A 57,671-nucleotide genomic window follows, 5' to 3' on the forward strand; every position below is an offset into this window, starting at 1 on the left:
GTATATCAGCCCAATCAGGCCGAACAGATGTAAGCCGCCCAGAATAGAGAAGAAGATCAGCAAGGTGTTCATGCCTGAATTGCCCTGCATCAGCAGCGGCCGAACGAAATTGTCGATAGAGCCAACCACTATAATGCCCCAGGCGATCAAAAACACCGCCCATTCCCATTGATCAATCAGCAGGAGATATAAGGACGCCGGTAACCAGATCAGTGCCGTACCGAACACTGGAATGAAGGAAGCAAACGCCATCATAGATCCCCAGAATAGTCCGGGGAAACCGGCTAACCACATGGCAAAGCCGCCGGCGACACCTTGTGCCAGCGCCGTCAGGAAGGATCCCATGACGGCAGACTTTGCCACTTGCTCGACTTCAGTCAGTAAGGCATCTTCCTGGCTGCGCGATAAAGGCAATACATGGCGCAGGGTGGACACAATTTTGTCGTGGTCACGTAACAGAAAAAAGAGCACAAACAGCATCAGCAGAAAGCTGAGCACAAAGTTAGTGGCATCACCCAGTAATTTGGCACTGATATTCAGCAGTTGCGTACCCAGCTTAGAGGCCGCTGACGCCAGCTTCTGAACAATGGAGTGCACGTCCAGGCTTTCAAAAGGAGACCATTTATTGATGGTATGCAGCACAGTTTGCGCGTAAGGATGCGACAGGACTTCCTTGGGACCGCCTTCGGTCAGCCAGACGTAGCTGTCTTTGGAAAAAGCGGAGCCTTGCTGAACAATGGAGGCGAAGACGACCAGCACAGGGATCACTATGATAAAGGTCAGTATGGTGCAGGATAAAATGGCAGAGCGATTTGGCCGGCCAAAGCGCTTTTCAATTCTGGCGTGCAACGGATAGAAAAGCAGGGAAATGATAAAGGCCATGACGATTGGGCCGAGATATGGCTCAATCAACCGGTAACTGGCATAGGTGGCCACTGCCAGCGCAGCCATGAGCATCCAGTGTCTCGACTGGGCTTGAAAAGGTTTTGGCACGGGGTTGTCCTTCAGCAGATTTGCAATCTGTTTATCATTGCATCCGGTTGAGATGCTGGCAATGGCGTCAGTGAGTATTTCTGTGATATTTCAGTGACATCTGTCCGGAACAAAAAGATGTTCATTCTGTAACAAAAGGTAAGCTGCAGAAAGAGCCAAGGAATGTGTAAAGGGTAGTGCAAAGAAAAGGGCAGGATTTCTCCTGCCCTTGCGCAATCAGAAATAGGACGCGTGTTTTACCGGGCTTCTTGTGCCAGTGTTGCAAACGCGTATTCTGCCGCTTCCAGGGTGGCGTCGATCTCTTTCTCGCCGTGTGCCAGCGAGGTAAAGCAGGCTTCGAATGCTGAAGGCGCCAGATACACACCTTTTTGCAGCATCAGGTTGAAGAAACGCTTGAATCTCTCTACATCACAGCGGGCAACGTCCTGGTAGCTGTGCACATTTTGCTGATCGGTAAAGAAGAAACCAAACATAGCACCGACCTGATTAGTGACCAGCGGGATGCCATATCTGTCGGCCAGCGCCTGAAAACCTTCGGCCAGACGCTGGGTGGTTTGCGCCAGGCGTCTTTCATTGCCTTCCTGGGTCAGGATCGTCAGGCAAGCAAAGCCGGCAGCCATGGCCACCGGGTTACCCGACAGCGTACCGGCCTGATAGACAGGGCCGGTCGGTGCAATATACTGCATGACCTCGCGTCGGCCGCCGAACGCGCCGACAGGCATACCGCCGCCAATGATTTTACCTAAAGTCGTCAGATCCGGTTTAACGTCGTAGTAAGCCTGAGCGCCGCCGTGAGCGACGCGGAAACCTGTCATTACTTCGTCCAGGATCAGCAGGGCACCGAACTCGTCACAGATCTCGCGCAGCCCTTGCAGGAAGCCCGGTACAGGTGGAATGCAGTTCATGTTGCCAGCCACAGGTTCCACTATGATACAGGCAATTTGCTCCGGGTGTTCAGCAAAGGCTTCACGCACCGATTCCAGGCTGTTGAAGGTGCAAGTCAGTGTGTGTTTGGCGAAATCTGCCGGTACACCCGGCGAGCTTGGCTGGCCTAAGGTCAGGGCGCCGGAACCGGCTTTTACTAGCAGGCAGTCAGCATGGCCATGGTAGCAGCCTTCGAATTTGATAATTTTGTCGCGGCCGGTGAAACCACGGGCCAGGCGAATGGCACTCATGGTGGCTTCGGTGCCAGAGCTGACCATGCGCACCATTTCCATGGATGGCACCAGCTGAGATACCAGCTCTGCCATGGTGATTTCCATCTCGGTCGGCGCACCGAAGCTCAGACCCTGACGGGCAGCATCGATCACTGCATCACGGATGGCAACATGGTTGTGGCCAAGGATCATAGGTCCCCAGGAGCCGACATAGTCGATGTAAGCTCTGCCATCGGCATCAAAAATATAGGCACCGTCGGCACGCTCAATAAACAGCGGATCGCCGCCCACGCCAGCAAATGCGCGGACCGGAGAGTTGACCCCGCCAGGAATGGTATGTTGTGCTTTGGCAAATAATTCAGCCGATTTGCTCATGGTTATTTCCTGTAATCCTTTGGTGATAAGGGCGCTATTGTACGTAAATGCGAATTCAATGGCGAGAGGGCATTTTTGTTGATCCGCCCACTTATACGACGCGTTTGTGGTCAATACTTGAACGCAGCAGTCAGGTATTAGATAATTGTCTCAAAGGTCAGTTGACCAACATGAAGATGAATTGAGAGGTTGCTAATGAGCGATGCCAGTTTCCCGCTGAACTTTTCGGATGTTGCAGCGAATAAGGTGAAAGCGCTGATAGCGGAAGAGGAAAACCCTGAGCTGAAACTGCGTGTGTATATCACAGGCGGTGGCTGCAGTGGCTTCCAGTATGGTTTCACCTTTGACGAAAAAGTGAATGACGGCGATACCACCATAGAGAACAGCGGTGTCACCCTGGTGGTTGACCCTATGAGTCTGCAGTATCTCATTGGCGGTACGGTTGATTATACCGAAGGACTGGAAGGTTCCCGTTTCTTTGTGAGCAACCCGAATGCCACCACCACTTGTGGCTGCGGTGCATCCTTTAGCGTGTAAAGAGCCGTTACATGCGACGCCAAAAAAAAGCCGTCACCTTGGGTGACGGCTTTTTTGTTTGCCATTTTTATCTGAGCATCAGCTTCTTGACGGTATTAAACTGGCATTGCTATTGGTGGCCAGCAACTGGCGCAGCTGAGTGAGCTGCGCCAAACGTTCACTGGCTTGCTGCTTGAAGGCGGCTTTGTCTTTACCTTGCAGCGAGTCTGACTGAGGCAGAGAGACAGTTCTGGGGTTCTTGTGTACGCCGTTGACCAGAAACTCATAGTGCAGGTGAGCCCCGGTTACCCGGCCACTGCTGCCCAGTTTACCTATTGTTTGTCCCTGTTTAACCCGCTGGCCGGTTTTCACCAGGCGTTTGCTCAGGTGCAGGTATTTGGTGACATAGGTGGAACTGTGGCGGATAAAGACATAATTACCGTTGAACTGATTGTAGGCCGATTTCATCACCACACCGTCACCGGCCGACCAGATAGGTGTCCCCACCGGGGCCACGTAATCGGTGCCGCGGTGCGCTTTCACCTGGCCGGTTACCGGGTGCAGACGGCGCGGGTTAAAGTTTGAACTGACGTAGCGGAAGTTCACCGGGGAGCGCAGGAAGGCTTTTTGCATCGCCCGGCCATCCGGATCGTAATATTTGCCGTCGCTGCTGTTTCTGACCGCAGTGAAGGTCTGACCCAGGTTGGAGAAGGTGGCGGCAAGAATATTGCCACGGCCTATGGGCTCGCCTTCGACATAGCGTTCTTCAAACAAGACTGAAAAGGTATCGCCTTCGCGGATATCCAGAGCAAAGTCGATATCCCAGCCAAAAATACCGGCAATTTCCATGATCTGGTTTGGTGTCAGACCGGCATCCGCCGCGGCATTCCAGAAGCTGGAAGTGATCACCGCCTGGGCAAAATTGAGCTGAGTATCGACCTTCTTCACTTCTGTTCTGGAATGGAAAGTGTCGCCCTTGCGTGTGATATAGAGGGTTTCTGTGGCATTTATCGGCTGAATTAACTGAATCAGATCTTTTTTGTCATCGAGCCCGAACCGTAGCTTGTCGCCGGGGCGTAATGTGATCAGGGATTTGGTGCCCTCATCGGCATTGATCAGGCGATAGAGTGTGGCTGGGCTGAGGCCGACTTTATCAAACACCAGCGCCAGGCTTTCACCCGGCTTGATCACATGCTCTGTCCAGCTCAGCGGGGGCGGTAATAAGGGCGGTGTGACGCCGGTTGCCTGCAGCTGAGGCCCGTCGACATTGATGTCGAGCGGATAGAGTTTGCCGATTTCAAACTTTTGTTCAGGCTTCTCCATCTCCTCTGCGCCCGGCAGCAGGATCAGCAGTACAGTCACCGCACTGATAATGGTGATGAGAATCTGATGTATCCTTGGCAAACGGGAAAATTTTGATATTAGCATTTGATAATTATTTTGATATTTTTTGCGCATAAGAGAAAAATAAGACAAGGCTAAGTCTAACTGGTTTCAAAAAACATCGCTATTCAAGTAATATTGCCCTTTATCATATTTATGCCAATTTTGTGGGAGTGAACAGGAATGGCCAGCATTGAGCATGCGTTAGCGGAAATTAAGCGCGGGGTCGACGAACTGATCCCGGAAGAAGAGTTGATTGCCAAACTGAAGGAAAATCGTCCTCTGCGAATTAAACTGGGGGCGGATCCGACAGCGCCGGACATTCATCTGGGCCACACTGTCATCCTCAATAAACTGCGTACCTTCCAGGAGCTGGGCCATGAGGTCACTTTCCTGATTGGCGACTTCACCGGCATGGTGGGTGATCCTACCGGTAAAAACACCACACGTCCTCCCCTGACCCGAGAAGATGTACTGCGCAATGCCGAAACCTATAAAGAGCAGGTTTTCAAGATTCTCGACCCGGCCAAAACCAAAATTGAATTCAATTCCACCTGGCTGTCGGAGCTGGGCGCTGAAGGCATGATCCGCCTGGCGGCCAGTCAGACGGTTGCTCGCATGCTGGAACGTGATGACTTCAAAAAGCGCTATAACGAAGGCCGTCCGATTGCCATTCACGAATTCATGTACCCGTTGCTGCAGGGCTATGACTCGGTGGCAATGAACACCGATGTGGAGCTGGGCGGTACGGATCAGAAGTTCAACCTGCTGATGGGCCGTGAGCTGCAGAAAGCGGAAGGTCAAAAGCCTCAGGTGGTGCTGACTATGCCACTGCTGGTGGGCCTGGATGGTGTGAAGAAGATGTCCAAATCGGCCCATAACTACATTGGTGTGGCCGATGCCCCGACTGAGATGTTCGGCAAAATCATGTCGATTTCTGATGAGCTGATGTGGAACTACTATGAACTGCTGTCCTTCCGTCCGCTGGAAGAGATTGAGCAGCTCAAGCAGGAAATGGCGAACGGCCGTAACCCGCGCGATGTGAAAATTCTGCTGGCGAAGGAAATCATTGCCCGCTTCCACTCTGAAGCGGATGCCGATGCGGCAGAGCAGGATTTCATCAACCGTTTCCAGAAAGGGGCGATGCCGGATGAAATGCCTGAGTTCGAATTTGCAGCCGGCGTGGCAATCGCCAACCTGCTGAAAGATGCCGATCTGGTCAATTCAACCTCTGACGCACTGCGGATGATCCGCCAGGGCGCGGTGAAAATCGACGGCGAAAAAGTGGATGATACCAAGCTTGAGCTAAGTGCCGGTACGGCTGTGTATCAGGTCGGTAAGCGTAAGTTTGCCCGTATTACCCTGAAATAACAGCTTGTCATAGCATGAGAGAAGGCGCCATTACGGCGCCTTTTTTGTCTCTGTCAGGCCAGAGACGGCACAGGCGCACCGGTCACTACCGGCTGGGTTTGCAGGAGTGCCGCCACCCGCTGGCCCAGATGGGCCGCGGTTTTCACGTCGGCGTCACTGAGCTGTCCGGTTGGGGTGTGACCACTGGCACCCAGCTGGTGGCCCATAGGATTGATCCGTTTGTCGTCATAGCCATAGGGCATATCCATACCGACCCACAACATGCCATGCTGCATTGCCAGTACGAAGAGGTAATTCAGGGTACTGTCCTGCTCGCCGCCCAGACTGCCGCCGACGGTAAACCCGGCAGCCAGCTTGTTACGCCAGCCTTGCCCGCTCCAGCTGTCGCTGCTGGCATCGGCAAACGCTTTGAACTGAGCGGCGGGGCCGCCCATATAGGTCGGACTGCCAAAGAGAATGGCATCGGCCTGCTGCAGGCTGGCAAACAGATCCGGGTCGCTGAAGCGGCCGTTCTGAATATCTTCACCGACAATGCGGTAGCGCATCACCTGAGTGCCGGGCTGGGTTTTGGCACCCTGCGCAATCGCCTCGGCCATTTGATGGGTTGCGCCAGAGCCGGAATAGTAAACCAGTGCAATTGTTTTCATGCGGTGTTCCTTCATAGTTCTTCGTGGGCGGCTAAGCGCATTTGAATGGCCGACAGATATTCGTTGAACTGAAAAGTCTGATACAGGCGGCTGCAGCTGTAGGTCAGTTTGATACTGTGGTCGTCCGACAGGGTGGCGACTGTGCTGAACCAGGCAACCCAGTCCGGCTCAATGCTGCTTGGCTGCGGCTGATTCGGGAACGGACGATCCTGCGTGGAGCAGAAAGCCGCGACATACCCCTGCCAGTAGTAGGCCAGTGCCAGCCGGCGATCCGGCAGGAAAGGCATGAGTTGCAGCAAGGCATCAAATCCGGTGACCCCGTGCAGCAGGGTAAAGTCGTTGCTCGCCAGATATGCGCGAATAGTGAGGCGGGCAATATCCGATTCTGTGAGATCATCAGGAACGGCGGCGATGGACTGATAGGCTGCGTGATGAACCACTTCATTAACGCGATCAACAATGATGCCGGGTTGAAACGCATAGTGCCTGAAAGCCTCGCACGCCTGCTCGAGTTGAGTCTCAGCCTGATACTGCTCGGTGAAATGTAGTTCACCTAAAGCCTGATACTCACTGGCCCAGTAGGCAAGCGAAACGGCAATTTCATCGGATTCGCCCGTTTCTACCGCATAACTGAGGCGAATCAAACCGTGAAACGCGCTGGTGGCAAGGCCGGGCAGCAGGACGGGGAGCCATTCGTGCAGGACGGAAACGACACCCTGTGCCGCGATGTGCTGGCGAAATTGCCGGTAAAAAGCTGCGAAACTGTCGCGAATACCCAGCTCTGGTGCTGTTTCCTGTGTCGGGTTCCCCTGCCGGATTGGCTGCAATTGCGGCGTGTATTTCTGATAAAAATGCTGTAGCTGTAATGGGCTGGCACCGCAACGTGCCAGAGCGACCAATGCCATGGGTAAATGATTCGACAACTCAGGCCCGTAGATGGGGTCAAATTGCAATCCATTGTCAATCAAAGCCAGACATTCGGCGTGAATGGGCGCATACATTTTAAGATCTCCTGTCCTGAGGGGTTAGAGGGAATAATCATTGCGCAGCAATGGATCGTCACTCAGATACTGGGTGAATTCCCATTCAATACCGTCCCTGTCATAAAAGTAGATCCGCTGGCGCCATGGGTGACGGGTTTCCATGTCATTTTCCCGATACCCCGCGCTGAGCAGGCGCTCACGTACCTGTACAACATCATCAACCACCAGACCGATATGGTTGATCCCCAGATCCTGATAAGGCGTGCGATCGATCTGATCGCGAGCCACCACTTCCTGCAACGCCAGATACGTGTTTTCTGTGCCGATATGACACCAGCGATGTGTGGGTTGTTGCCCCTGGTGACGAACTGCAAATTCCGGGATCGCGGTTTGCAGAAAGCGAATCGTGTTGTCCAGATCACGGACTGTGACATTGGCGTGTTCAACGTAGGGCACCATATGACCTCCTGTCGGATGTTGTGTTTTTTTAGTAAGGTATTTTGTTTACATATTAGTGTGGATTTTGGTTAAGTAAAGTTTTTTGTTTACTTATAAGTGTGAGATCTTTCTTACGACGGCAATCGGGTATAGCATTAAAGTAAGCACACTCAGGAGAAGTTCATGCAGGAGCTGGTGCAGGAATTGTCGCCACTGATCGAGCAATACGGTTACTTAGTGCTGGCACTGGCGATTGCTATTGAAGGGCTGGGGGTGCCGGCTCCCGGCCAGTCTCTGCTGATAGTGGCCAGTTATCTTGCCGCGAGCGGTGCGCTTTCTTTGCCGTCTGTATTGCTGGTGGCGGGGGCGGCCAGCTGGCTTGGGAACACGGCAGGCTATGTGCTGGGTGCGATGCTGGCCCGGCTCGTCGAGCGACGAGGATGGGCAAAGCCGGCATCTTTAGTCAAAGTACATGCTTTTATTGATAAATATGGCGTGATTGGCTTGATCCTGAGCCGCTTTCTGGAAGGGATGAAACAATTGATCTGTCTCGGGTGCGGCCTCGCTCAGATGCCTTGGCACCTTTTTCTGACAGGCAACACTCTGGCGGTGGGGATCTGGCTGCTGGTGTTCGGCTATGGGCCGGCCTATTTTTATGACGAGATCGGACAGGCGGGTTTGTTCCTCCAGCGTCATCAGTATGCTTTATGGGTACTGGCGGTAATTGCAGGGCTGGCGTTGCTGCTGAAATTCATTCGCAAGCGCCGCCCGACAAGTTAATTTTACTGACTGCTTCGCAGTGAGAAGGTTGGCAGCGACAGGTGCCAGCGAATGGCCGCCAGCCGGATAGACAGGGTCGTGGCAATACCGCACAGGCTGGCGGCCGCTGTTTCCAGCCCGAAGTGCAGTCCTACTGTGTGGACAATACCGCCCAGAATACAGGCTGTGGCATACACTTCGGTTCTTAATACCATGGGGACTTCACGGGCCAGTACGTCACGGATCACCCCGCCGCCGCAACCTGTGATCACGCCCATGATCACGGCCACCATAGGGGAAGCGCCAAAACGCAGCGCTTTTTCCACACCAATGGCGACGAAGACCGCCAGGCCTATGGCATCGGCCACCGGCAGGAAATACCAGGGCATTTTACGCGGGTTCTGGATCGCCAGCATCGCCAGCAGACAGGTTGCAAAAATCACCCACAAGTAATTGGTGTCTGTGATCCAGAATACAGGTGTCGCGCCCAGTGCCATATCGCGGATAGTCCCGCCGCCAATGGCAGTGACACAGGCCAGTACGACAACACCAAAGGGGTCCATCCTTAACCGTCCGGCAAGCAAAATACCTGAGATGGCAAAAACAGCGGTGCCAAACATATCAAGAGAGTAAATCAGCATAGGATTCCTGCACACAACCAGTGATTAAAAACCGCGCCACCCTGATGACGATGTCGCGGTAAAAAGCGGCTGAGATTGTACGGTGAAATGTAACGCGCACAACCGATAACTTTGTCTTTGTGAGCTTATTCACATCCTATTGTGGGTGATGTTTGCGCACTTCATCCAGTTGCTTACAAATTTCCTGAGCGGCCAGCAATGCTCTGGGAGTAGGCCGGTTCAGCCAGTCTGCCTGGGTCTGATACAGATGCTGATCCCGGACCGCAGACAATTGCTCGCGCCAGGGTAACCAGAGGGTGAAGGCGTTGGCATCGGGGCCTGCACTGCCGTGGGTGGTGAAAATCGCTTCAGGGCGGCGGACGATTACTTGCTCTTTCGATACCTGCGGGTACGCCACTGGACTGTCGGCAAAAATATTTTCGCCGCCGCAGAGCGCGAACACCTGGCTGGGCCAGCTATCGCCGGACATGCTCATGAGCGGCGATATGCCCAGCTGGTAAAAATAGCGTACCGGTTTTTGATGCCCGTATTGCTGATTCAGCTGCGCCATGGTCTGACGGAAATCCGAGGCGGCCTGATTGGCTGTGGTCGGATCATCGGCAAAAGTGCCGAGTGTTTCCAGGCTGTCGGCAATCGCATCGAGCGTCGTGGGATGGGAGTAAAAGATCCGGATGCCTAACTGTTCCAGTTTTGCCATTTCTCTGGGCGGGTTACCGCCTTGCCAGGCCAGCACCAGATCAGGCTTCAAGGCCAGGATACGTTCCAGCTTGATGCCCCGGTAATTCGCGACCCGTTCCAGTGCCAGAGCTTGTGGCGGGTAATCACTGTAATCACTGGCGGCGATAAGTTTGTTGCCCAGTCCGGCGGCATAGGCCAGCTCAGTGGTGTGCGGGGCTAGGCTGATAATACGCTGAGGCTTGCTGCCACTGGCCTGCGCTTCTTTGGTCTGTGCTTCTTTGCCATCTACTGTCGTGACGACCAATGTCAAAGGTATCAGCAGGGTAATAACCAAGGGTCTAAACAGATTCACAACAGACTTCCCATCAAAAACATGCACACACTTTGCAGCGCCACCCAGGCCCATAACCGCTGTTGTATCAGACGATCTATTTGCGATAAATGCAGGGCGGCAGGGGCGATACGGCCACCGAGCCGCGGACGTTCGAGCTTGCTGGTATCGTAGATAGCCGGACCACCTAAGGCTAGCTGCAGCTTATGGCCGGTGGCGGTGAGCAGCCAGCCCGGTCCGGGCAATTGCCAGTTTTCACCTTGTTCACGCAAACCACGAAAAGCATCACGGCTGTTCTTGCCGACACTGATAGCCACGGCGAGCAGACGCAGGGGGACAATATCCAGCGTAGCCAGAATACGTACCGCAGGTAGACCAAAATACTGATATTGCTTGCGGCTGGGAGACCAGCAACGGGCCAGGCTGACGGCCAGGCGGTAAAGAATAGCACCAAAACCGCCTGCCACCGCGTACCAGAACAGCACCGCTGCAACCTGGCGGCCATAGCTCAGCAGCTGGGTTTCGGCACAGGCTTTACCCAGGCCAAGCAGTGACAGAGTGTCAGTGTTTCGGTTAAGGGCGACAGAGAGCTGTGCTTTACAGCTGGCCTTATCTTCCCGGCTGTAGGCTTGAATGAAGTTGTGGCTGAAACGGCGGCTGTCACGCCAGCCGAGCGCTATCCACAGCAGCACCAGATGAAACAGGCTGTCTATCCACACCAGCTGATAAAAGGCAATCAGTAGGATCAGAATGGTCATCCACATCATTGACCAGGCCAGCGCGCCGGATAATATCCGCTGGCGCGGTGTATCTGTGGCTTTGTTCACCCGGGCCGCCAGCTGAATGGCGATCTGTTGCCAGATAAGCAAAGGATGGATACTGGCTGGTATGGGCAGCAGCCAGTGTAATGCCAGCGCTCCCCACATCGCCAGCAGGGTTGGATGTTGACTGAGGAGCACAAGCAAATCGTTCATTAGCGGTTAAGCAGCTCCGCCATTTTAACCACCATGGCGGAAGAACTTTTCGCCGCCAGCGGCAGGAATTCTTCGAAGCTCATCGGTGATTCTTTATCGGCCACATCTGAGATAGCACGTACTACCACAAAAGGTACCTTGAACTGATGGCAGGCCTGGGCAATTGCCGCGGCTTCCATTTCAACCGCAACCACCTGAGGGAAAAACGTGCGGATACGTTGCTGTTGTTCAGCGCTGCATACGAAGGCATCACCGGTGCAGATCAAACCACGTACCGCATGGGGGGTGTCATCCAGCTGAGCCAGCGCCTGCTCGGCGATCTGCATCAGTTTTTCGTCAGACTGGAAAGCGGCAGGTTGCTGCGCCATCTGGCCCATCTGGTAACCAAACGCAGTGACATCGGCATCGTGATAACGCACTTCGGTAGAGATAACCACATCACCGACACTCAGGCTGCTATCAAATCCGCCGGCTGAACCTGTATTGACGACCAGGTCTGGTTCGAAAATTTCCAGCAGAATGGCAGTTCCTACGGCGGCCGCGACTTTACCGATACCGGACTGAAGTAAGACTACTTCTGCACCATTGAGGGTGCCGGTATAAAAGGTGCAGCCCCCTTTTTGCAGGGTGGTGCAGTTGTCGAGTTGGTTTTTCAGGATTACGACTTCCTGTTCCATTGCCCCAATAATGCCGATTTTCATTTACGTTATCTCTTTCTTAAAGTGAACCTTACGGTGATTGGATGCGATTGTAACAATGCCAGACAGCGTGGGAAAGCCTAAACAAAAGGCGACAGAATCAAAGGGGAACTGAAAGAAAAAAGCGAGCGGGGGAGAGCCGCTCGCTTGGCCAGGCCTGCTGGTTTTATTCACCAACAGACCGTTTGGCATAACAGACCTGACTGGCTGGGATCACAAACCGAGGAAGCCCAGAATACCATCGGCGGCGCGACGGCCTTCATCGATGGCGGTGACCACCAGATCCGAGCCGCGCACCGCGTCACCACCGGCAAAGATTTTGCTGTTGGTAGTCTGGAAGGCGTGCTCGCCGCTGGTTTGAATGCGGCCCCACTGATCCAGTGCCACATCAAAGGTGTCCAGCCAGGGCATGGCATGCGGCTGGAAACCAAAGGCCATGATCACGGCATCGGCTTCCAGCACATGCTCGCTGCCCGCGACAGGTTCAGGACGGCGGCGACCCGCTTCATCGGGTTCGCCCAGCGCGGTTTGCACCACTTTTACCCCAGTGACCTGGCCGTTGCCGTTAACGACCACACCCAAAGGCTGAAGGTTGAACATGAAGTTCACCCCTTCCTCACGGGCATTTTTCACCTCACGGCGTGAACCCGGCATGTTGGCTTCATCACGGCGGTAGGCGCAGACTACATCGCTGGCTCTCTGACGGATGGAGGTACGGACGCAGTCCATCGCGGTGTCACCACCGCCCAGCACCACTACGCGTTTACCTGCCATGTCGATATACTCAGGGGCATTGTCTTCCAGATTCATCACCTTGTAAGTGTTGGAAATCAGAAAAGGCAGTGCATCGTAGACACCGGCGGCGTCTTCATTTTCCAGCCCGGCACGCATGTTTTTATAGGTACCGACACCGAGGAAAACCGCGTCATACTCATCGATCAGATCCTGAAGCTGCACATCAGTGCCAACTTCTGTATTGAGGCGGAACTCAACCCCCATCTCGGTAAAGATCCGGCGGCGGTTGATCATCACCTCTTTTTCCAGTTTGAACGACGGGATACCGAAGGTCAGCAGGCCGCCAATTTCCGGATAACGGTCAAATACCACAGGTTTAACGCCGTTACGGACCAGAATGTCGGCGCAGGACAGACCAGCTGGGCCGGCACCGATAATGGCGACTTTCTTGTCTGTCCATTCAACGCCGGACATGTCCGGTTTCCAGCCCATTTCAAAGGCTTTGTCGGTAATGTATTTCTCAACATTACCGATAGTCACCGCCCCGAAATCATCATTGAGCGTACAGGAGCCTTCACACAGACGGTCCTGAGGGCACACCCGGCCACAGACTTCCGGCAGGGTGTTGGTCTGGTGAGCGAGATCAGCCGCTTCGAGAATCCGGCCTTCATTGGCCAGGCTCAGCCATTGCGGGATGTAGTTGTGTACCGGACACTTCCACTCACAATAGGGGTTGCCACAGTCCAGACAGCGGTCAGCCTGAGCGCTGGCCTGCTGCTGAGTAAAAGGTTCGTAGATTTCGACGAACTCAATTTTACGGATTTCAATCGGCTTCTTCGGCGGATCGACACGTTCAACATCGATAAATTGGTAAATGTTCTGGCTCATTGGATTCCCTCCCTTATTGTGCCTGAACGCGGAGTTCAGCAGCTGAACGGCTTTGGTGACCCAGCAGAGTGTTCACGTCTGCCGACTTCGGTTTAGCCAGGAAGAATTTCGGGATCCACTGATCAAAGTTGGCCAGAATTTCCTGTGCACGGCTTGAGCCGGTTTCTTCCAGGTGGCGGTCGATCAGACCGCGCAGGTGTTCCTGATGAATCGTTAACTCCTGCAGTGGCAGAGCTTCGATCAATTCAGGGTTCACCCGGCCGGCGAAATCGCCGACTTCATCCAGAATGTAGGCAAAGCCGCCTGTCATACCTGCGCCAAAGTTGACGCCTGTGTGGCCAAGAATCGCCACGATGCCGCCTGTCATATATTCGCAGGCATTGTCACCGGCGCCTTCGACGACGGCAATAGTGCCAGAGTTACGAACCGCAAAGCGCTCACCGGCACAACCGGCTGCAAACAGCTTACCGCCGGTAGCACCGTACAGGCAGGTGTTACCTATGATGGTGGATTCATGGGACTTGAATGCTGACCCGACAGGTGGCCGGATCGTAATCACACCACCTGTCATGCCTTTGCCGACATAGTCGTTGGCATCACCGGTCAGGTACAGGTTCAGGCCACCGGCATTCCATACGCCGAATGACTGTCCTGCCGTACCCGACAGATGCACATTGATGGGGTTTGCCGCCATGCCCTGATTGCCGTAGCGCAGCGCAATTTCACCCGACAGGCGGGCACCGAAGGAGCGGTCTGTGTTGCGGATATCCAGATAGATATCGGCGCCACTCTGTGCTTCCACGGCTGGCAGTGCTTCGTCGACCAGTTTCTGGTTCAGTACACCGGTATCAAACGGTGTGTTCGGCTCACTGCAGTACAGGGTTTTGCCTTCAGCTGGCGTAGGCGCATGCAGCAGGCCGTTGAGATCCAGCTTGCTTTGCTTGGCGGTAAAGCCGTTGACCATTTCCAGCAGATCGGTGCGTCCGATCAGGTCGGTCAGTTTTTCAACGCCCAGTTTTGCCAGCAGGGTGCGCACTTCTTCACCCAGGCCGACAAAGTAGTTCATGACCTGCTCAGGCAAGCCCTTGAAGAAATCGCGGCGCAGGGTGTCATCCTGGGTCGCCACACCGGTTGCACAGTTGTTGAGGTGACAGATACGCAGGTATTTACAACCCAGTGCCACCATAGGCGCGGTCCCGAAGCCAAAGCTTTCTGCACCCAGAATAGCGGCTTTCACCACGTCCAGTCCGGTTTTCAGACCACCATCCACCTGCAGGCGGATCTTATGACGCAGGCCATTGGCCACCAGTGCCTGCTGCGTTTCCGCCAGGCCCAGCTCCCACGGGCTGCCAGCGTATTTCACCGAGGTCAGCGGGCTGGCACCTGTACCGCCGTCATAGCCTGAGACGGTGATCAGATCGGCATAGGCCTTAGCCACACCGGTAGCGATAGTGCCGACGCCGGGTTCTGATACCAGCTTGACCGAGACCAGAGCTTTCGGGTTGACTTGTTTGAGATCGAAAATCAGCTGCGCCAGATCCTCAATCGAATAAATATCATGGTGCGGTGGTGGTGAAATCAGGGTTACACCCGGTACCGCATAACGCAGTTTGGCGATTTCAGTGGTGACTTTATGGCCGGGCAACTGGCCGCCTTCACCGGGTTTTGCCCCTTGCGCCACTTTTATTTGCAGCACATCAGCATTGACCAGATAGTGAGGAGTAACGCCGAAGCGGCCGGATGCGACCTGTTTGATTCGGGAATTGCGCTCGGTGCCGAAGCGACGAGGATCCTCGCCCCCTTCACCTGAGTTGGAGAAACCACCGAGACGGTTCATGGCAATTGCCAGGGCTTCATGGGCTTCCGGGCTCAGAGCACCGATAGACATGGCGGCTGAGTCGAAGCGTTTGTACAGCTCGGTAGCAGCTTCTACGTTGGCGACGTCAACCGGGTTGGCCGATTCTTTCAGTTTCAGCAAGTCACGCAGCGTTGCTGCCGGACGTTCGTTCACTACTTTGGCAAAGGCGAGATAATCCTGGTATTCACCGGATTTAACGGCTTTTTGCAGCGTAGTGACAACATCCGGGTTGTAAGCGTGGAATTCGCCACCATGGACAAATTTCAGCAAGCCACCGTGATCGATTTGCTTGCGCTTGACAAACGCTTTACGCGACAGATTGAACAAGTCTTGCTGGAAATCATCAAAGTTAGCGCCTTCAATACGGCTCGATACACCCTTGAAGCACAATGCCACCACATCCGAATGCAGACCGACTGCTTCAAATAGCTGCGAGCAACGATAAGAGGCGACTGTGGAAATCCCCATCTTCGACATGATCTTATACAAACCTTTGTCGATACCATTACGGAAGTTCAGCATCACGTCGCGGTAGGGCTTATTGATAGCACCGCTGTCAATCTGCTGTGCCAGCGACTCGTAAGCCAGATACGGATAAACAGCTGTGGCGCCAAAACCCAGCAATACAGCGAACTGGTGCGGGTCACGGGCTGTGGCGGTTTCCACTATGATGTTGGCATCACAACGCAGGTTGGCGGTCACCAGACGTGCCTGCACTGCACCCACGGCCATCGCAGCCGGGATCGGCAGCTTGTCGGCACTGATACCACGGTCAGACAGCACGACCAGTACAGTCCCGCCACGGACCAGGCGTTCTACCTGATCACAAAGATCGACCAGGGCCTGCTTCAGATCTTTCTCGTTCGGATCGAAGTTAATGTCGATAATGCTGTTACGGTAATGCTGGTTGTCCAGACCCAACAGCTGCACCATGTCAGAGTACAGCAGGATAGGTGATTTGAACGCCACACGGTGGGCATGGCCGTCGGTTTCGTTAAACACGTTCATTTCACGGCCGATACAGGTGGCCAGCGACATCACGTGTTTTTCACGTAACGGATCGATCGGCGGGTTCGTGACCTGTGCGAACATCTGACGGAAATAGTCAGACACCAGACGTTCTTTGGAAGACAGCACGGCCATAGGGGCATCATCACCCATAGAGCCGGTGGCTTCCTGACCGTTTTCACCGATCACCCGCATGACCTGATCAAGCTCTTCACGGTTCACCGCAAAGAGTTTCTGGTAAGTGTTCAGCTCTTCCGGCGACATTTCCCGGCTGCCGACCTGATCATCACCCATCTCTTCAAACGGTACCAGGCGGCGAACATGGGTATCCAGCCACTCTTTATAAGGGTGGCGTTCCATCAGATCGTTATCAATGTCGGCGGAATGCCAGATTTTGCCAAGCTTGGTATCAATGACCAGCAGTTCGCCAGGGCCGACCCGGCCTTTTTGTGCCACTTCGTCCGGCGCGTAATCCCAGATACCTACTTCTGAAGCCAGGGTGATCAGTTTGTCTTTGGTGATGACAAAACGCGCAGGGCGCAGTCCGTTACGGTCGAGGTTACAGGCGGCATAGCGACCGTCAGACATAACGATACCGGCCGGGCCGTCCCACGGCTCCATGTGCATGGAGTTAAAGTCGTAGAAGGCGCGCAGTTTCGGATCCATATCCGGGTGGTTTTGCCATGCCGGCGGCACCAGCATGCGCATGGCACGGAACAAGTCCATGCCACCGGCCAGGAACAGCTCCAGCATATTATCCAGGCTGGAGGAGTCAGAACCGGTTTCGTTAACAAAGGGCGCGGCTGTTGCCAGATCAGGCAGCAGCGGGGAGGCGAACTTATACGCCCGCGCCCGAGCCCACTGACGGTTACCGGCTATGGTGTTGATTTCACCATTATGGGCCAGGTAACGGAACGGCTGAGCCAGTGGCCAGCGGGGTTGTGTATTTGTCGAGAAACGCTGGTGGAACAAACAGATAGAGGATTCCAGACGTAAGTCACCTAAGTCTTTATAAAACTTAGGCAGATCGGCGGGCATACACAGGCCTTTGTAGACAGTGACCTGAGTCGACAGGCTACAGATATAGAAATCAGGATCGTCCTGAATGCGTTGCTCAATACGGCGACGGGCAATATAAAGGCGGCGATCCACATCCCTTGGCTTCCAGCCAGCAGGCGCATTGATAAATACCTGAGCGATAGCTGGCAGGGAGGCTTTTGCGATAGGCCCCAGCACTTGCGGGTTGATCGGTACATCGCGCCAGCCAGCAATAGACAGGGTTTCTTTGCTCAATTCTTCCTGGATGATCGTGCGGGCTTTTTCAGCCAGGACAGGATCCTGACTAAGAAACAGCATACCAACGGCGTACTCACGGGCCAGTGCCCAGCCAAGCTCTTTAGCAACCAGCTGATAAAAGCTGTCCGGCTTTTTCATTAACAGGCCGCAGCCATCACCGGTCTTGCCATCAGCAGCGATGCCGCCTCGGTGTGTCATACGATCCAAGGCCGATATTGCGGTACGGACCAACTTGTGGCTGGCTTCGCCTTCTGTATGGGCGATCAGACCGAAACCACAGTTATCTTTTTCCAGCTTTGGGTCATACAGTGTCATTGCAACTCTCCCTTGCGCCTGCTCCATTGAGCAGGGTTACTGCATAATTATGACAATCTCCCTGATTGTCACTCTCGCGTCCAGCGGACTTTCAAACTAACGGCAAATTACAAAAAGGTCAAATTTTCTTTAATTCTGGTCATAAATTCTGGATTATTCAAAGTCAAGTATTTATCTGTATGATTTATAGTGCTTTATTATTTTTTTGAAATATTTTGTTTACAATTGAAAGTGTCAGAATTGAGACTTTTTTGCGGTAAAACGAACTGATTTTTATTTGCAGACAAAGTCAGTGTTAAAAAGGATAAAACACTGATTAGTTTTAAATAAAAAAGCCAGCTCCTGGGAGCTGGCTTTAAATTTTAGTATAAAATCCAGATTGATCAGGATTCTGATAGCATAAGTGAATGGTCTTTCGCTTCTAACTTAGAATCACCCATCAGGTAAGCGTCAATTTCACGGGCACATTCACGGCCTTCATTGATGCATCGTACGACAAGTGACTGCCCGGTCCGCATATCACCCGCAGCAAACACGCCTGGCTGGTTTGTCGCAAATCCCTGGGTTGCGACATTGCCGCGATCATCGAGTCCGATATTGAGCTGAGCCAGCACACCCTGAGGTTCCGGATGCAGGAAGCCCATGGCTAAAAAGGCCAGGTCACACGGAATGATACGCTCTGAGCCCGGGACTTCTTCAAAGCCAGGGCGCTCGCCGGGTTTGGCTTCGTTCCAGCTGATGTCCGCAATGCGCAGTGCCGTGACCTGACCGTCTTCATTGCCGATGAATTCTTTGGTCAGGATATTCCAGTGGCGCTCACAGCCTTCTTCATGAGAGGTGGAGGTGCGCATGATCATCGGATACGCAGGCCAAGGTTGGTTCACCGGGCGCTTTTCTGGCGGCATCGGCATGATTTCGACCTGAGTGATGCTGGCTGCACCGTGGCGGTTAGAAGTACCGACACAGTCAGAGCCGGTATCACCGCCGCCAATCACCACCACGTGCTTGCCGGCAGCATGAATCTCTGCTGTTTTCAGATCCATGCCATTGGCGCGGCGGTTGTTCTGGCCCAGGAACTCCATGGCAAAATGGACGCCTTGCAGTTCACGGCCTGGGATCGGCAGGTTACGAGGCACAGTGGAACCGCCGGTCAGCAGTACTACATCGTGCTGTTTACGCAGTTCACGCGCATCAATATCCACACCTATGTGGGCATTGACCACAAATTTGATACCAGCCTGTGCCATCATATCCAGTTTACGGTCAATCACGATCATGCTGAGTTTGAAATCAGGAATACCAAAGCGCAACAGGCCGCCTATTTTCTCGTCGCGTTCGTACACTGTGACTGTGTGGCCGGCGCTGTTAAGCTGCTCCGCGGCTGCCAGGCCTGACGGGCCGGAGCCGATAATCGCCACGCTTTTGCCTGTGCGGCTGCGCGGGGTTTTTGGCTTTGCGTAGCCTTCACGGTATGCGGTTTCAACGATTGTCTTCTCTATGTTGCAGATGGTGATGGGATCTTGGTTGATCCCCAGTACGCATGAGCTCTCACACGGAGCAGGGCACACACGCCCTGTGAATTCCGGGAAATTATTGGTTGAGCTCAGGATATGCCAGGCTTCTTCCCAGCTGTCCCGGTACACCGCATCGTTAAACTCAGGAATGATGTTGCCGATTGGGCAGCCGTTGTGACAGAAAGGCACGCCGCAATCCATGCAACGTGAGGCCTGTGTGCCAATTTTGCTGCCGAACTCGTCATTCAGAACGAATTCTTTGTTGTCCTGAATACGCACTTCAGGGGCAATTTTTGACGGCAGTTCACGGCCGTGCTCGAGAAATCCGGTTGCCTTACCCATGGCTCACCTCCAGTGCTTCCTTGTTCTGTGCTTCTGCCGCTGCTTTACGTTTTTGCAGCACGGCTTTGTAGTCGCGTGGCATCACTTTGACGATGTGCTTGAGGTTTTCCTCCAGATTGCTGAGGAAGGTTTCAGCCACCGAACTGCCGGTCAGTTGCTGGTGACGGCTCACCATGTCTTTCAGCAGAGCAATGTCTTCGCTGTCCAGTGGATCCAGGTCGACCAGTTCAGGGTTGAGTTTGCTTGCAAAGTCGCTGAACTGATCCCAGACATAGGCGACACCGCCGCTCATACCTGCTGCGAAGTTACGACCGGTCTGACCGAGAATAATCGCTACGCCGCCTGTCATGTATTCGCAGCCGTGGTCACCCACACCTTCAACTACCACACGGGCACCTGAGTTACGGACACAGAAACGCTCACCGGCTTTACCTCGGATGAAAGACTCGCCCGATGTGGCGCCGTAGAAGCACACGTTGCCGACTATGATGTTGTCTTCGGCAATCAGATCAGACTTGGCATCCGGGTAGAGCACCAGCTGACCGCCCGACAGGCCTTTGCCCCAATAGTCGTTGGCATCACCTTCAACGTCAAAGCGCACGCCTTTCGCCAGGAAAGCCCCCAGACTCTGGCCGGCTGAACCTTTGAATTTAACCTGCATAGGTTGCGGCAGGCCCTGGTCTTTGTAGACTTTGGAGATCTCGTTCGACAGCATAGTGCCGACGCTGCGATCTATGTTGGTGATCGGGAACTCAGCATTGACTGCTTCACCGCGCTCCAGCGCAGGCTGAGCCGCAGCAATCAGCTGGCGGTCAAGCACGGCATCCAGATGGTGGTTCTGGCTGCACTGGTTGTATACACCGTCGGCCTCACGGGCCGGTTCAATGTGCAGCACAGGGCTGAGATCCAGATTTTTGTATTTCCAGTGGCCTATATTGTCGCGGATTTTCAGGCGCTGTGACTGGCCGACCATCTCATCTATGGTACGGAAACCCAGCTCAGCCATGATTTCACGCAAGCCTTCAGCCATGTACTGGAAGAAGGTGACAACATCTTCGACGCGGCCGTCGAAACGTTCACGCAGGGTCTTGTTTTGTGTTGCGATGCCCACAGGACAGGTGTTTTTATGACACTTACGCATCATGATACAGCCTTCCACCACCAGAGCGGCGGTGGCAACACCCCATTCTTCGGCACCCAGCAGGGTGGCGACAGCCAGATCACGCGGGGTTTTCATCTGACCGTCACTTTGCACCACGATACGGTTACGCAGGCCGTTTTTCAGCAGTGTCTGGTGTGTTTCTGCCAGACCCAGCTCCCACGGCAGGCCTGTATGGCGAATCGAGGAAATCGGAGAGGCGCCTGTACCGCCGTCGAAACCGGCGATCAGTACCACGTCGGCTTTGGCTTTGGCGACACCTGAAGCTATGGTGCCGACACCGGCTTCAGAAACCAGTTTGACGTTGACACGGCTCTTGCGGTTGGCGTTTTTCAGGTCATAAATCAGCTGCGCCAGATCCTCAATAGAGTAAATATCGTGGTGTGGCGGCGGCGAAATCAGGCCGACACCTGGGGTGGAGTGACGAGTCGCACCGATCCAGTCGTCCACTTTGTCACCCGGCAACTGACCCCCTTCACCTGGCTTGGCACCCTGTGCCATTTTAATTTGCAGCTCATCGGCATTGGTCAGGTAATACGATGTCACCCCGAAGCGGCCAGACGCGACTTGCTTGATGGCAGAGCGTTCCCAGTCGCCGTTTTCTTTTTTCTCGAAACGGGCCGGGTCTTCACCGCCTTCGCCTGAGTTCGACTTGGCGCCGATACGGTTCATGGCGACAGCCAGTGTGGAGTGTGCTTCATGCGAGATAGAACCGAAGCTCATTGCACCTGTGGCAAAGCGCTTGAGGATATTTTCGGCCGGTTCTACTTCATCCAGCGGGATGCTGCGGCTGGTATCAACAGCAAACTGGAGCTGACTGCGCAGAGTGGCGGCATGGTCGCCCTGACTGTCTACAGCGTGGCAGTATTGCTTGAACTGACTGTAGTCTTTGCCGCGGGTGGATTGCTGCAGCAGAGAAATTGTGGTCGGGTTAAACAGGTGCTTTTCACCACGCTGTTTCCACTGATAAACACCACCGACATCCAGCATTTGCAATGGGATATCACGCAGCGGGTAACCGAGGCGGTGGCGGATCAGCACTTCTTTGGCAATGTCGTCCAGGGTCAGCCCCTGAATACGCGAGACGGTACCGGTGAAATATTTGTCGACCACGGCTTTGCTGATCCCCAGTGCTTCAAAAATTTGGGCACCGTGGTAGGACTGCAGGGTCGAAATCCCCATTTTGGAGAAAATCTTCAACAGGCCGCCGTTAACGGCTTTGCGGAAATTGTTGAAGTATTTATCGACACTGGTGTCTTTAGCCAGCTTGTTACGTTGCTGCAGCGAAACTATGGTTTCTGTCACTATGTACGGGTTGACCGCATTGGCACCGTAGCCGATCAGGGTGGCGAAATGGTGTGTTTCGCGGGCGTCGGCCGTTTCAACTACCAGATCGCACTTGGCACGCAGCCCTTTGCGGATCAAATGATGGTGTACCGCACCGACAGCCAGCATGGCCGGAATATGGGCATGCTGTGAGTTCACTGCACGGTCACTGAGGATCAGGATGGAGTAGCTGTCATTGACCGCATCTTCGGCGTGCTGGCACAGATGGTTCAGTGCTTGTTCCAGCTTGCCTGCTTCATCACTGGCCTTAAACACGATATCCAGGGTTTTGGCCTGCAGGTGGGGCTTGTCGATGGCGCGCAGCTTTTCCAGCTCGGCATCGCTCAGTACCGGTGAGTTGAGCTCCAGTTTCTGGCAGTGCGACGGACCTTCACTCAACAGGTTCTGATCTTCACCCAGATAGGTGTTGAGTGACATTACCATACGTTCACGGATCGGGTCGATCGGTGGGTTGGTCACCTGAGCAAACAGCTGCTTGAAGTAATGAGACAGATGCTGCGACTGGTGTGACAGAATCGCCAGCGGCCAGTCCGCCCCCATCGAGCCCAGCGGCTCTTTGCCGTCGCCGGCCATTGGCAGGATGATCTCGTTGACTTCTTCATTGCTGATGCCAAAAGCCTGCTGTTGATGCAGTAGCTTCTCGGCTTCAGGCTGGCTATGGCTGTAATCGGCGTCAGGCAGATCGCTGAGATGAAGCAGGTTGTTTTTCACCCAGTCTTCATAAGGTTTGGCTGAGGCAATGCTGTCTTTGACTTCGTCATCGGAGACGATGCGGCCTTGCTCCAGATCCGCAACAAAGATACGGCCGGGCTGTAAACGGCCACGGAAATGGACATTTTCAGGGGCGATATCCACCACGCCGGATTCGGAGGCCATAACCAGGAAATCATCTTTGGTTACTGTATAGCGAGACGGACGCAGACCATTACGGTCCAGGGTGGCACCCACTTGTACGCCGTCAGTGAAGCAGACAGATGCCGGGCCATCCCAGGGCTCCATCAGGTTGGCGTGATACTGGTAAAACGCACGGCGTTTGGGATCCATGGCCGGATTTTCCTGCCAGGCTTCCGGGATCAGCATCATCAGTGCATGGGGCAGGCTACGGCCAGACAGCACCAGCAATTCCAGGGCCATATCAAAGTTGGCCGAGTCCGACGCTCCTTCCTGGCAGATAGGCAGCAGCATGTTCAGCTCTTCTTCGCTGAACAGATCAGACTGCAACAGAGCCTCGCGGGCTTTCATCCAGTTCAGGTTGCCGCGCACTGTGTTGATTTCACCGTTATGGGCGATGTAACGGAAAGGCTGCGCCAGACGCCATCTCGGGAAGGTGTTGGTGGAAAAACGCGAGTGGACCAGCGCCAGAGCACTGACCATGGCCGGGTTTTGCAGATCGAGAAAATACTGCGGAACCTGCTCTGTCGTGAGCTGGCCTTTGTATACCAATGTTTTGCTGGAGAAGGCGTTAATGTAGAAATCGTCACCAATATTGGTCACGCTTTCCAGACAGACTCGAACCGTGTAGTTACGCAGGACATACAGCTTACGCTCCAGTTCTTCCTGCGGCATATCGCTGCCGCCGGTGACAAAAGCGTGTTCAAATTGCGGCTCAGTGCTGAGGGGATCGGCACCAATCATGCTGTTATCTGTAGGCAGCACTCGGTAGCCAAGTACGCTCAGGCCCAGTCGCTGGGCGTTGCGGGCCAGAATGTCGCGGCACTGTTCACGTTTGTCTTCGTCTTTCGGAAACAGGATGACACCGACGCCATACTGCTCAAAGGCAGGCAGTGTCAGGCCAATTTTCTGACATTCCTGCAATAGAAATTCATGGGGTTTTTGCAGCAGAATACCGGCACCGTCACCACTGCAGGGGTCGCAACCCTGGCCGCCCCTGTGCTCCATACGAGCCAGCATGTCCAGTGCCTGAGTGATAACCTGGTGGGATTTACGGTTCTTGAGATGGGCAACAAAGCCGATACCGCAGGCATCATGCTCCATTTCAGGGACATAAAGCCCCTGACCATTCAACACTTGATCTGTCATAACTACATCCTTCCAGTGTAGAGCAGACGGTTCCTCCGTCTGCGGTTCCCTATTTATTTTTATATATACCTGCATGTCTTGGTCAGGCGGGCATCTTGCCCGTTACTGGCCGCAGGAGGGCTGCCTTATCTGAAGGGAGGCAGCCAGTCTCAGACGTACGGGCTAAGCCAGCACGCTAAAGACATGAAAGCCATCCTGATGGATGGCAATCTGGTTATATAATGCACACAATGAAAATATATTACAGATCTGTTGGCTGAATTACTATCACTAAATCCGACTTTAGTTGTAGTGCGAGCTAAAACCCTGGCCGTTCTAGTTAAAATTATGACTAAAAATTCATGATATCCCGATGTTGATGAATTGTTACTCATTGGTGTAAAGGGAGGAGATTTTTTGATGGGAAAGTTTCAGTTGTATTTGTGGTTATTTTATTTCAGATTGTGTTTTTGGCATGATGGGGTGTGATTTAGATTGCGGACTAGCAGATTACTCTGTCCTGATGAATGTAATTAGTGTCGAATCCTTGACGCTCAGGAGTGTCAAACATCACTTTTTGGCATATTAAAAATCCGCGACATGCAGCAGCTTCTTGCAACTGTGTTAAATTGGCGGTTGAGTATTGCAGAGCCAAGATGGCCTACACGGAACCGCCAGGGAAGACTGCGGGGAGAAGAAACAGCATGCAGAAAGTGAACATGATGGCGTTTGCTATCGTTGCCTGTACCGCTTTACCGGTATGGGGGGAAGCTGAAGAAGGGCTGAATATGTCAGTCATTGGTATGACATTTCTGTTGGTGGCTGTTTTGACTTCACTGGCGGCCTGGATAGTGCATCATTTGGGCAGTCTGGCCTTTCGGCGTCTCCATGCCACTATTTCCCGGCTTCCCATTGCAGCGGCCATTGTCCGCAGTAAAGATGGTGAGCTGTTTTATGCCAATGCCAGCTGCCGAGAGCTCTTGGGGGTCAGTAAAGTGGAGAACCGCTTTTACTATCCGGAAGGTATTGGCGCGCGGATGATGGCGGATGTGCTGCGCCCCTTACAGCCAGGTACCGGGTTCGAAAACGTAGAAGAAACACTGCAACTCGGCAATTCGACCATCAGGGTGCTGATTTCCGGCCAGTTGCTCAGCTATCGCTGGCAATCAGCCTGGTTGCTGTTTTTTGTCGCGCCAACCAGTCAGGCTAACCCTTACGTCCAGATAGAACAGCGAGTTTTCCAGCGCGTCCTGAACTCACTGTCAGAGTTGGTATATTTTCAGGATAAGGCCGGTAATATCATAGGCACCAATACCGCCTTCGATCGTTTCTGGCGCGGCCGTCGGGAAGAGGGACTGATACAGGGCGATCCGACCGGCATCGGCGAAACGCCTGTGATTCATACCTGGACCACGGCACCCGATGGTGCCAGCCGGTTGCTGGAAACCAATAAAACCGTGATGACAGACGAAGACGGTCTGATCATTGGCACGCTGAGTATCAGCCATGACGTGACCGACTGGCACGAGATGCAAGAAAGCCTCAAGCAGGAAATAGAGAAGCGGGAAGTCACGGAGCAGATCCTGGCTCAGCGTAACACCCTGCTCAACTCCATCCTCAATGCCAGTCAGGATCCTATCGGTTTGTATAATGAGCACGGCGTCTATGTTGGCTGTAATGAACCTTTTGCCAAAGTGCTGGGGTTCAGTGCCAAAGAGTTGATCGGTAAGACAGCCCGCAATGTGATTGATCCTGAGATGCTGCAGGAGTTCTATCAGACTGACATTAAAGTGCTGAGAGACGGCCTGACCGTGAAGACGGATGCCTATGTCATTCTCGAAACCGGTGAGCCGGTCTGGTATGAAATTGTGAAATCCCCGTATCGCGATCCGACCGACGGCTCAGCCGGCGTGTTGCTGATAGCCAGGGACGTGACAGAGCGTAAGCAGGCTGAGCAGCAGCTGGCCGACGCCATCATGGAATTGCAGGAGCTCAGTTTTGTCGACAGCCTGACAAAAGTGGCCAATCGCCGCAGCTTCGATGAACAACTGCGCAAGCTCTGGCACAGCCATATGCGTGAGCAACAGCCTCTGACATTAATTCTTTGTGATATCGACAGTTTTAAAGCTTACAACGATAATTACGGTCACCAGCAAGGCGATCACGCATTGCAGGAAGTGGCTCAGGTGTTCGATAGCGTGATCCGCCGGGAAACGGATGAAGTCGCCCGTTATGGCGGCGAGGAGTTTGCCTTTCTGCTGCCGAATACGCCTTTGGCGGGTGGGCAAACAGTGGCAGGTAAAATCCACAATAAACTGGCTGAGAAAGCCATCCCTCATGGCTTTTCAGGCATCAGTGACATGCTGACTGTCAGCTTAGGTGTGGCCACCATGACACCTATGCCAAATCAGGATTATGGCGAGTTGATTGCAATGGCAGACAAAGCGCTTTACAAAGCAAAAGCAGACGGGCGGAATACTACCCGCCTGATGGCCGAATCAGATGAGTTTTAATGCTGCCTGAGGGCAGCATTTTGTTGTAGCAGGAATCACAATGAAACAAATAAAAATGTTGGCGCAGTTCTATGTCGACCTGTTGGTGAAGCTTGGCATAGTGCGCTTCAGCCTGCTGTTGGCGTTAGCACTGGTGGCATTGGCTGTGGTGGTACAGGTGGGGGTCACACTGGCACTGCAGGGTGAAGTATTGGACATAGATATTGTCCGCTCTGTTTTTTTTGGTTTGTTGATCACCCCCTGGGCGGTTTATTTTCTGTCTGTGGTGGTGGATCAGCTTGAAGATTCCCGCCAGCGGTTGTCCAAGCTGGTGACCAAACTGGAAGAAATGCGCTCACGGGATCTGACCCTGAACAAGCAGCTGAAAGATAACATTACTGAGCTGAATCAGCAGATCGAAGTGCGGGTTAAGGCTGAAGAAGAGCGCCGGATTGCGATGCAGGACTTGGAGAATGAGGTGGCACAGCGTGAGAGCGCCCAGCTCGAACTGGCAGAGCAAAGTGCCTTGCTGAAGTCCTTTCTTGATGCGTCGCCGGATCTCATTTATTACCGTAACGAAAAGAATGAATTTTCTGGCTGTAACCGGGCGATGGCCGAATTGACCGGCAGAACGGAACAGGAGCTGGTCGGACTGACTCCCTGGGATGTGTACAGTGAAGAGGTGGCGGTCAAAATAGTGGAAACTGATCAGCAGGTTTTCACGCAAAATATCTCGCTGACCTACGAACAGTGGCTGGAATACCCTGACGGTCGCAAAGCTATATTTGAATTGCGTAAAGTGCCTTTTTACAGCCGTGATGGCCGCCGGCTTGGCCTGATGGGATTTGGCCGCGACATTACCGAGCGCAAGCAATATCAGGAAGCCCAGGAGAAAGCCAGCCGTGATAAAACCGCCTTTATCTCGACCATCAGCCATGAATTACGGACACCGCTGAACGGGATCGTGGGACTGAGCCGAATGCTGCTGGAAGGCCCGCTCAATGAGCAGCAGCGCGGCTACATGCGTACTATCTATGTCAGCGCCATTACCCTGGGCAATATCTTCAATGACATTATCGACATGGATAAGTCGGATCGCCGTCGTCTGGAGTTGTTGCCAACACCGCTGGACTTCGATGCTTTTATCGAAGAGATGGGCAATATTTCCGGCCTGATGGCCGAGCAGAAGGGTCTGCGATTCGATCTGGAACAACTGACTGATTTACCACCCTATATTCAGGTCGACGGCACGCGGCTGCGTCAGGTGCTGTGGAATCTGATCAGCAACGCGACCAAGTTCACCAAGGAAGGCGGGGTTATTCTGTCTGTGAGCAGCGAACTGCTGGACAATCAGCAGGCGGAAATCATTTTTGAGATCGAAGACAGCGGGATCGGCATTCCTGAGTCTGAGCTGGATAAAGTCTTCGCTATGTACTATCAGGTGAAACAGGGTCAGGATAATCTGCATGCCGTCGGCACCGGTATTGGCCTGGCGGTATCGCGCCAGCTGGTGAACATGATGGGCGGGGATATTGAAGTCAGCTCCGAAGTCGGGGAAGGCAGTACGTTCACTGTCACTATCTGTGTCCCTGTGCTTGAGCAGATTGTCGAGGATGAAGAGCTGCCCGAATTGGCACAGCATTCACTGCGCATTTTCATGGTGGAAGACATAGAGCTGAATATCACAGTTGCCAAGGCATTGCTTGAGGGCCTGGGGCATCAGGTCACTGTGGCGATGCGAGGGGATGAGGCACTGGAGGTGTTTACACCGGCTCAGTACGATTTGGTGCTGCTGGATATTCAATTACCGGATATGACAGGTTTTGAAATCGCCAAAGTCCTGCGTGCGCGCTATCGCCAGTTGCCGCCACTGGTGGCGCTGACGGCCAATGTTATTAAAGACAAACACGAATATCTGGATCAGGGCATGGATGATGCCATCAGTAAGCCGCTCAGCGTTAAGGCGATTAACTCTGTGATTCAGACTTTGATACAGCAGGGTGCCAGCCAGACGGAGGGCCAGGAGCCTGTGATAGCTGACGAGAACAGTCTGAGCGAGGATACGCTGAGCAAACTGTTGGATTTGGAGATGCTGGACTCCTATGTGGATATTGTCGGTGCTCAGCCTGTGTATGATTCACTGGATATGTTCGAAAAAATGATGCCTGAATATCTGGCGATTCTTGATTCGAATATGACGGCGAAAGACAAGGACGGCATTAAGTTTGAAGCGCACAAGATCAAGGGAGCCGCGGGTTCTATTGGCCTGAAGCGTATTCAGCAGGTGGCCCAGAAAGCACAGTCGCCTGAATTGCCGGCCTGGTGGGAAAACATCGAAGACTGGGTTGATGAAATTAAAACGAGTTATCAGGCCGATTTGAAGGTGCTGAAAACCTGGTTAGCCAATAAAGAGAGCTGAACAGGCAGATAGCAAACCATTAAAAAAGCGTCGCAATAGCGACGCTTTTTTATATGGTGGACAAGTTAGTGTCTGGTCTTAGTTTTCTTCGATATCACCGCAGAAACGATACCCTTCACCATGGATAGTGGCGATAATTTCCGGGGTGTCGGACACTGATTCAAAATGCTTACGAATACGGCGGATAGTGACGTCAACTGTGCGGTCATGCGGCTTCAGATCACGGCCGGTCATCTTTTTCAGCAGCTCTGCACGGGTCTGGATTTTGCCTGGATTTTCGCAAAAATGCAGCAGGGCACGGAATTCAGAGCGTGGCAGCTTGAACTGATCACCGCTCGGGCTCATCAGAGAACGGCTGTTCAGTTCCAGAGACCAGCCATTAAACTCATAGCGCTCAACCAGGCGGCGATCTTCTGAGGCCAGCCCCTGGCTCATTGCGCGAGTTAACAGGTTACGGGCACGAATGGTCAGCTCTCTTGGATTGAAAGGTTTAGTGATGTAATCATCCGCACCAATTTCCAGACCAAGGATCTTATCCACTTCGTTGTCACGTCCGGTCAGGAACATCAACGCCATATCGCCTTGCTCACGCAATTCACGGGCCAGCAGCAGGCCATTTTTACCTGGCAGATTGATATCCATGATCACAAGGTGAACATGATGTTCAGACAGCATCTTGTGCATTTCTGCACCGTCGCTGGCTTCTAAAACCGTATACCCTTCTGCTTCAAAGATGCTTTTCAGGGTGTTACGGGTTACGTGCTCGTCTTCTACAATTAGAATGTGAGGGGTTTGCATTGGCAGTACCTAATTACTCAAAACGGAATCTGGTCTAACAGAGAATATTTCAATTCTATAAAAATAATTCGCTTACAGGCAAAGTAACAGAACAGTTGCAGTTTGCACCCGTCTTTTCAACTACCTGCTGGTACGCCATCCTCATTTTTCAGCGGCCCAACGGACAACTTGCTGAAAAACCCGAACTTGCGGGACTGGCTACAATTTCCCTTGGATGCAGACGATTGTATGCATTTAACAGCGTACTAACAATATGATTTTATTGTATTGCGCTCAGTTTTTTCGATTTTACCGTGCGATACTAGCGTATCGGAAACACTATCTTATTGTTATAGCTCAAACAATTTGTTGTTTCATCAATGAAATAAGGCTGTTAAAGATAACAGTCGTATTGGCTGACCAGGCAGGGAGATCAGACACATGTCGGAAGATTGCCGCCATTCTGATGATGATCCGTTGCAGGACGGGCATGTGGAATGGCATGCTCGGCAGGCAATATGGCTAAGCTATCAGCAGATCATTTTTCGTGCGTCTGAGATACCTGACTACTCGAACTTCGCTATTTTAACCGCTTTTAACCCTGAAAGTATCGTGCTCAGTTGTAAGGAAAATCGTCAGCGGCAGCAGCGTCTGGAAGCTGAATTGTCCGCTTTGGGATATGCTTACCTGAGGCTTGATTGCAGTGCGCCGGACGGGCGCTGGCATGAGCCGAGTCTGGCAGTGTGTACCGGGTTGAGTCAGGCTTGTGAGCTGGCGGCGAAGTGGCGGCAAAATGCAATTTACTGGGTATCACAGCAGCAGCTGTTTCTGGTGCCTGTTATGCTTAAGCATCAGGGTTTTTCTCAGACCGAGCTCGGGAAATGGCCCGCTTATCTTCATATTCAAGGATTAGAGTAAGGAGTTCTACGATGAAAGATCTATTGCCGGATTTGTGTGACCACTACGAGGATGAAGTACGTTGGTTGCCGCTGGCACATCGCGATTTTGGTGGGAAGCCTGTGTTTTATGGCGAAGTGGTGACACTGCGCTGCTTTGAAGATAACAGTCTGGTGAGGGATATTCTCAACGAAGACGGCACCGGCAAGGTGCTGGTGATCGATGGTCATGGATCGTTAAACAAAGCCTTGTTGGGTGATCAGTTGGCTCTGCTGGCGATCAAGAATCAATGGGAAGGTATAGTGATTAACGGCGCAGTGCGTGATGTCGTCGCGCTGAGCGAGATGGCGCTGGGGGTCAAAGCCATTGCGGTATGTCCGTTTAAAACTGAGAAACGCCAGACCGGAGACAGGAATGTCACCCTGACCGTCGCACATACGCTGGTTTACCCCGGGGATATTCTGTACGCGGATCCCAATGGTATCTTACTGAGTAAAGAGCCGCTGGATTTGTCCGTGCTTTGAGCCTGTGCTCTGTTGGTGGGGGGGGCTTAAAATCGAAAGCCAATACCGAGCTGATACACCTGCTCTAACGCTTCATAATCCATGGTGGCATGCAGGTTTACCTTCTCATTCAGCTCGTATTGACTGCTGAACTCGACACCAAGACGGGTGTTTTCTTCCACCCGCTCAGACGTTACCGCACTGCGCAGGCTGATTTTGGGGCTGAAGTTGTACTTTACGCCTGATAATAAGCCACGTGTTGCCGCCTGTTGCTGGTTGCCGCTTTTAAGGCGGGTACTGACATACACCTGGGTGGACTGAGTCAGGGCATAGGCATAACCGCTGTCTATCTGCCAGAGGTCAAATTGCTCAGCACTGCGTGACTGAGAATTAAGAAACCATCCTGCCATTGCTGATGCTGAAACAGGCTCAGTTGCCGGCTCCGTGGCCAGCGCTGGCCAGGCCAGACAGAATAAGAGCAATAAGCAGCAGTGTTTCATCCTCAGCCATCCCTGTGAGTGCAGTTTCCTTTTGTATACCAATTAATCCTAGGCCAGAAATATTTCACAAAGTGCGTGTTTCGTCGCACATCATTGATTTACATCTCAGATTGCGGCAAAGATCAAATTACGAGTGTTTTTGTGCTCCTATCAGCCGGTGTTTTTCTTTATACGGAAAAACATCTTCAAACCGCCCTTGCTCAATGTTTGACTGTAAGTGCTGCCAGTAGCCGGGGTCAAACAAATCGCTGTGCAGTTCATCGAACAGTTTTCGCACTTTGGGGTTGATCAGCAGGAAAGTACGAAATTCTTCCGGGAAAACATCATTGGTGCCCACGCTGTACCAGGGTTCAGCTGACAGTTCATCTTCCGGGAACCGGGGCGGCGGAATATGGCGGAAGTTAATTTCGGTCATGTAGCTGATTTCATCATAGTCATAGAAGACCACGCGTTTATGGCGTGTCACACCGAAGTTTTTGAACAGCATGTCACCCGGGAAGATGTTGGCGGCCGCCAGTTGTTTGATGGCTTTGCCGTATTCATCCACGGCGTGGCGCAGATCGTCATCATTGGCTTGTTCAATATACAGGTTGAAAGGGATCATCCTGCGCTCGATATAGAGGTGCTTTATCATGATTTCCTTGTCAGTCACGATAAGGCTCGACGGTGCTTCACGCTGTAATTCTTCCAGTAACTCAGTACTGAATCGGCAGCGGTCAAAACTGAAGTTGCGGTATTCCTGGGTATCTGCCATCCGGCCGACCCTGTCATGCTCTTTAACCAGCTGATATTTCTCTTTGACTGTGGCTCGGTTCATTTCTTTCTGAGGGGCAAATTTGTCTTTGATCACTTTGAAGACGAACCCGTAGGAAGGAAGGGTAAAGACACTCATGACCATGCCCTTGATACCCGGCGCCAGATCGAACTTGTCGTCAGAGTGTTCAAGGTGATGGAGAAATTCCCGGTACAGCTCTGTTTTACCGTGCTTCTGGCAACCTATGGCGGTGTAAAGTTCGGCATGGGTTTTGTTTGGTAACAGCTCGCTGAGGAAACGGACCAGTGCAGCAGGTGCCGGAGCGTACACCATGAAATAAGAACGCGCGAAGCCAAAAACGATACTGACATCATCAACATGGCACAGACAGGCATCCACATACAGCTGGCGATTTTCTGTGGTCAGCACAGGTAACACCAGGGGGATCTGGGTGTTGTTTTCCAGCAACAGCCGGCCAATCAGGTAAGCGGCTTTATTACGGTAAAACGGTTCTTTGATCAGCTCAAGTCGCGCTTTTTGCATCGCTGCACTGCCAAACTCATTGTTGAGCCTGGTCACTATCAGGGCAATATCCCGGTTTTTGTCTTCCCAGTTCAGTGTGAAAGGGGTTTCATCCATCATGCGTTCAAACAGATAGTGCGACCCGTTCTCAGACTGGTACAAACGGGTTAAAGCGGTTGGATAAGGCGCGATGCGCCCGGTCTGCGAGCTGTGCACAAACAGTTTGTCGCGGTTGATATCGCGATGCTCGAAAATTCGGCAATAGACGGAATTAAAGAAGCTTTCGGCAATGTCATAGCGAGGGTAATCCAGCAGCAGATCTTCATAGGAGGATTTGACGGCGGTCAGAAACTCGCGGTTAGCGTATTGCCTGCCGAGCATAATCTGGATCTGGCGGCTGACCAGTTCCACATGATGGTCGTAAAAGCTGATCCTCTGTTTCAGGGCCTGATGGACTGACATCCAGTCCTGATTTTCAAATCTGTCCTGCGCACCGGCGGTGACATCCAGAAACCGGCCGTACATGGCATCAAAGCCTTGGAGTATGGTATGTGCAACAAGCTGTTCCATCGCTGCTGTCATGCCGGATCCCTCCGAAATATTATTGTAATCATTGTCATCCTCCAGGCTGTCTTCCTGCATGGCCTGTGAGTGATCTCTCTGGTTCTGAGGGTGCGTTGACTATCTTGAACCAGAACATTGTTGGGCTTTAACGGGTTAATTGCTTCAGGTCTTGCTTGAGAAGGCAAATAATCCTTACGAGTTACTATGCTATGTCAATGAGTTAACTGCAATTGCAGAAATGCGATTTCCTCTAATTTTATGCGACTAATCTATTCTTGGCGGGAATAATGAATTGGCAGAGACAAAAACTGTATTCTGGGAAAGTAAGAAATAAATCACTAGTCAGTGTTGACTCATACCTGGGGATCAGGTAAACGTAAACAACACGCACACAACATTAGCAATAATATAAAAACATGGCACTTAACCTTATCGGCACCACCACCATTATTATTACCGGCACAAACAGTGTTGGGGCGGGCTGATACGCGCAAGATTTCAAAAAAAAGCCCGCACCTCACAGTGCGGGCTTTTTTTTCACCATGATTTTTTCAGATTCAATGGCAATATTCACTGGCCACATACAATAACAGCCAGGAAGCAATTGCCGACAAGTCAAAATTAACGGAAGTGGAGTAGGGAATGCGAGTGCTTAAGTTTGGCGGTTCATCTTTATCGGATGCCGACCGGTTTCTCAGGGCGGCGGATATCATCGCCAGTAATGCCCACCAGGGTGAAGTCTCAGTGGTGCTGTCAGCACCGGGCAAAGTGACCAACAAACTGGTGTCAGTCATAGATACCACAGTCGCGACGGGCGATGCCGAGCTGCAGCTCACCGATCTGGAAAACACCTTTAACAGCCTGTTTGATGGTATTGAGCAGCTTTTACCTGCGTTTGAGCGTTCAGCCGTGGATGCCAAACTCGCCAGCTCGCTGGGGCAACTGAAGCAACTGGTCCACGGGATGAAGTTGCTGGGACAGTGCCCGGACAATGTTTACGCCCGTGTCATCAGTAAAGGTGAACGTATTTCTATCGTAGCCATGAAAGCGGTGCTGGAAGCCAAAGGGCATAAAGCGGATCTGATTGATCCGGTTGCTTCTTTAGTGGCGCATGGCGATTACCTGGAAGGGCATGTCGACATTGAAATCTCAACTGACAACTTCCGCCGTCATCCGCTGGCTGAAGGGCACATCCATATCATGCCGGGTTTTACAGCCGGTAATGAGAAAGGTGAGCTGGTTATTTTAGGCCGTAACGGTTCGGATTATTCAGCGGCTGTGCTGGCAGCCTGTCTGCGTGCTGAGTGCTGTGAAATCTGGACAGATGTCGATGGTGTCTATAACTGCGATCCGCGTCTGGTGCCTGATGCCCGTTTGCTGAAATCGCTCAGTTACCAGGAAGCAATGGAACTCTCTTACTTCGGTGCTTCGGTACTGCATCCCAAAACCATTGCACCCATCGCGCAATTCCACATTCCCTGCCTGATCAAAAACAGTTTTAACCCGCAAGGTGCCGGTACACTGATCGGTCAGGATACGGGTGAAGACAAGCTGGCGATCAAAGGCATTACCACGCTCAAAAACCTGACCATGGTAAATGTGTCCGGCCCTGGTATGAAAGGCATGGTCGGCATGGCAGCCCGCGTATTCGGGGCAATGTCAGCAGCAGGGGTATCAATTGTTCTGATCACTCAGTCCTCGTCTGAATACAGCATCAGTTTTTGTATCGAAAGTGATGATCAACTCGTGGCTGAGCAGGCGCTGCGTAATAATTTTGAGCTGGAGCTGAAAGAAGGTCAGTTAGAGCCGGTAGAGTTTATTGACGATTCAGCGATCGTGACCCTGGTCGGGGACGGTATGCGTACTTCCCGTGGTGTGGCGTCGCGCTTTTTTACCTCGCTGGCCGAAGTGAATGTCAATATTATCGCGATTGCGCAGGGCTCTTCTGAAAGGGCTATTTCCGCTGTGATTCCGGCCAACAAAGTCTCGGAAGCGGTGAAAGCCTGTCATGAGAACCTGTTCAACAGTAAACACTTCCTGGATGTGTTTGTGGTTGGTGTCGGTGGTGTTGGTGGCGAGCTGGTGGATCAGATCCAGCGCCAGCAAGAGAAGCTGGCTGAAAACGGCATTGTCATTCGTGTCTGTGGCTTGTCGAACAGCAAAGGCATGTTATTGGACAATAATGGCCTGCCGCTGGAAAACTGGCGCGATGCGATCGGCCAGGCAAGCGGAGGGTTCAATCTGGCTAGCCTGATTCAGCTGGTGCAGCGTAATCACATCATCAACCCTGTGATTATCGATTGTACCTCAGACGAAGCCATTGCCGAGCAGTATGTGGATTTCCTGGCCGCTGGTTTCCACGTTATCACGCCCAACAAGAAAGCCAATACGGCCAGTATGGCTTATTATCACCAGTTGCGTCAGGCCGCGCGCGTAACCCGCCGCCGTTTCATGTATGACACCACTGTCGGTGCCGGTCTGCCAGTGATTGAAAACCTGCAGAACCTGATGGCTGCCGGTGATGAGCTGGAGCGTTTCGCCGGTATTTTGTCAGGTTCGCTGTCTTTCATCTTCGGTAAGCTGGACGAAGGCATGAGCCTGAGTGAAGCAACGACTGTGGCCCGTAATAACGGTTTCACTGAGCCGGATCCCCGTGATGATCTGTCCGGCATGGATGTGGCGCGCAAACTCTTGATTCTGGCCCGTGAGGCTGGTTATGCCCTTGAGCTGAGCGATGTGGTGGTCGAGTCGGCCTTGCCGCCGGGCTTTGATCAAAGTGGCGATGTTGAGGCCTTCATGCAGCGTCTGCCACAGGCCGATGCTTACTTCAGTGAATGGTCAGCCAAAGCGGCCGAAGAAGGCAAAGTACTGCGCTACATAGGTGAAATTGACAACGGTAAATGCAAAGTGAAAGTGGCGGCCGTTGATCAGGATGATCCTATGTTTAAAATCAAGGACGGCGAGAATGCCCTGGCTTTCTACAGCCGTTACTATCAACCCATTCCTCTGGTTCTGCGCGGATACGGTGCCGGTACCGAGGTCACAGCGGCAGGGGTCTTCGCTGATCTGATGCGTACCGTCGGCTGGAAACTGGGAGTTTAACAATGAGTGTGACTGTTTACGCACCGGCATCTATTGGTAATGTCAGTGTCGGTTTTGATGTTCTCGGGGCGGCAGTGTCGCCCGTTGATGGCACCCTGCTGGGGGATAAAGTGACAGTGGCCGCCGGCACAGAGCCCTTTTCACTGCGATGTGAAGGTGATTTTGTCGCTAAGCTGCCGGCTGAGCCGCAAGAGAACATCGTTTATCACTGCTGGCAGGTGTTTGCCCGTGAGCTGGATAAGAAAAGCGTCAGCCTGAAACCTGTGTCGATGACACTGGCGAAGAATATGCCAATTGGTTCCGGTCTGGGTTCCAGTGCCTGCTCAATTGTGGCTGCCCTGGATGCGCTGAACCGCTTTCATGAAAACCCGCTGACAGAGACAGAACTGCTGGCGCTGATGGGGGAAATGGAAGGTCAGATTTCAGGCGGTGTGCATTACGACAACGTGGCACCCTGCTATCTTGGCGGGTTGCAATTCATGGTCGAGGAGCTGGGGATCATCAGCCAGTCGGTCCCGAGTTTCGATAACTGGTACTGGGTGATGGCGTATCCTGGCATCAAGGTATCGACTGCTGAAGCCCGGGCTATTTTACCGGCTCAGTACCGTCGACAGGATATCATTGCCCATGGCCGTTATCTGGGAGGTTTTATTCATGCCTGCCACAGCCAGCAGCCGCAACTGGCCGCCAAAATGATCAAAGACGTGGTGGCCGAACCCTACCGAGAAGGCTTGCTGCCGGGCTTTAAGGAAGCGCGTCAGTACGCCTTGGAAGCGGGCGCGTTAGCCAGTGGTATTTCAGGTTCAGGCCCGACCATGTTCAGCATCTGTGATGATCTGGAGGTCGCAGAGCGCATTGCCCGCTGGTTGCAGCAGCATTATGTCCAGAATGATGAAGGATTCGTCCATGTCTGTCGTCTCGACAGCCAGGGTTCAACAGAAATAGGAAGTGAGTATTAATCATGAAGCTGTATAACTTGAAAGATCATCAGGAAGAAGTGTCTTTTGCCCAGGCAGTCCGCCAGGGGCTGGGCCGTAATCAGGGCCTGTTTTTTCCTGCTCAACTGCCGGATTTAGGCGACATCGATGCGTTGCTGGAGCAGGATTTCGTTACTCGCAGCAGCCGTATTCTGTCTGCTTTTATCGGTGATGAACTGGGCGCGGAAACCGTCCGACAAATGGTCAGTAACGCTTTCCAGTTCCCGGCTCCGGTCGCACAAGTGAAAGACGCAGTCTATGCGCTGGAGTTGTTCCACGGCCCGACGCTGGCATTTAAAGATTTTGGTGGCCGCTTCATGGCGCAATCGCTGGCGGCAGTGTCTGACGCCAATGGCAACATCACTATTCTTACCGCGACCTCAGGCGATACCGGTGCGGCTGTGGCCCATGCTTTCTACGGTATGGACAACATCAAGGTGGTGATCCTGTATCCGAAGGGCAAAATCAGCCCGCTGCAGGAAAAGCTGTTCTGTACGCTGGGCGGCAATATCCACACTGTGGCAGTGAATGGCACCTTTGATGATTGTCAGTCGCTGGTCAAGCACGCTTTTGATGATGCTGAACTGCGTCAGGAAGTGGGCCTGAACTCAGCCAACTCTATCAATATCAGTCGCCTGATGGCGCAGATCTGTTACTACTTCGAAGCGGTGGCGCAACTGCCGAAAGCTGCTCGCGGCAATCTGGTGGTGTCGGTTCCTAGCGGCAACTTCGGTAACCTGACCGCCGGCCTGCTGGCCAAAGCGCTGGGTTTGCCAGTGAAACGTTTTATCGCCGCCACCAATGTGAACGATACCGTGCCCCGCTATCTGCAAGATGGCAAGTGGGATCCTAAAGCCACAGTGCCGACTATTTCCAATGCCATGGATGTCAGCCAGCCAAACAACTGGCCGCGTATTGAAGAGCTGTGTCAGCAACAAGGCTGGGGCCTGAACGAGCTGGGCTACGGCGCGGTAAGCGACGAGCAGACCGCAGAGACACTGCGTCAGATGGATGCCGACGGTTATCTGTGTGAGCCACATGGCGCCATTGCCTATCGTATACTCAATGAGCAGCTGCAAGCCGGCGAGACAGGTCTGTTCCTGTGTACCGCGCACCCAGCCAAGTTCAAGGAAGTGGTGGAAGATATCCTGCAAAAAGAGATAGATTTACCTGCGCCGCTTGCCAAACATGGCGCAATGGAGTTGCTGTCGGTTGAGCGTGACAATGATTTTGCTCAGTTAAAAGCTGTGCTGCAAGCCGTTCAGGACTGATACCTCTCTGCGGGTCATACTCTGATTGAGCCACCGTTATGGTGGCTCTTTTTGTCTGTATCGTTTCTTCATCATCAGGTTAAGATTATAATTTGATTATCATGTCCGACCGAGAGTAGCTGAGTGTGGAAAGCAAGACTGCCCGTTTTACCGTATTGATGGATCCCCGTAAAAAGCAGGCCTTTGAAAAGCTGTGCGCTTCCCAGGATCTGACACCGTCCCAGGTGGTCCGCCAGTTGATCCGTGAATACCTGGAAAAGCACGACATCAGTTATCTGGATGATGACGCAACGAAGAACCCTCAGGTGAAGTAATCGCTTCAGACAGCCATGCTGTGCCTGTATAAGATGTTGTTTTAATTAACAGTATCTCCTTCATGGCAGGGGTTTGTGATGACAGAACCGGCAAGGTGATAATTTAATGATAATTACATTATAATGTCAGGCATCTCGTCCGGCACTGACAAGTCAGTGGTGGGCGAATATCTTTAAGTGATGACTTTTTAAATGAGAGATAGCAGCGTATGAGCGATACCTTACCTCCTTGCCCTGAATGCAATTCATCTTATGTCTATGAAGACAGCAACCTGTTGATCTGCCCTGAGTGTGGTCATGAATGGATTCCGGGTGAAGTGACAGAAGATGTGGATGCACTGATTGTGAAAGACGCGAACGGCACTGTGTTGCAGGATGGCGACTTCGTTACCCTGATTAAAGATCTCAAGGTAAAAGGTTCGTCGTCTGTCGCCAAAGTGGGGACTAAAGTGAAAATCAACCGCCTGGTGGATGGCGACCATAACATCGACTGTAAGATTGATGGTATCGGGGCTATGATGCTGAAATCTGAATTTGTGAAAAAAGCCTGATTTCAGTAAAAATCAGACGGTAAAAACGCCGCAGACCAATAGGTTGCGGCGTTTTTGTACGGCAAACTTTTATAAAGTGCTGGTAAACGTCCGGGCGATGACATCACGCTGCTGCTCTGGCGTCAGCGAGTTGAAACGTACCGCGTAACCAGACACCCGAATGGTCAGCTGCGGATATTTTTCCGGGTGCGCCACGGCGTCTTCCAGGGTTTCACGCCTGAGCACATTCACGTTGAGGTGCTGCCCGCCTTCAATACGCGGAGCCTGTTCAACAGGCAGTTCGCGGTACTCAATCTGACCCAGTTCAGACAGGGCGATGTCCTGATCTTGCGCAAAGTCGTCAATGGTACACAGGCAGCGGGCTGTACCACTGGCAGCATCCAGCAGCCAGATGGAATTGAGCAGTTGAGGATTAGCCGCTTGGGTAATTTGAATGCCGGTGATCATGGCAGCTCCTTGGTTGTCATCTGAAACAGCAAAATAGTGTGCCTGACAAAGTGGTCAGGGATAACGGCATCCTACCGCGTTGGGCCCCCGGCCCCTTGATCTGTATCAACTAAGCACTCTTACTGCCTATTGCGTGACGCTGCACAAATTATGCGCACAAATGCGCTCAACTGGCGCATTGGCGATAAAGCAGATTGCTGCTTTGGTCGCCTGAGGTCTACAGATGCCGCTAAATCACTGTAAGATAAAGTCCAGTGAACAAACTGACAAAGTTGGCATTGATCTTTCATTGAATTGACTGAACCTTCAATTTTGAGGAAACACCCTATGAAAGCGAGCGCAATGCCAGCCCCCGGAATGAACTCAGTAAGCGGCTCACGCCTTCCTCAGGCCAATCGTCCTATTCAGGGACGCGGTCACTGGCGTACACCTGTTGGCCCTGTGTCCCGGCCCAAATGATACCAGTTGTCATTGCGATGCCGTGATCAGACAGGCAGAATGTCGGCTTACCTTCATTTTCCCCGCAGGAGCCGACATGTCTGTTTCAGATTCCCCATCTTCATCTCTTTTCGACTGGAAACAGTTGCTGGAACAGGAAAGGCAGCAAGCTTACTTTCAGCAGGCTGAGGCACAAGTTGCCGCAGAAAGGCAGGCTGGCAGAGTGATCTATCCGGCTGAGGCCGATGTATTTCGCGCTTTTGATACCACTCCCTTTGATCAGGTCAAGGTAGTGATCCTGGGCCAGGATCCTTATCACGGCCCTGAACAGGCACACGGGCTCAGTTTCTCGGTGCAACCCGGAGTTAAAGTCCCCCCGTCTCTGGCCAATATGTATAAAGAGCTGGCCACTGATATCGACGGATTCAGCATTCCCAGCCATGGCTGCTTACAGCCCTGGGCAGAGCAGGGCGTACTTCTGCTCAATACTGTGCTGACGGTTGAGCAAGGCAAAGCGCATTCGCACAGTAAGTATGGCTGGGAAATGTTTACCGACAGGGTTATTACCAGTCTGAATCAGCACAGAGATGGTCTGGTGTTCCTGCTGTGGGGAGCGCATGCCCACAAGAAAGGAAAACATATCGACAGGGACAGACACTGGGTGCTGGAAGCGGCACATCCGTCACCCTTGTCTGCTTATCGGGGCTTTTTTGGCTGTCGCCATTTCTCTCAGGCAAACAAGTGGTTGCGACAAAGCCGTAAAAGTGAGATTAACTGGCAACTTCCTGAACAAATGTAAGGCAACTTAACCTGGATCAAACAGAATTCGCTATCCCGGTTTACACTTATAGCTGGGATGTTAATGTCCGGGAGGTCGAAATGCTATTGGACAGTATTCACACCGAACATGGTTATATCAACCGGTTGCTTAAACTGTTAGGTACAAAATTAAAAGGGATCCAAGCGGGTCACGAAGTGAATTATCAGCTCATTCGCGACATAGTGACCTATCTGCAGAACCAGGCCGAGCACTGCCATCACCCAAAAGAAGATGTCATATACCATTACTACCTCAGACACTATGGTGAGGAGCAGGACATTATGGATCTGGAGGCGGAACATATAGAGCTGGCTAGACTGACCGCAGAGTTTGCCGAAACCGTCGACATGATTCTGATGGATGCCGTGATTCCGCTGGATGTTTTTGCGGGAAAATTGAATGCCTTTGTAGAGCGCCAGCACCAGCACCTGGACACCGAAGAGAAGAAGGTGTTCCCTGTGATCCGCCAGCATTTTACCGACCAGGACTGGGCAGCCGTTGAAGAAGAATACCAGGATTGCCTGTGTGATCCTCTGTTCGGTAAAGAGGTTTCAGCTCAGTACCGGGAGTTGGCAACCCGGCTTGAGCCCGATCATTAACATCTGCCGGGCCACAAAAAACAGCACCGGCTGCAGAGCCGGTGTTGGTCGTTTGATACTAGCCTTAACCTAGTAATGGTAGTGCAAAACCCAGATTACAAATCTACCTCATCGGTAAACTCATGTAAGATATCAATGTCCTGAAGTTCCTTTTTCAGTTTTTGCTTATCTTTGAGTGCTTCAATTTCCCGCCACTTACGCTTAACAGGTTTACTGCGTGCATTGCGACGAGGAAAATCGCTTTCAAGCATGTTGTCGAATCCAAAGCCATCCATATTGCACCTCTCTACCATTCTGAGTATTGCTCAGAGCGGGGGCATCTTGCCCCTCGATCATCAGTTAAATATCACAATACGGCGTAGAATAAAATTGAAGTATTTCGCATTTGTTATTTATTTGTGAAATTAGTTCAAGCTGAATCATTGAACCCAATGGTTTGTCCAGTTGGTTAGAAAGTAATGCAGTGCTCAATTCTGTTCAGTGTGGATTGATTTTTTGCGACTAACTCCGCATCATCGCTCAGGTTTTCGGCAGCCGGGAACCAAAACGGGCTGAGATCAGCCAACAGGTCAGTATCTGCAATGCAAATGTTTTTCTGGCTTTATCTCAGCTTGGACTGACAGATGAATTACAGTTGAATGAAGTGGCACAGCAAAGGCGTGCCGGGCAAAGATACCTTTGAGCAAGCTAAGGGGTTGGTGTGACAAGTCAGATAAATTTCCTCAATGATCTGCTGTGGGGATCTGTATTGATTTACCTGCTGGTCGGGGTAGGGATCTATTTTACCTACTTGCTGGGGTTTATTCAGTTCCGGCATTTTGTCCATATGTTTAAAGTGATGAAAAACAGCCGTAAGTCGGATGCTGCCGGTATCTCTTCTTTTCAGGCATTATGCACCAGTCTGGCTGCCCGGGTCGGAACCGGCAACATGGCCGGGGTCGCCGTGGCACTTACCTTGGGTGGGCCGGGCGCGATTTTCTGGATGTGGCTGATTGCCATGTTAGGGATGGCGACAGCATTCGCGGAAAGTGCGCTGGCCCAGTTGTACAAGACCCGGGATGATGACGGCAATTACCGGGGCGGTCCGGCGTACTACATGGAAAAAGGGTTGGGAATGCGCTGGATGGGGGTGGTGTTCTCTATCTTTCTGATCATTGCCTTCGGTCTGGTATTCAACGCGGTTCAGGCTAACTCCATTGCCAAAGCCATGAATGTGGCTTTTGGCTGGCAACCTGTGGTGGTCGGCATGGTGCTGGTGGCGCTGACCGGTTTTATCATATTCGGTGGCATGCGAACCATTGCCCGCACTGCTGAAATTCTGGTACCAGTGATGGCGATTTGTTATCTGTTGCTGGCACTGGTGGTCGTGGCAATGAATATCGAACAGGTTCCTTCGGTGATCGCCCTGATTTTCCGCAGTGCCTTTGGTCTGGAAGAAGCGGCCTCCGGCGCTCTGGGTTATACCATAGCTCAGGGCATGATCAATGGCCTGAAGCGTGGGCTGTTTTCCAATGAAGCGGGCATGGGTTCGGCGCCGAATGCGGCCGCCTCGGCCACGCCGTACCCGCCACATCCGGCGTCGCAAGGCTATGTGCAGATGCTGGGGGTCTTTACCGATACTATCGTTATCTGTTCGGCCACTGTGGCGATTATTCTGATGTCTGGTGAGTATGTACCTCATGGCGAAGTCACAGGTATAGAGCTGACGCAGCGGGCGCTGGCTTCTCAGGTGGGGGACTGGGGAGGGATCTTCATTGCTATCGCTATCTTCCTGTTTGCCTTTACCTCGCTGGTAGCCAATTACTCTTATGCCGAAACCAACCTGATTTTTCTTGAGCATAACCACAAAGCCGGACTGCTGATTTTTCGCGCCGTGGTATTGGGCATGGTGATGTTCGGGGCGCTGGCCGAATTACCGACGGTATGGGCGATGGCGGATGTGTCTATGGGAATGATGGCCATTATCAACCTGATCGCTATTTTGCTGTTGTCGGGCACAGTGGTGAAACTGGCGAAAGACTATAACGCGCAATTGGCTCAGGGTAAGGTGCCAACGTTTGACAGCGCCCAATACCCGGAATTGCATGCTCAGCTGGATGAAGATATCTGGACCAGCCGTTCAGATCGATAGGCTGTCCCTATGGCAAAGAAAGCGACAACCACGCGCGTTGTGCGTGGTTTTTTGATGCCGAAATGGTAATCTTGCCGACAGACACGCTTACAGGACATCAAAACATGCTGATAGTGGTTTCCCCTGCTAAAACCCTGGATTATGAATCTCCTCTGGCAACAAAGACTTATACTTTTCCTGAGCTGACCGATCACTCGATGGAGCTAATTGAGGTTTGCCGTCAGCTGACGCCTATGGACATTGCGAGCCTGATGAAGGTGAGCGATAAAATCGCCGGACTCAATGCGGCCCGTTTTGCCGACTGGCATCCGGATTTTACGCTTGAAAACGCGCGTCAGGCGATTCTGGCCTTCAAAGGTGATGTGTATACCGGCCTGGAAGCCGATAGCCTGAGCGAGGATGACTTCACCTTTGCCCAACAGCACCTGCGCATGCTGTCCGGTTTGTACGGTTTGTTACGGCCGCTGGATCTGATGCAGCCTTACCGTCTTGAAATGGGCACTAAGCTGGCCAACGGCCGCGGCACTAACCTGTATCAGTTCTGGGGCAGTATTATTACGGACAAACTGAATGACGCGCTTGCCGGGCAGGGCGATGATATCCTGATTAACCTGGCCTCCAATGAATATTTTAAAGCCGTTAAGCCGAAGTCTCTCAAAGGTAAAGTGATTACCCCGGTGTTTAAAGACGGCAAAAATGGTCAGTACAAGGTGATCAGTTTCTACGCCAAGAAAGCCCGTGGCATGATGGCACGTTATATCATTGATAACCGCCTGACTTCAGTGGAACAGCTGAAACAATTTGACGTGGCTGGCTATTACTTCGTACCGGAAGAATCGACGGCCGCTGAACTGGTATTTAAACGCGAAGAGCAATAAAGCTTCAGCGTTAAACCGTTGGCTGAAAAAAGGGCCGGATACTGTATCCGGCCCTTTTCTGTTTTAGTCTGCAGCTACGGCAAAGATTATTTGGCCGCCGCCTTTTTGTTGACGGATTTTTTCTTCTTGGCGTCTTTCTTTTTCGTGTCTTTCTTCTTACCGTCTTTGACTTTTTTCTTCTTCACGGTTGCTGGCTTTTTGTGTTTAGGGCGCAGGCCTTCAATAAAGCGCTCCGGTATTTCTTCTTTCATATAACGGCTGACACGCTCTATCATGCCTTGATCATGCGCTTCCACCAGCGAGATGGCTGTGCCTTTTTTACCGGCACGGGCAGTACGGCCGATACGGTGCAAATACACATCGGACGTACGCGGCATGTCAAAGTTGATGACATGGCTGACGTCTGGCAGGTCAATACCCCGTGCTGCGACATCGGTGGCGATCAGTATGTTGGTTTCACCTTCACGGAAACGACGAATGGCATTGTTACGGGTGGCTTGTGCCATTTCTCCCTGAATCCAGACGCAAGCGATTTTCAGTGACGCCAGCTGATCGCGCAGCTCGGCCAGTCGCTCGCGGGTTTTGACAAAAATAATACTGCGCTCGGCCTGATCGCTGAGGATATTTTCCAGCAACGCCATTTTGTGCGCCATGTCGTCACAGCGGTGGTATACCTGATGGATCTTCTTGCGTTCGCGACGCGGTGGCTCAGCGTTCACTTCGACGGGCTCACTTAAGATCGTCTGGGAGAACTCTCGTACCCCTTTGCCTTCCAGGGTGGCGGAGAACAACAAGCTCTGACGGCGCCAGCGACATTCTTCATGCAGGCGTTTCACAACGGCCCCAAAACCCATGTCGAGCATGCGGTCAGCTTCGTCCAGGATCAGGCACTCGATGGCACGGCAATCGAATTTCTCGCCTTCGATGTATTCCATCAGACGGCCCGGTGTGGCAACCACAATGTCCTGAGTTTTGCCCAGATACTCAGCGTGCTCGTCGTAAGAGATACCGCCTGTGATGGTGAAGATTTTCAGGTCAGTATGGGCCGCCAGGGCTTTGGCCTGATCGGCGACCTGAATGGCCAGTTCACGGGTTGGTGTCAGAATCAGCACGCGGGCCGGGCCGGGTTTACGGCGCGGAAAATCAAGCAGGTGCTGAATCATAGGCAATACAAAAGCGGCAGTTTTTCCGGTACCCGTTGGTGCGGATGCCAGTACGTCACGGCCATCCAGGGCATGAGGGATAGCCTGAGACTGCACAACGGTTGGACGGGAATATCCCATATCTTCAATCGCTTGTAGCAGAGCGCCATCTAACTCTAATTCGGAAAAATCTCTCACCAGTCTTACTCCTAAGTAGCGGGCTGCCCGTATGGGTCGCATGTCGATGGGCAGTTTGCTGCTGTGATTCAGTTAAGGGGCGGCATTATAGTGTGATTTGATGCAAGTATCACCGATTAAAGCACAAAAACTTGGATTATCCCTGCCGCTCGCTGACAGGATCAGAGCTTGAGATAAAAGTCACGGGTCAGGGCCGTAAACCCGGCCGAGTACTGGCCTTGCTGATTGATCGTCAGCTGTGTTTCGTCACAGTCACCGTCCTGAGGGGAAAGCGCAATCAGCAGGCGATGAACCGGTTTGGCGGCGGTGCTTTTCACCCGGCACAGCCGGCGACAGTGCAAGCCATAGTCAGCCAGCATCGTCAGCAGTGCTTCACCTTCGTAGACCGGCAGAATCAGGCTGGCCTGTCCTGCCGGTGCCAGCAGGTATTGCAGGCAGCTGAGCAACTCGCTGTGGGAGAGGGTGTCTGTGTGTCGGGCGGTCGCCCGGCGCTGGCAGTTCGCCTGTTCACCGTGATTGAAGTAGGGCGGATTGCATAATATGGCCTGAAAGCGGCCTTTGGGCTGAGAGCGGACCCATTCACGGATATCCTGACGCTCGGCCCGAAGCCGCACGGACCAGGGCGAGGCCGAGAAATTTTTGCCGGCCGCTGTCACGGCTGCCGGGTCAATATCCAGCGCCAGAATATCGGCGGTGCCGGATTGCGTACGCTGCGCTGCCATTAAGGACAGCAAACCGCTTCCGCAACCAATGTCGAGTATCGTCTGGCGATTGACCTGAGTCTGACTGTCACGACAGCTTGACACCCAGGCCCATGCTCCTAACAACACACCATCTGTGCTGACAGGCATGCCGCATCCGTGATCGTCAACGTGAAAGTGTTTAAACGTAAAACCTTTATTCATCTAATGAATGTCCGAAAAGGCGGCGAGTAAAATCAGTCCGCCATTATAGCGGTTATTCCTGTCAATGGTTGAGTTGCGGTCAAACACTGTAAAGTTTGGTGATCTGGTGGTTTTATATTCTGTGTTGGATGTTTTGTGAGAAATATTTATTTTGGTTCTTAGTTCTAATTTATTGCTTTTTATTGGTTCTTTATTTTGGTTTTTTGGCTATACATCCGAAGAAAGTGGTGTTTTTGGCTGCGAGGTTGTCACTGGCATTCTTTTGCTTCATTATGCTGCCTCTTTTGCTGAATGTAGTGATATATCTCAGTAATGAGCCATTAATGCTAACACAACATAACAATAGACGAGTGGGAAGGTGCAGTTTGAATAACACACTCAAGGTTTCAGATATTTTTGCGATAGGTTTCATGACCTTTGCGTTCTTCCTGGGGGCCGGAAATATTATTTTCCCGCCACAGGCCGGTTTAAGTGCAGGTGATAACCTGCTGCCAGCGATGTTTGGTTTCTTATCGACGGCAGTTGGCTTGCCGCTGATCGGCATCATAGCCGTGGCTGTTGCCGGCGGCGGTTGGAAGGGGCTGACCCGTGATCTTCCGCCTCAGCTGGCAACGCTGATGGCCGTTCTTATCTTTATCATCATCGGCCCTGCTTTTGCTGCGCCTCGTACCGGTCTTGTGGCCTACGAAATGGCAGTCAAACCTTTTATGGCTGATGGGGGACAAACCAGTCTGACCATTTTTTCTGTTGTCTTTTTTGGACTGGCGCTGTTCTTTGCATGGTCACGCGGCAGGCTGATCGATTCTATCGGTAAGCTGCTCACCCCGGCGCTCTTTGCTGTACTGGCTATTCTGGCTGTGGCGGTATTCCTCAACCCGCAAAGCGAGATTCAGGCTGCACAGGGTGATTATGTGAACATGGCGTTCACCAAAGGATTCCTGGAAGGTTACAACACCATGGATACCTTTGCGGCGCTGATGTTCGGCATGCTGATTGTTGATGTGATCCGCAACAAAGGCATCAAAGATGATAAAGCCACCTGCAAATATCTGATGATGGCAGGTGTGATTGCCGCAGCAGGCCTGGCGTTTGTGTATATCTCGCTGTTTTATCTGGGCGCTACCAGTGCGGCGGTTGCCGAAGGTGCAGCCAATGGTGGTGCCATTCTGGCAGGCTATGTGCTGGCGTTGTTTGGTCCTGTCGGTCAGTACATTCTGTCGGCAATTGTGATGCTGGCCTGTCTGACCACGGCGATTGGCCTGATCAGTGCCTGTTCTGACTATTTCAGTTCGCTGACCCGATTGTCCTATGAGACATGGGCTGTGATCCTGGCAGTGATTTGCGGTGTGGTGGCCAATGTTGGCCTGAATCAGTTGATCAGCCTGTCGGTGCCTGTGCTGTTTGCCCTGTACCCTGTGGCGGTGGCGCTGGTTATCCTGACCTTTGTTCGCCGCTGGCTGCCAAATCCGCGTCTGGCATACCGTGTGGTGCTGTTGGTTTCTCTGGTCTTCAGTCTGATTGATGCGGCCAAAGTGATCGGTCTGGATATGTCGTTTCTGAGTTTCCTGCCAATGTTTGATTACGGTATGGCCTGGACAACACCTACCTTGCTGGCACTGGCTGTGACCCGTTTCATCCGGGCAGACATCCGTGAGCCAAAAGCGCAAACGGTTTAAACAGCAAATAACAATTTGTCTGACCGAAACGCCCCGGTTTTTACCGGGGCGTTTTTTTACGGCCGAGATGGACAGCGACAAACATCTACCTAATGCTGAGGGTCAGGCAATATACTGAGCAGCTCTCCCGTTACAGCCTGGCTTTTTTGCCAGGCCAACAAGCATGGGATGATTCAGGGGCTGTTTGGTCAGTACCCGCCCGTCTCTCTACGGGCGTTAAACGTCGGACTAGAGTGAATCGCCGTACTCGGTCAGTACCTGCTCGCACCATTGCTGGATGCGCTCATCACTGAGTTCGTACTGGCTGTCTTCATCCAGTGCCAGCCCGACAAACAAGCTTTTGTCTTCGGTCAGAGCTTTTGAGGCTTCAAAGTTGTAGCCTTGATTTGGCCAGTAGCCAACGAACTGGGCACCGGTCGGCAGCAACTGATCGTGCAGCATGCCCATGGCGTCCAGGTACCATTCTGTGTAGCCTTCCTGATCGCCCAAACCGAACAGGGCGACGGTTTTTCCGGTCAGCGTCAGGCCATCCAGTTGATTCCAGACCGCTTCCCAGTCTTCCTGCAGTTCACCAAAGTCCCAGGTTGAGATGCCCAGGATCAGCAGATCATACTGGTTCATCTCGCTGAGTGCCGCTTCTTTGATGTTGTGCAGCTCAACCAGCTCGCCGCCGATGCAATCGCGGATTTTCTCCGCGGCCATTTCGGTATAGCAGGTGGTCGATCCGTAAAACAGGCCGATTTTCATACTGATATTTCCTGGGGTGGCAACTAATTTGCGCTGATTTTACCCTGTCAGGCGCCTGGGTGCATCCCTCAAGCGAGCGCACCTAGTTACATTACAGGAGAAATTCAGTACTATGCTGCAATATACTGTGTTTATATCCAGATGTTTTGGGAGTGGCGCGACGTGGAAACCAATAACGATATTGCCCTGATCGAGCGCTTTTTAGATGCGATGTGGATGGAGCGTGGGCTGTCGGCCAACACCCTGTCTTCGTACCGTAATGATTTAATGAAACTGCAGCAATGGCTGGATTCACGGCGGCAGTCGCTGTTGTCACTGCACTCCGGCGATCTGCAGGATTACCAGCAATGGCTGTTTGAGCAAGACTTCAAGCAGAGTTCCCGGGCCAGAATGACATCGGCGCTGCGGCGGCTGTTTCAGTACTTTCACCGTGAAAAGCTCAGGGAAGACGATCCCAGTGCCATTTTGCACAGTCCCAGATTGCCGCAGCGGCTGCCGAAGGACATTAGCGAAGATCAGGTCAGTGCCCTGCTGGGCGCGCCTGATGTCAATGATCCGCTCGAGCTGCGCGATAAAGCCATGCTGGAGCTGCTGTATGCAACGGGCCTGCGGGTCACTGAGCTGGTCAGTCTGCGGATGGATAACGTCAGTCTGCGCCAGGGCGTGGTCAGGGTCACAGGTAAAGGGGATAAAGAGCGACTGGTGCCAATGGGCGAAGAAGCCATGGAATGGATTGAAACTTTTCTGGCTCAGGGACGACCGTACCTGTTGGGGGAAGTCAGTTCAGATGTTCTGTTTCCCAGCAAGCGTGCCCGCCAGATGACGCGTCAGACCTTCTGGCACCGTATTAAACATTATGCGGTGTTGGCCGGGATTGATGCCGATACCTTGTCGCCGCACGTCATGCGTCATGCGTTTGCCACCCATTTGCTCAATTACGGCGCGGACCTCAGAGTCGTGCAAATGCTGTTAGGTCACAGTGATTTATCTACCACACAGATCTATACTCATGTGGCAACCGAGCGTCTGAAGCAGCTGCATCAGGAACACCATCCGCGAGCCTGAAACCAGCAGTGACCTTTTGTTACACTCCGGCCAGTGCTTACTGGGGCAGAGATCCCAATCATAACCCTGCAGAGTCACCGGATTATGAAATCACTTGCCTTTTGAGATTGAACTTTGAAAGATGACCATACTCAAAGGGTCTGTATAGTATTCACAGGGACTATCCCTGAATTGCCAACGATTTGTTAAGGATGTTTTCATGTCATTTTCCCGCCGTCCCCTGCTTGTTGCACTGGCTGCGTTCACGGCTTTTTCTGCCAGTGCAGAACCTGATGTCCGTGCCATTGAAGCTACGTTGAATCCACTGGGCCTGACTGCAGCGTCAGTGACGCCATCACCGCTTAAGGGAATGAACGAGGTGGTGACCGAACGCGGTATTATTTATATGTCTGATGACGGTCAGTATTTTGTTGCAGGGCACCTGTATCAGTCTGTGGACGGCGAACCTGTCAATCTGACTGAACAGAAAATGGCCTCAATCAACAAAGACAAACTCAAAGGCATGGAAAGCGAAATGATCGTCTATCCGGCCAAAGATGAAAAATACGTGGTGACTGTCTTTACCGATACCAGCTGTGGTTATTGCCGTAAACTGCACAGTGAAATGCAGGCCTACAACGACGCAGGTATCACTATCCGTTATCTGGCTTTCCCGCGCGGTGGTGAGCGTTCGCAGAATTTCGGTGAGATGAGTGCTATCTGGGCATCGAAAAACCGGGCGCAGGCCATGGATGACGCCAAGAAAGGCAAACTGAATATTGAGCAAAGTCCGCATAATGACTCGCTGGTGATGAAGCATTACCAGCTGGGTGTGGCAATGGGCGTGACAGGTACGCCTGCGCTGGTGCTGGAAGACGGGACTATGCTGCCTGGCTATCAACCGGCTAGCCGACTGCTGCAATTTCTCAACAGCCGCAGTTAATTATTGCCTCTGCTGATCAACAGCCCGCAGTCCTTGCGGGCTGTTGCGTTATTCGCATTCGGGGGGATTTTCTGATCGGTCAGTCTTGTGAGCCCGATGCTGGATTGGCCTGTTCGGGTACCCGCCGCTGCGGTTTTTTGGTATAACACCTGCTCATTTTTCCCATCTGCCAATCGCCATTAAGTAGTCTAATGAAAATCGAAATCAAGCGTCGCCCTGAAGCGGATACCTCGGGTTTTTCCTCTGAGATCCACCCTCTGCTGAAGCGTATTTATGCCAGCCGGGGGTTGCGCTCTGACACAGATCTGGAGCGCGGCGCTAAGGGGCTGCACAGTTATGACCAACTTAATGGTATTGATGCAGCCGTTACTCTGCTGATTGATGCATTGCGTGAACACAAGCGCATAATTGTGGTGGGCGATTTCGATGCCGATGGTGCCACCAGCTCAGCGCTTTCTGTTCTGGCGCTGCGCCAGTTAGGTTGCCGCAATGTCGATTATCTGGTGCCGAACCGTTTTGATGATGGCTATGGCCTGAGCCCGGAAGTGGCCGAGCAGGCCGCAGCCCGTGGTGCGGAAATCATCATGACGGTGGATAACGGCGTCTCGTCGGTGGCTGGAGTGGCGGCGGCGAAAGAAAAAGGTATCCGGGTGCTGGTGACAGATCACCACTTACCGGGTGACGTCCTGCCAGCCGCAGATGCTATCGTCAATCCGAATCTGCACAGCTGTGACTTTCCGTCCAAGGCGCTGTGCGGGGTAGGGGTGGCTTTCTATCTGATGCTGGCACTGCGGGCGGCGCTGCGTCAGCAGAACTGGTTTATCGAGCAGGGTATCCCTGAACCCAATTTAGCCGGGTTATTAGATTTGGTGGCCCTGGGCACAGTGGCCGATGTGGTCGCACTGGATGGCAATAACCGGATTCTGGTGCATCAGGGCCTGCAGCGCATTCGCGCCGGGCAATGCCGGCCGGGGATTCAGGCGCTGCTCGAAGTGGCGAATCGCGATCCGTCCCGGCTGGTGGCCAGCGATCTGGGTTTCGCGCTGGGCCCGCGCATTAATGCGGCGGGTCGTCTGGATGACATGTCTTTTGGCGTTGAACTGCTGTTGTGCGAAGACATTCAGTCGGCGCGGCGAATGGCGGTCGAGCTGGACGGCCTTAATCAGACACGAAAAGAAATTGAACAGGGCATGAAAGAAGAGGCGCTGGCGATTTGCGAGCGTTTGAAATTCAGCCAAAAAGACATGCCCTACGGACTGGCGCTGTATCAGGCGGACTGGCACCAGGGAGTTATCGGCATTCTGGCATCGCGGATCAAAGAGTTGTACCACCGCCCTGTGATTGCCTTTGCGGCGGCGGGCGAGGGCGAAATTAAAGGGTCCTGCCGGTCGATACCCGGCCTGCATATGCGTGATGTGCTGGATCTGATCGATACCCGCAACCCGGGGATGATCCTCAAATTTGGCGGTCACGCCATGGCTGCGGGATTGACGCTCGCCGCTGATAAGTTTGAAGCATTCAGCAAAGCCTTCGATCAGGTTGTCCGGGATGAGCTGGATGAGTCTGCCCTGCGCGGCATCTTACTGACTGACGGTGAGCTGGCGGCGCAGGAGATGACGATGGACACGGCCGAGCTGATACGCGGTGCCGGTCCCTGGGGGCAGCAGTTCCCGGAACCGAGCTTTGATGGCCGTTTCCGCTTGCTGCAGCAGCGTCTGGTCGGCAGCAAGCACTTGAAAATGATGCTGGAACCTGTCGCTGGTGGCAGCATGATAGATGCCATTGCATTCAATATTGATGTCCGGCGCTGGCCGGATGCCTCGGTACAGCAGGTCAACCTGGTGTATCGTCTGGATATTAATGAGTTTCGGGGTAATCGTAGCGTTCAGCTGATGGTTGAGTACCTCGAGGCGGTATAATCTGTCTATCGGTGAAGCTGTCGCTTCACCGTTTTTCTTTTGTCCGAAAATCCATGCTGTCAATATTGCGAGTGATATTTTGGATAAGTTTTGTGATCCTCTGTTTATTCCTGCCGCAATTCGCTAGAATCCTCCGGTTATGTCCGTTTCGGCGAAAAGGCTAAGAAGAGTGGCAATGTTCGAAGTTAATCCTATTAAAAACCGTCTTGAGGATGTGTCTGCACGGACCGACATCCTTAGGGGGTACCTTTGACTACGATGCTAAAAAAGAGCGTCTTGAAGAAGTCAATGCAGAATTAGAGCAACCTGATGTCTGGAATGAGCCAGAGCGTGCTCAGGCATTAGGAAAAGAGCGCGCAGCGCTGGAAGCTGTGGTGGAAACCATCGACCAGCTGGATCAGGGCGTCGAAGACGTCGAAGGTCTGCTTGAGCTGGCGATCGAAGAAAGCGATCAGGAAACCTTTGACGAGATTGGTCCTGAACTGGACGAGCTGGTTAACAAGCTGGAACAGCTTGAATTCCGTCGTATGTTTGCCGGTGATCACGATAGCGCAGATTGCTATGTCGATCTGCAGGCCGGTTCTGGTGGCACAGAAGCCCAGGACTGGACATCTATGATGCTGCGTATGTACCTGCGCTGGGCTGAAGCCAAGGGCTTCAAAACAGAAGTGATTGAAGTCTCTGAAGGCGATGTGGCCGGACTGAAATCCGCCACGGTGAAAATCAGCGGTGAGTACGCTTATGGCTGGCTGCGCACTGAAACCGGCGTTCACCGTCTGGTGCGTAAGTCGCCGTTCGACTCAGGCGGCCGTCGTCATACGTCTTTTGCATCGGCTTTTGTGTATCCGGAAGTGGATGACAATATTGCTATCGATATTAATCCGTCTGATTTGCGGATTGATGTTTACCGTGCCTCAGGCGCGGGCGGTCAGCACGTAAACACCACGGAATCTGCGGTACGTATTACCCACGTACCTACCAACACTGTTGTGCAGTGTCAGAATGACCGATCTCAGCATAAGAACAAAGATCAGGCGATGAAACAGCTGAAAGCTAAGTTGTTTGAACTGGAAATGCATAAGCAGAACGCCGAAAAACAGGCGAATGAAGATGCGAAGTCTGATATTGGCTGGGGCAGTCAGATCCGCTCTTATGTGCTGGATGATTCCCGAATCAAAGATCTGCGTACCGGTGTCGAGAACCGCAATACCCAGGCGGTGCTGGACGGAGACCTGGACCGCTTCATTGAAGCTAGTCTGAAGTCCGGTCTTTAATGCCGGCCCCGAACTGTTGTTAAGGTTAACCATGACTGAACAAGTACAAGACGAAAACAAACTGATTGCAGAGCGCCGCGCGAAACTGGAACACATTCGTCAGGATTGCAAAGCAAACGGCCACCCGAATGATTTCCGCCGCGATAGCCTGGCTGCTGATCTGCAGGCCGCTTTTGGTGATAAAACCAAAGAAGAGCTGGAAGAAGCCAACAACATTGTTGCGATTGCCGGTCGTATTATGGCCAAGCGTGGCCCATTCCTGGCGATCCAGGATGTCTCCGGCCGTATTCAGGCTTATGCGTCCAAAGACGTACAGAAAGAGCTGAAAGAAAAATATTCAGGTCTGGACATTGGCGACATCATCGGTGTGAAAGGGGCTTTGCACAAGTCCGGCAAGGGTGATCTGTACGTCAACTTTGACGAGTACCAGCTGCTGACTAAAGCGCTGCGTCCATTGCCTGAAAAATTCCATGGTCTGACTGACCAGGAGCAGCGTTACCGCCAGCGTTATGTGGATCTGATCGTTAACGAAGATTCACGCAACACTATGCTGATGCGTTCCAAAGTGGTCAATGCGATTCGCCAGTTCATGACCACTAAAGGGTTCATGGAAGTGGAAACGCCTATGATGCACGTGATTCCTGGTGGCGCGACTGCGCGTCCGTTTATCACGCACCACAACGCGCTCGACATTGATATGTACCTGCGTGTTGCCCCTGAGCTGTACCTCAAGCGTCTGGTGGTCGGTGGTTTTGAGCGTGTATTCGAAATCAACCGTAACTTCCGTAACGAAGGTTTGTCGCCGCGCCATAACCCAGAATTCACTATGATGGAATTCTATATGGCGTATGCGGATTATCGTGATCTGATGGATCTGACCGAAGACATGCTGAGCTCTATTGCGCAGGATCTGTGCGGTTCCACTGGTCTGCCATATGGCGATGAAGTGATTGAATTTAAAGGTCCGTATCCGCGTCTGAGCATGCTGGACGCCATCAAGCAATATAACCCGAACCATGACACCATTCAGACCCTGACCTATGAGCAGGTGCAGGATCGTGATCTGATGGTGGGTATCGCGAAATCGCTGCACATTCAGGTTGAACCTTTCTGGACCTGCGGTCAGTTGCTGGAAGAAATCTTTGGTGAAACGGCCGAGCCTAAACTGCTGCAGCCAACATTCATCACTGAATATCCTGCTGATATTTCACCGCTGGCGCGCCGTAATGATGACAATCCGTTCATTACCGACCGATTTGAGTTCTTCATTGGTGGCCGTGAAGTGGCCAACGGCTTCTCGGAGCTGAACGATGCAGAAGATCAGGACCAGCGCTTCAAAGCCCAGGTTGATGCCAAAGATGCCGGTGATGATGAAGCTATGTTCTACGACGCTGATTACATTACAGCGCTGGAACATGGTCTGCCACCAACGGCGGGCCAGGGGATTGGTATCGACCGCCTGGTGATGCTGTTTACCAACAGTCATACCATTCGTGACGTGATCCTGTTCCCGGCAATGCGTCCGCAGAACTGATGTGTTGAGACAATGCATCCCTTTAAGCCACTTCTGCAGAAGTGGCTTTTTTATGCCTTCAAAGCGACCCAGGAGCGCGAAGTCGCGCAGCTGGCTGAAAGGTAAAACGTATTTCAGCGATGTTTAACATTTTTTGTTATCCGGTATAGATGATTTTATGAGTAAAGTGTCATAATTCAGGCTTTGTGGTGATGTGAACAACGTTAGGCTGATAAATGAAAAAAACGATCATTCCTGCTTTTGGCGCCATGGTGCTTTCCGGTTGTGCAGCAATGGCACTGACTCAACCGCCGACAGAGTTTGTCGGTTCGCTACCTGAAGAGTGGAAACAAGAATTCACTAAGTTTAATGATTTACCTCCAGAGGGAGATCGGGGCGAAGTGCGTCAGTACCACTTTGACAGTGAGCGTTCACTGTTAACTATTATTCGCCAGTTACGCAGCACACGGTGGAACTGGCAGCTGGATGCGTCAAAAGTGAAGCCCGCTCTGGTTGATGTTGCCTGTGATAATTTTGGTGATGCCATTGCTATGGGGCTGGGGGTACGCTTTTGGTACACAGGTGCTGGCGGCTTTGTCAGTGAACCCGTGACGAACGAAGCCTGTATAGCAAAAAAATCCTAATCTCCATTTTTTAAACCTTATCTTCTTGAAGCCCTTCTGGAAATATCACCTGTTTTAGTTATTACAGGTGATATTTTTGTTATCTGGCGATCCTGTCTCTTATACTTGTTGAATACTGTTTTGCATTTTTATGATCAGAACCACTGTAGCAGTCTGGCTCCGAATGGTGCTGCTATCGCTGAAATGGGTGAATGAATGGGAATGGATGCGCGCAAGGATATCTGGCACGGTGAACTGGTGTTGCTCGGGGGACACACTATCCCCTGGCTGAATGCGTTGAAGCAG

The 57,671-nt window shown here is 52.5% G+C and carries 47 protein-coding genes and 1 other annotated feature (2 of these 48 running past the window's edge); of the genes, 25 read left to right on the plus strand and 22 right to left on the minus strand.

What is annotated here, in order from left to right; genetic code table 11:
- Positions 1-993, minus strand: partial view of an AI-2E family transporter gene (locus IFO68_RS08555; protein ID WP_375713907.1) — the 5' portion only. It extends 90 nt beyond the left edge of the window; 993 of the gene's 1,083 nt are visible here — the first part of the coding sequence; the start codon lies at positions 991-993; its stop codon lies beyond the left edge, outside the window.
- Positions 994-1,229: 236 nt separating this feature from the next.
- Complete coding sequence (gene hemL, locus IFO68_RS08560) at positions 1,230-2,525, minus strand: glutamate-1-semialdehyde 2,1-aminomutase (RefSeq protein ID WP_192015512.1); 1,296 nt, start codon at positions 2,523-2,525, stop codon at positions 1,230-1,232.
- A gap of 195 nt (positions 2,526-2,720) precedes the next feature.
- Here hemL and erpA point away from each other — a divergent pair, with 195 nt between their 5' ends.
- Positions 2,721-3,062: an iron-sulfur cluster insertion protein ErpA gene (erpA, locus tag IFO68_RS08565; protein WP_027253150.1), complete on the plus strand. Its 342-nt coding sequence runs from the start codon at positions 2,721-2,723 to the stop codon at positions 3,060-3,062.
- Positions 3,063-3,140: 78 nt separating this feature from the next.
- On the opposite strand, the gene IFO68_RS08570 is transcribed toward erpA, so the two are convergent.
- A complete protein-coding gene (locus IFO68_RS08570; protein ID WP_192015513.1) occupies positions 3,141-4,469 on the minus strand; it encodes a peptidoglycan DD-metalloendopeptidase family protein in 1,329 nt (442 codons plus the stop codon).
- A 138-nt stretch (positions 4,470-4,607) separates the two neighbouring features.
- On the opposite strand from IFO68_RS08570, the gene tyrS reads away from it, so the two are divergent.
- Complete coding sequence (gene tyrS, locus IFO68_RS08575; RefSeq protein WP_192015514.1) at positions 4,608-5,795, plus strand: tyrosine--tRNA ligase; 1,188 nt, start codon at positions 4,608-4,610, stop codon at positions 5,793-5,795.
- A 53-nt stretch (positions 5,796-5,848) separates the two neighbouring features.
- Here tyrS and IFO68_RS08580 read toward each other — a convergent pair whose 3' ends face one another.
- Genes IFO68_RS08580 through IFO68_RS08590 form a run of 3 tightly spaced genes read right to left on the minus strand, consistent with a single transcriptional unit; the run spans position 5,849 to position 7,884 of the window.
- Complete coding sequence (locus tag IFO68_RS08580) at positions 5,849-6,442, minus strand: flavodoxin family protein (protein WP_192015515.1); 594 nt, start codon at positions 6,440-6,442, stop codon at positions 5,849-5,851.
- Positions 6,443-6,453: 11 nt separating this feature from the next.
- Positions 6,454-7,443 carry a questin oxidase family protein gene (locus tag IFO68_RS08585; RefSeq protein WP_192015516.1) on the minus strand — a complete coding sequence of 330 codons (990 nt, stop codon included), beginning with the start codon at positions 7,441-7,443 and terminating at the stop codon, positions 6,454-6,456.
- 24 nt (positions 7,444-7,467) lie between these two features.
- Positions 7,468-7,884: a VOC family protein gene (locus IFO68_RS08590; RefSeq protein WP_192015517.1), complete on the minus strand. Its 417-nt coding sequence runs from the start codon at positions 7,882-7,884 to the stop codon at positions 7,468-7,470.
- Positions 7,885-8,046: 162 nt separating this feature from the next.
- Here IFO68_RS08590 and IFO68_RS08595 point away from each other — a divergent pair, with 162 nt between their 5' ends.
- Complete coding sequence (locus tag IFO68_RS08595) at positions 8,047-8,643, plus strand: DedA family protein (RefSeq protein WP_192015518.1); 597 nt, start codon at positions 8,047-8,049, stop codon at positions 8,641-8,643.
- A gap of 2 nt (positions 8,644-8,645) precedes the next feature.
- On the opposite strand, the gene IFO68_RS08600 is transcribed toward IFO68_RS08595, so the two are convergent.
- From IFO68_RS08600 to gltB (IFO68_RS08635), 8 genes are all read right to left on the minus strand, one after another.
- The gene (locus IFO68_RS08600) at positions 8,646-9,263 is read right to left on the minus strand and encodes a TRIC cation channel family protein (RefSeq protein ID WP_027253144.1); all 618 of its coding nucleotides are present in this window, start codon (positions 9,261-9,263) and stop codon (positions 8,646-8,648) included.
- A gap of 136 nt (positions 9,264-9,399) precedes the next feature.
- Positions 9,400-10,293, minus strand: coding sequence for a vitamin B12 ABC transporter substrate-binding protein BtuF (gene btuF, locus IFO68_RS08605; protein WP_237793801.1), 894 nt, complete (start codon positions 10,291-10,293; stop codon positions 9,400-9,402).
- Positions 10,290-11,246 carry a cobalamin biosynthesis family protein gene (locus IFO68_RS08610; protein ID WP_192015520.1) on the minus strand — a complete coding sequence of 319 codons (957 nt, stop codon included), beginning with the start codon at positions 11,244-11,246 and terminating at the stop codon, positions 10,290-10,292. The genes btuF and IFO68_RS08610 overlap by 4 nt, the downstream gene beginning before the upstream one ends.
- Positions 11,246-11,947 (minus strand): 5'-methylthioadenosine/S-adenosylhomocysteine nucleosidase, encoded by a 702-nt coding sequence (gene mtnN, locus IFO68_RS08615; protein ID WP_192015521.1) that lies wholly within the window; start codon positions 11,945-11,947, stop codon positions 11,246-11,248. Before mtnN ends, IFO68_RS08610 begins: the two co-directional genes overlap by 1 nt.
- A gap of 210 nt (positions 11,948-12,157) precedes the next feature.
- Positions 12,158-13,567 carry an FAD-dependent oxidoreductase gene (locus IFO68_RS08620; RefSeq protein ID WP_192015522.1) on the minus strand — a complete coding sequence of 470 codons (1,410 nt, stop codon included), beginning with the start codon at positions 13,565-13,567 and terminating at the stop codon, positions 12,158-12,160.
- 13 nt (positions 13,568-13,580) lie between these two features.
- Positions 13,581-18,044, minus strand: a complete 4,464-nt coding sequence (gltB, locus tag IFO68_RS08625; RefSeq protein WP_192015523.1) for a glutamate synthase large subunit — start codon at positions 18,042-18,044, stop codon at positions 13,581-13,583.
- Between the two features lie 383 nt (positions 18,045-18,427).
- Entirely contained in the window at positions 18,428-19,900 is a 1,473-nt protein-coding gene (locus IFO68_RS08630) for a glutamate synthase subunit beta (protein ID WP_192015524.1), read from the minus strand.
- Entirely contained in the window at positions 19,893-24,446 is a 4,554-nt protein-coding gene (gltB, locus tag IFO68_RS08635; RefSeq protein WP_192015525.1) for a glutamate synthase large subunit, read from the minus strand. The genes IFO68_RS08630 and gltB (IFO68_RS08635) overlap by 8 nt, the downstream gene beginning before the upstream one ends.
- A 683-nt stretch (positions 24,447-25,129) precedes the next feature.
- Here gltB (IFO68_RS08635) and IFO68_RS08640 point away from each other — a divergent pair.
- Together IFO68_RS08640 and arcB are read left to right on the plus strand one after the other, a co-directional pair.
- Positions 25,130-26,938, plus strand: coding sequence for a GGDEF domain-containing protein (locus IFO68_RS08640; protein ID WP_192015526.1), 1,809 nt, complete (start codon positions 25,130-25,132; stop codon positions 26,936-26,938).
- Between the two features lie 40 nt (positions 26,939-26,978).
- Positions 26,979-29,336 (plus strand): aerobic respiration two-component sensor histidine kinase ArcB, encoded by a 2,358-nt coding sequence (gene arcB, locus IFO68_RS08645; protein ID WP_192015527.1) that lies wholly within the window; start codon positions 26,979-26,981, stop codon positions 29,334-29,336.
- A gap of 78 nt (positions 29,337-29,414) precedes the next feature.
- On the opposite strand, the gene arcA is transcribed toward arcB, so the two are convergent.
- Complete coding sequence (gene arcA, locus IFO68_RS08650; RefSeq protein ID WP_192015528.1) at positions 29,415-30,134, minus strand: two-component system response regulator ArcA; 720 nt, start codon at positions 30,132-30,134, stop codon at positions 29,415-29,417.
- A 420-nt stretch (positions 30,135-30,554) separates the two neighbouring features.
- Between arcA and IFO68_RS08655 the strand changes: the two genes are divergently transcribed.
- Positions 30,555-31,031, plus strand: a complete 477-nt coding sequence (locus tag IFO68_RS08655; RefSeq protein ID WP_192015529.1) for a DUF3293 domain-containing protein — start codon at positions 30,555-30,557, stop codon at positions 31,029-31,031.
- Between the two features lie 11 nt (positions 31,032-31,042).
- Entirely contained in the window at positions 31,043-31,534 is a 492-nt protein-coding gene (locus IFO68_RS08660) for a putative 4-hydroxy-4-methyl-2-oxoglutarate aldolase (protein WP_192015530.1), read from the plus strand.
- A gap of 26 nt (positions 31,535-31,560) precedes the next feature.
- Here the strand turns inward: IFO68_RS08660 and IFO68_RS08665 are convergent, their stop codons facing one another.
- Together IFO68_RS08665 and aceK are read right to left on the minus strand one after the other, a co-directional pair.
- Complete coding sequence (locus IFO68_RS08665; RefSeq protein ID WP_192015531.1) at positions 31,561-32,013, minus strand: hypothetical protein; 453 nt, start codon at positions 32,011-32,013, stop codon at positions 31,561-31,563.
- 127 nt (positions 32,014-32,140) lie between these two features.
- Positions 32,141-33,871, minus strand: a complete 1,731-nt coding sequence (aceK, locus tag IFO68_RS08670; RefSeq protein WP_192015532.1) for a bifunctional isocitrate dehydrogenase kinase/phosphatase — start codon at positions 33,869-33,871, stop codon at positions 32,141-32,143.
- A 405-nt stretch (positions 33,872-34,276) separates the two neighbouring features.
- Positions 34,277-34,392: a sequence feature (Thr leader region), on the plus strand.
- A gap of 103 nt (positions 34,393-34,495) precedes the next feature.
- Here aceK and thrA point away from each other — a divergent pair.
- The 5 genes from thrA (at position 34,496) to IFO68_RS08695 (ending at position 40,068) form a co-directional block, all read left to right on the plus strand.
- A complete protein-coding gene (gene thrA / locus IFO68_RS08675) occupies positions 34,496-36,955 on the plus strand; it encodes a bifunctional aspartate kinase/homoserine dehydrogenase I (protein ID WP_192015533.1) in 2,460 nt (819 codons plus the stop codon).
- A 2-nt stretch (positions 36,956-36,957) separates the two neighbouring features.
- Positions 36,958-37,914, plus strand: coding sequence for a homoserine kinase (thrB, locus tag IFO68_RS08680; RefSeq protein ID WP_192015534.1), 957 nt, complete (start codon positions 36,958-36,960; stop codon positions 37,912-37,914).
- 2 nt (positions 37,915-37,916) lie between these two features.
- Positions 37,917-39,203 (plus strand): threonine synthase, encoded by a 1,287-nt coding sequence (gene thrC, locus IFO68_RS08685; RefSeq protein WP_192015535.1) that lies wholly within the window; start codon positions 37,917-37,919, stop codon positions 39,201-39,203.
- 125 nt (positions 39,204-39,328) lie between these two features.
- The gene (locus IFO68_RS08690; RefSeq protein ID WP_027253128.1) at positions 39,329-39,517 is read left to right on the plus strand and encodes a CopG family transcriptional regulator; all 189 of its coding nucleotides are present in this window, start codon (positions 39,329-39,331) and stop codon (positions 39,515-39,517) included.
- Positions 39,518-39,726: 209 nt separating this feature from the next.
- Positions 39,727-40,068 carry a zinc ribbon domain-containing protein YjdM gene (locus IFO68_RS08695; protein WP_192015536.1) on the plus strand — a complete coding sequence of 114 codons (342 nt, stop codon included), beginning with the start codon at positions 39,727-39,729 and terminating at the stop codon, positions 40,066-40,068.
- Positions 40,069-40,137: 69 nt separating this feature from the next.
- Here the strand turns inward: IFO68_RS08695 and grcA are convergent, their stop codons facing one another.
- Positions 40,138-40,515, minus strand: a complete 378-nt coding sequence (gene grcA, locus IFO68_RS08700; protein WP_192015537.1) for an autonomous glycyl radical cofactor GrcA — start codon at positions 40,513-40,515, stop codon at positions 40,138-40,140.
- Positions 40,516-40,842: 327 nt separating this feature from the next.
- Between grcA and IFO68_RS21995 the strand changes: the two genes are divergently transcribed.
- The 3 genes from IFO68_RS21995 (at position 40,843) to IFO68_RS08710 (ending at position 42,372) form a co-directional block, all read left to right on the plus strand.
- Entirely contained in the window at positions 40,843-40,974 is a 132-nt protein-coding gene (locus IFO68_RS21995; protein WP_255557852.1) for a hypothetical protein, read from the plus strand.
- Between the two features lie 76 nt (positions 40,975-41,050).
- Positions 41,051-41,752, plus strand: a complete 702-nt coding sequence (ung, locus tag IFO68_RS08705) for a uracil-DNA glycosylase (protein ID WP_192015538.1) — start codon at positions 41,051-41,053, stop codon at positions 41,750-41,752.
- Positions 41,753-41,832: 80 nt separating this feature from the next.
- A complete protein-coding gene (locus tag IFO68_RS08710) occupies positions 41,833-42,372 on the plus strand; it encodes a hemerythrin domain-containing protein (protein ID WP_192015539.1) in 540 nt (179 codons plus the stop codon).
- 95 nt (positions 42,373-42,467) lie between these two features.
- Here the strand turns inward: IFO68_RS08710 and IFO68_RS08715 are convergent, their stop codons facing one another.
- Positions 42,468-42,647 carry a DUF3545 family protein gene (locus tag IFO68_RS08715; RefSeq protein WP_192015540.1) on the minus strand — a complete coding sequence of 60 codons (180 nt, stop codon included), beginning with the start codon at positions 42,645-42,647 and terminating at the stop codon, positions 42,468-42,470.
- Between the two features lie 425 nt (positions 42,648-43,072).
- On the opposite strand from IFO68_RS08715, the gene IFO68_RS08720 reads away from it, so the two are divergent.
- Positions 43,073-44,503, plus strand: a complete 1,431-nt coding sequence (locus IFO68_RS08720; RefSeq protein WP_192015541.1) for an alanine/glycine:cation symporter family protein — start codon at positions 43,073-43,075, stop codon at positions 44,501-44,503.
- A 104-nt stretch (positions 44,504-44,607) separates the two neighbouring features.
- The gene (gene yaaA, locus IFO68_RS08725) at positions 44,608-45,381 is read left to right on the plus strand and encodes a peroxide stress protein YaaA (protein WP_192015542.1); all 774 of its coding nucleotides are present in this window, start codon (positions 44,608-44,610) and stop codon (positions 45,379-45,381) included.
- Between the two features lie 86 nt (positions 45,382-45,467).
- Here yaaA and srmB read toward each other — a convergent pair whose 3' ends face one another.
- Positions 45,468-46,721 carry an ATP-dependent RNA helicase SrmB gene (srmB, locus tag IFO68_RS08730; protein WP_192015543.1) on the minus strand — a complete coding sequence of 418 codons (1,254 nt, stop codon included), beginning with the start codon at positions 46,719-46,721 and terminating at the stop codon, positions 45,468-45,470.
- Positions 46,722-46,882: 161 nt separating this feature from the next.
- Complete coding sequence (locus IFO68_RS08735; protein ID WP_192015544.1) at positions 46,883-47,626, minus strand: tRNA1(Val) (adenine(37)-N6)-methyltransferase; 744 nt, start codon at positions 47,624-47,626, stop codon at positions 46,883-46,885.
- Positions 47,627-47,991: 365 nt separating this feature from the next.
- Between IFO68_RS08735 and brnQ the strand changes: the two genes are divergently transcribed.
- On the plus strand, positions 47,992-49,302 hold the full coding sequence (gene brnQ, locus IFO68_RS08740; RefSeq protein WP_192015545.1) for a branched-chain amino acid transport system II carrier protein: 1,311 nt from the start codon (positions 47,992-47,994) through the stop codon (positions 49,300-49,302).
- A 228-nt stretch (positions 49,303-49,530) separates the two neighbouring features.
- Here brnQ and fldB read toward each other — a convergent pair whose 3' ends face one another.
- The gene (fldB, locus tag IFO68_RS08745) at positions 49,531-50,049 is read right to left on the minus strand and encodes a flavodoxin FldB (protein WP_192015546.1); all 519 of its coding nucleotides are present in this window, start codon (positions 50,047-50,049) and stop codon (positions 49,531-49,533) included.
- 210 nt (positions 50,050-50,259) lie between these two features.
- On the opposite strand from fldB, the gene xerD reads away from it, so the two are divergent.
- From xerD to IFO68_RS08780, 7 genes are all read left to right on the plus strand, one after another.
- Positions 50,260-51,114, plus strand: coding sequence for a site-specific tyrosine recombinase XerD (xerD, locus tag IFO68_RS08750; RefSeq protein ID WP_370630665.1), 855 nt, complete (start codon positions 50,260-50,262; stop codon positions 51,112-51,114).
- 199 nt (positions 51,115-51,313) lie between these two features.
- On the plus strand, positions 51,314-52,036 hold the full coding sequence (dsbC, locus tag IFO68_RS08755; RefSeq protein WP_192015548.1) for a bifunctional protein-disulfide isomerase/oxidoreductase DsbC: 723 nt from the start codon (positions 51,314-51,316) through the stop codon (positions 52,034-52,036).
- Positions 52,037-52,227: 191 nt separating this feature from the next.
- Entirely contained in the window at positions 52,228-53,955 is a 1,728-nt protein-coding gene (recJ, locus tag IFO68_RS08760) for a single-stranded-DNA-specific exonuclease RecJ (RefSeq protein WP_192015549.1), read from the plus strand.
- A gap of 175 nt (positions 53,956-54,130) precedes the next feature.
- Positions 54,131-55,229 (plus strand): peptide chain release factor 2 gene (prfB, locus tag IFO68_RS08765; protein ID WP_192015550.1). Its coding sequence is split into 2 segments (ribosomal slippage): positions 54,131-54,205 and positions 54,207-55,229, totalling 1,098 coding nucleotides; the frame shifts between segments, so codons are not numbered across the junction.
- A 31-nt stretch (positions 55,230-55,260) separates the two neighbouring features.
- On the plus strand, positions 55,261-56,763 hold the full coding sequence (gene lysS, locus IFO68_RS08770; protein WP_192015551.1) for a lysine--tRNA ligase: 1,503 nt from the start codon (positions 55,261-55,263) through the stop codon (positions 56,761-56,763).
- A gap of 215 nt (positions 56,764-56,978) precedes the next feature.
- Positions 56,979-57,386: a hypothetical protein gene (locus IFO68_RS08775; RefSeq protein ID WP_192015552.1), complete on the plus strand. Its 408-nt coding sequence runs from the start codon at positions 56,979-56,981 to the stop codon at positions 57,384-57,386.
- Between the two features lie 195 nt (positions 57,387-57,581).
- Positions 57,582-57,671 carry the start of a sigma-54-dependent transcriptional regulator gene (locus tag IFO68_RS08780; RefSeq protein WP_375713940.1) on the plus strand. The gene runs 1,239 nt beyond the window's last position, so only the first 90 of its 1,329 coding nucleotides appear in the window; its start codon is at positions 57,582-57,584; its stop codon lies off the right edge, out of view.

It is taken from the genome of Photobacterium arenosum (assembly GCF_014841115.1).
GTDB classification, from domain to species: Bacteria; Pseudomonadota; Gammaproteobacteria; order Enterobacterales; family Vibrionaceae; genus Photobacterium; species Photobacterium arenosum.

Bases quoted from the DNA above. Each gene is read 5' to 3' on its own strand.
- hemL (WP_192015512.1), bottom strand. From the start codon at position 2,525: ATGAGCAAATCGGCTGAATTATTTGCCAAAGCACAACATACCATTCCT.
- erpA (WP_027253150.1), top strand. From the start codon at position 2,721: ATGAGCGATGCCAGTTTCCCGCTGAACTTTTCGGATGTTGCAGCGAAT.
- IFO68_RS08570 (WP_192015513.1), bottom strand. From the start codon at position 4,469: ATGCTAATATCAAAATTTTCCCGTTTGCCAAGGATACATCAGATTCTC.
- tyrS (WP_192015514.1), top strand. From the start codon at position 4,608: ATGGCCAGCATTGAGCATGCGTTAGCGGAAATTAAGCGCGGGGTCGAC.
- IFO68_RS08580 (WP_192015515.1), bottom strand. From the start codon at position 6,442: ATGAAAACAATTGCACTGGTTTACTATTCCGGCTCTGGCGCAACCCAT.
- IFO68_RS08585 (WP_192015516.1), bottom strand. From the start codon at position 7,443: ATGTATGCGCCCATTCACGCCGAATGTCTGGCTTTGATTGACAATGGA.
- IFO68_RS08590 (WP_192015517.1), bottom strand. From the start codon at position 7,884: ATGGTGCCCTACGTTGAACACGCCAATGTCACAGTCCGTGATCTGGAC.
- IFO68_RS08595 (WP_192015518.1), top strand. From the start codon at position 8,047: ATGCAGGAGCTGGTGCAGGAATTGTCGCCACTGATCGAGCAATACGGT.
- IFO68_RS08600 (WP_027253144.1), bottom strand. From the start codon at position 9,263: ATGCTGATTTACTCTCTTGATATGTTTGGCACCGCTGTTTTTGCCATC.
- IFO68_RS08610 (WP_192015520.1), bottom strand. From the start codon at position 11,246: ATGAACGATTTGCTTGTGCTCCTCAGTCAACATCCAACCCTGCTGGCG.
- mtnN (WP_192015521.1), bottom strand. From the start codon at position 11,947: ATGAAAATCGGCATTATTGGGGCAATGGAACAGGAAGTCGTAATCCTG.
- IFO68_RS08620 (WP_192015522.1), bottom strand. From the start codon at position 13,567: ATGAGCCAGAACATTTACCAATTTATCGATGTTGAACGTGTCGATCCG.
- gltB (WP_192015523.1), bottom strand. From the start codon at position 18,044: ATGACACTGTATGACCCAAAGCTGGAAAAAGATAACTGTGGTTTCGGT.
- IFO68_RS08630 (WP_192015524.1), bottom strand. From the start codon at position 19,900: ATGGGTAAGGCAACCGGATTTCTCGAGCACGGCCGTGAACTGCCGTCA.
- gltB (WP_192015525.1), bottom strand. From the start codon at position 24,446: ATGACAGATCAAGTGTTGAATGGTCAGGGGCTTTATGTCCCTGAAATG.
- IFO68_RS08640 (WP_192015526.1), top strand. From the start codon at position 25,130: ATGCAGAAAGTGAACATGATGGCGTTTGCTATCGTTGCCTGTACCGCT.
- arcB (WP_192015527.1), top strand. From the start codon at position 26,979: ATGAAACAAATAAAAATGTTGGCGCAGTTCTATGTCGACCTGTTGGTG.
- arcA (WP_192015528.1), bottom strand. From the start codon at position 30,134: ATGCAAACCCCTCACATTCTAATTGTAGAAGACGAGCACGTAACCCGT.
- IFO68_RS08655 (WP_192015529.1), top strand. From the start codon at position 30,555: ATGTCGGAAGATTGCCGCCATTCTGATGATGATCCGTTGCAGGACGGG.
- IFO68_RS08660 (WP_192015530.1), top strand. From the start codon at position 31,043: ATGAAAGATCTATTGCCGGATTTGTGTGACCACTACGAGGATGAAGTA.
- IFO68_RS08665 (WP_192015531.1), bottom strand. From the start codon at position 32,013: ATGAAACACTGCTGCTTATTGCTCTTATTCTGTCTGGCCTGGCCAGCG.
- aceK (WP_192015532.1), bottom strand. From the start codon at position 33,871: ATGACAGCAGCGATGGAACAGCTTGTTGCACATACCATACTCCAAGGC.
- thrA (WP_192015533.1), top strand. From the start codon at position 34,496: ATGCGAGTGCTTAAGTTTGGCGGTTCATCTTTATCGGATGCCGACCGG.
- thrB (WP_192015534.1), top strand. From the start codon at position 36,958: ATGAGTGTGACTGTTTACGCACCGGCATCTATTGGTAATGTCAGTGTC.
- thrC (WP_192015535.1), top strand. From the start codon at position 37,917: ATGAAGCTGTATAACTTGAAAGATCATCAGGAAGAAGTGTCTTTTGCC.
- IFO68_RS08695 (WP_192015536.1), top strand. From the start codon at position 39,727: ATGAGCGATACCTTACCTCCTTGCCCTGAATGCAATTCATCTTATGTC.
- grcA (WP_192015537.1), bottom strand. From the start codon at position 40,515: ATGATCACCGGCATTCAAATTACCCAAGCGGCTAATCCTCAACTGCTC.
- IFO68_RS21995 (WP_255557852.1), top strand. From the start codon at position 40,843: ATGAAAGCGAGCGCAATGCCAGCCCCCGGAATGAACTCAGTAAGCGGC.
- ung (WP_192015538.1), top strand. From the start codon at position 41,051: ATGTCTGTTTCAGATTCCCCATCTTCATCTCTTTTCGACTGGAAACAG.
- IFO68_RS08710 (WP_192015539.1), top strand. From the start codon at position 41,833: ATGCTATTGGACAGTATTCACACCGAACATGGTTATATCAACCGGTTG.
- IFO68_RS08715 (WP_192015540.1), bottom strand. From the start codon at position 42,647: ATGGATGGCTTTGGATTCGACAACATGCTTGAAAGCGATTTTCCTCGT.
- yaaA (WP_192015542.1), top strand. From the start codon at position 44,608: ATGCTGATAGTGGTTTCCCCTGCTAAAACCCTGGATTATGAATCTCCT.
- IFO68_RS08735 (WP_192015544.1), bottom strand. From the start codon at position 47,626: ATGAATAAAGGTTTTACGTTTAAACACTTTCACGTTGACGATCACGGA.
- fldB (WP_192015546.1), bottom strand. From the start codon at position 50,049: ATGAAAATCGGCCTGTTTTACGGATCGACCACCTGCTATACCGAAATG.
- xerD (WP_370630665.1), top strand. From the start codon at position 50,260: ATGTGGATGGAGCGTGGGCTGTCGGCCAACACCCTGTCTTCGTACCGT.
- dsbC (WP_192015548.1), top strand. From the start codon at position 51,314: ATGTCATTTTCCCGCCGTCCCCTGCTTGTTGCACTGGCTGCGTTCACG.
- recJ (WP_192015549.1), top strand. From the start codon at position 52,228: ATGAAAATCGAAATCAAGCGTCGCCCTGAAGCGGATACCTCGGGTTTT.
- lysS (WP_192015551.1), top strand. From the start codon at position 55,261: ATGACTGAACAAGTACAAGACGAAAACAAACTGATTGCAGAGCGCCGC.
- IFO68_RS08775 (WP_192015552.1), top strand. From the start codon at position 56,979: ATGAAAAAAACGATCATTCCTGCTTTTGGCGCCATGGTGCTTTCCGGT.